This is a genomic window from Pseudomonas sp. FFPRI_1 (genome assembly GCF_055384485.1).
Window position 1 is genome coordinate 1,351,506 of the sequence record NZ_AP029168.1, and the last position, 54,418, is coordinate 1,405,923.

General features: G+C 63.7%; 57 protein-coding genes and 1 pseudogene (2 of these 58 only partly in view). 33 read left to right on the plus strand and 25 right to left on the minus strand.

The window, feature by feature from the left end:
- From cysD to cysN, 3 genes are all read left to right on the plus strand, one after another.
- Positions 1–282 carry the 3' end of a sulfate adenylyltransferase subunit CysD gene (cysD, locus tag ACZ5BO_RS06040; protein WP_025131973.1) on the plus strand. 636 nt of this gene lie to the left of the window's left edge, so 282 of the gene's 918 nt are visible here — the last part of the coding sequence; its start codon lies off the left edge, out of view; it ends in the stop codon at positions 280–282.
- 103 nt (positions 283–385) lie between these two features.
- Positions 386–727, plus strand: coding sequence for a four helix bundle protein (locus ACZ5BO_RS06045; protein WP_464698727.1), 342 nt, complete (start codon positions 386–388; stop codon positions 725–727).
- A gap of 53 nt (positions 728–780) precedes the next feature.
- Positions 781–2,679, plus strand: coding sequence for a sulfate adenylyltransferase subunit CysN (gene cysN / locus ACZ5BO_RS06050; protein ID WP_025131971.1), 1,899 nt, complete (start codon positions 781–783; stop codon positions 2,677–2,679).
- Between the two features lie 159 nt (positions 2,680–2,838).
- On the opposite strand, the gene ACZ5BO_RS06055 is transcribed toward cysN, so the two are convergent.
- From ACZ5BO_RS06055 to ACZ5BO_RS06065, 3 genes are read right to left on the minus strand one after another with little or no spacing between them, the layout of a single operon-like run.
- Entirely contained in the window at positions 2,839–3,744 is a 906-nt protein-coding gene (locus tag ACZ5BO_RS06055; RefSeq protein ID WP_025131970.1) for an acyltransferase, read from the minus strand.
- Positions 3,745–5,844 (minus strand): phosphate acetyltransferase, encoded by a 2,100-nt coding sequence (pta, locus tag ACZ5BO_RS06060; RefSeq protein ID WP_025131969.1) that lies wholly within the window; start codon positions 5,842–5,844, stop codon positions 3,745–3,747.
- 58 nt (positions 5,845–5,902) lie between these two features.
- Complete coding sequence (locus ACZ5BO_RS06065; protein WP_081818740.1) at positions 5,903–6,241, minus strand: DUF3565 domain-containing protein; 339 nt, start codon at positions 6,239–6,241, stop codon at positions 5,903–5,905.
- Here ACZ5BO_RS06065 and ACZ5BO_RS06070 point away from each other — a divergent pair.
- From ACZ5BO_RS06070 to ACZ5BO_RS06080, 3 genes are all read left to right on the plus strand, one after another.
- Positions 6,210–6,695 carry an FKBP-type peptidyl-prolyl cis-trans isomerase gene (locus tag ACZ5BO_RS06070; protein ID WP_025131968.1) on the plus strand — a complete coding sequence of 162 codons (486 nt, stop codon included), beginning with the start codon at positions 6,210–6,212 and terminating at the stop codon, positions 6,693–6,695. The genes ACZ5BO_RS06065 and ACZ5BO_RS06070 overlap by 32 nt on opposite strands.
- 120 nt (positions 6,696–6,815) lie before the next feature.
- Positions 6,816–7,298, plus strand: coding sequence for a glutathione peroxidase (locus tag ACZ5BO_RS06075; RefSeq protein WP_025131967.1), 483 nt, complete (start codon positions 6,816–6,818; stop codon positions 7,296–7,298).
- A gap of 213 nt (positions 7,299–7,511) precedes the next feature.
- Entirely contained in the window at positions 7,512–8,615 is a 1,104-nt protein-coding gene (locus tag ACZ5BO_RS06080) for an NADH:flavin oxidoreductase (protein WP_464698731.1), read from the plus strand.
- On the opposite strand, the gene ACZ5BO_RS06085 is transcribed toward ACZ5BO_RS06080, so the two are convergent.
- Both ACZ5BO_RS06085 and cysZ read right to left on the minus strand, forming a co-directional pair.
- Positions 8,612–9,868: a glycosyltransferase family 4 protein gene (locus ACZ5BO_RS06085; RefSeq protein WP_025131965.1), complete on the minus strand. Its 1,257-nt coding sequence runs from the start codon at positions 9,866–9,868 to the stop codon at positions 8,612–8,614. The two genes, ACZ5BO_RS06080 and ACZ5BO_RS06085, sit on opposite strands and share 4 nt — an antisense overlap.
- A gap of 132 nt (positions 9,869–10,000) precedes the next feature.
- Positions 10,001–10,756: a sulfate transporter CysZ gene (gene cysZ / locus ACZ5BO_RS06090; RefSeq protein WP_025131964.1), complete on the minus strand. Its 756-nt coding sequence runs from the start codon at positions 10,754–10,756 to the stop codon at positions 10,001–10,003.
- A gap of 310 nt (positions 10,757–11,066) precedes the next feature.
- Here cysZ and trxB point away from each other — a divergent pair, with 310 nt between their 5' ends.
- A complete protein-coding gene (gene trxB / locus ACZ5BO_RS06095; RefSeq protein WP_464698733.1) occupies positions 11,067–12,029 on the plus strand; it encodes a thioredoxin-disulfide reductase in 963 nt (320 codons plus the stop codon).
- Positions 12,030–12,175: 146 nt separating this feature from the next.
- Here the strand turns inward: trxB and ACZ5BO_RS06100 are convergent, their stop codons facing one another.
- From ACZ5BO_RS06100 to ACZ5BO_RS06125, 6 genes are all read right to left on the minus strand, one after another.
- Entirely contained in the window at positions 12,176–12,514 is a 339-nt protein-coding gene (locus tag ACZ5BO_RS06100; RefSeq protein WP_464698735.1) for a HopJ type III effector protein, read from the minus strand.
- Positions 12,507–12,803, minus strand: a complete 297-nt coding sequence (locus ACZ5BO_RS06105; RefSeq protein WP_025131961.1) for a DUF1244 domain-containing protein — start codon at positions 12,801–12,803, stop codon at positions 12,507–12,509. Before ACZ5BO_RS06105 ends, ACZ5BO_RS06100 begins: the two co-directional genes overlap by 8 nt.
- A gap of 74 nt (positions 12,804–12,877) precedes the next feature.
- Positions 12,878–13,249 (minus strand): dihydroneopterin triphosphate 2'-epimerase, encoded by a 372-nt coding sequence (gene folX, locus ACZ5BO_RS06110; RefSeq protein WP_025131960.1) that lies wholly within the window; start codon positions 13,247–13,249, stop codon positions 12,878–12,880.
- A 2-nt stretch (positions 13,250–13,251) separates the two neighbouring features.
- A complete protein-coding gene (gene folE, locus ACZ5BO_RS06115; RefSeq protein WP_025131959.1) occupies positions 13,252–13,812 on the minus strand; it encodes a GTP cyclohydrolase I FolE in 561 nt (186 codons plus the stop codon).
- Between the two features lie 23 nt (positions 13,813–13,835).
- Complete coding sequence (folM, locus tag ACZ5BO_RS06120; protein ID WP_025131958.1) at positions 13,836–14,546, minus strand: dihydromonapterin reductase; 711 nt, start codon at positions 14,544–14,546, stop codon at positions 13,836–13,838.
- Between the two features lie 127 nt (positions 14,547–14,673).
- Positions 14,674–15,243 carry an antibiotic biosynthesis monooxygenase gene (locus ACZ5BO_RS06125; RefSeq protein ID WP_464698738.1) on the minus strand — a complete coding sequence of 190 codons (570 nt, stop codon included), beginning with the start codon at positions 15,241–15,243 and terminating at the stop codon, positions 14,674–14,676.
- 211 nt (positions 15,244–15,454) lie between these two features.
- Here ACZ5BO_RS06125 and ACZ5BO_RS06130 point away from each other — a divergent pair, with 211 nt between their 5' ends.
- Positions 15,455–16,396 carry a MerR family transcriptional regulator gene (locus ACZ5BO_RS06130; protein WP_025131956.1) on the plus strand — a complete coding sequence of 314 codons (942 nt, stop codon included), beginning with the start codon at positions 15,455–15,457 and terminating at the stop codon, positions 16,394–16,396.
- A gap of 63 nt (positions 16,397–16,459) precedes the next feature.
- Here the strand turns inward: ACZ5BO_RS06130 and ACZ5BO_RS06135 are convergent, their stop codons facing one another.
- Entirely contained in the window at positions 16,460–17,065 is a 606-nt protein-coding gene (locus ACZ5BO_RS06135; protein ID WP_464698740.1) for a hypothetical protein, read from the minus strand.
- Between the two features lie 60 nt (positions 17,066–17,125).
- Entirely contained in the window at positions 17,126–17,593 is a 468-nt protein-coding gene (locus ACZ5BO_RS06140; RefSeq protein ID WP_025131954.1) for a PAS domain-containing protein, read from the minus strand.
- A 154-nt stretch (positions 17,594–17,747) separates the two neighbouring features.
- Here ACZ5BO_RS06140 and ACZ5BO_RS06145 point away from each other — a divergent pair, with 154 nt between their 5' ends.
- The gene (locus tag ACZ5BO_RS06145; protein ID WP_025131953.1) at positions 17,748–18,203 is read left to right on the plus strand and encodes a flavodoxin; all 456 of its coding nucleotides are present in this window, start codon (positions 17,748–17,750) and stop codon (positions 18,201–18,203) included.
- On the opposite strand, the gene ACZ5BO_RS06150 is transcribed toward ACZ5BO_RS06145, so the two are convergent.
- On the minus strand, positions 18,184–19,080 hold the full coding sequence (locus ACZ5BO_RS06150; protein ID WP_025131952.1) for a LysR family transcriptional regulator: 897 nt from the start codon (positions 19,078–19,080) through the stop codon (positions 18,184–18,186). The genes ACZ5BO_RS06145 and ACZ5BO_RS06150 overlap by 20 nt on opposite strands.
- A 97-nt stretch (positions 19,081–19,177) precedes the next feature.
- Between ACZ5BO_RS06150 and ACZ5BO_RS06155 the strand changes: the two genes are divergently transcribed.
- The 9 genes from ACZ5BO_RS06155 (at position 19,178) to ACZ5BO_RS06195 (ending at position 30,317) form a co-directional block, all read left to right on the plus strand.
- Positions 19,178–19,564: a CidA/LrgA family protein gene (locus ACZ5BO_RS06155; RefSeq protein ID WP_464698743.1), complete on the plus strand. Its 387-nt coding sequence runs from the start codon at positions 19,178–19,180 to the stop codon at positions 19,562–19,564.
- Positions 19,554–20,240, plus strand: coding sequence for an LrgB family protein (locus ACZ5BO_RS06160; protein ID WP_464698745.1), 687 nt, complete (start codon positions 19,554–19,556; stop codon positions 20,238–20,240). Before ACZ5BO_RS06155 ends, ACZ5BO_RS06160 begins: the two co-directional genes overlap by 11 nt.
- A 145-nt stretch (positions 20,241–20,385) precedes the next feature.
- A complete protein-coding gene (locus ACZ5BO_RS06165; protein WP_025131949.1) occupies positions 20,386–21,168 on the plus strand; it encodes a class II aldolase/adducin family protein in 783 nt (260 codons plus the stop codon).
- Positions 21,168–22,070 carry an alpha/beta fold hydrolase gene (locus tag ACZ5BO_RS06170; protein ID WP_025131948.1) on the plus strand — a complete coding sequence of 301 codons (903 nt, stop codon included), beginning with the start codon at positions 21,168–21,170 and terminating at the stop codon, positions 22,068–22,070. Before ACZ5BO_RS06165 ends, ACZ5BO_RS06170 begins: the two co-directional genes overlap by 1 nt.
- Before the next feature lie 203 nt (positions 22,071–22,273).
- Positions 22,274–23,185: an SDR family oxidoreductase gene (locus tag ACZ5BO_RS06175; RefSeq protein WP_464698747.1), complete on the plus strand. Its 912-nt coding sequence runs from the start codon at positions 22,274–22,276 to the stop codon at positions 23,183–23,185.
- Between the two features lie 184 nt (positions 23,186–23,369).
- A complete protein-coding gene (locus ACZ5BO_RS06180) occupies positions 23,370–23,729 on the plus strand; it encodes a hypothetical protein (RefSeq protein WP_025131946.1) in 360 nt (119 codons plus the stop codon).
- Positions 23,730–24,213: 484 nt separating this feature from the next.
- A complete protein-coding gene (locus tag ACZ5BO_RS06185) occupies positions 24,214–26,004 on the plus strand; it encodes a DUF1302 domain-containing protein (RefSeq protein WP_464698749.1) in 1,791 nt (596 codons plus the stop codon).
- A gap of 24 nt (positions 26,005–26,028) precedes the next feature.
- Positions 26,029–27,396: a DUF1329 domain-containing protein gene (locus tag ACZ5BO_RS06190; protein ID WP_464698751.1), complete on the plus strand. Its 1,368-nt coding sequence runs from the start codon at positions 26,029–26,031 to the stop codon at positions 27,394–27,396.
- Between the two features lie 368 nt (positions 27,397–27,764).
- Positions 27,765–30,317, plus strand: coding sequence for a LuxR C-terminal-related transcriptional regulator (locus tag ACZ5BO_RS06195; RefSeq protein ID WP_464698753.1), 2,553 nt, complete (start codon positions 27,765–27,767; stop codon positions 30,315–30,317).
- A gap of 10 nt (positions 30,318–30,327) precedes the next feature.
- Here the strand turns inward: ACZ5BO_RS06195 and ACZ5BO_RS06200 are convergent, their stop codons facing one another.
- Complete coding sequence (locus ACZ5BO_RS06200; RefSeq protein WP_464698755.1) at positions 30,328–31,128, minus strand: IclR family transcriptional regulator; 801 nt, start codon at positions 31,126–31,128, stop codon at positions 30,328–30,330.
- A 167-nt stretch (positions 31,129–31,295) separates the two neighbouring features.
- Between ACZ5BO_RS06200 and hmgA the strand changes: the two genes are divergently transcribed.
- From hmgA to ACZ5BO_RS06220, 4 genes are all read left to right on the plus strand, one after another.
- Complete coding sequence (gene hmgA, locus ACZ5BO_RS06205; RefSeq protein ID WP_025131684.1) at positions 31,296–32,600, plus strand: homogentisate 1,2-dioxygenase; 1,305 nt, start codon at positions 31,296–31,298, stop codon at positions 32,598–32,600.
- A 3-nt stretch (positions 32,601–32,603) separates the two neighbouring features.
- Positions 32,604–33,908 carry a fumarylacetoacetase gene (gene fahA / locus ACZ5BO_RS06210; protein WP_464698757.1) on the plus strand — a complete coding sequence of 435 codons (1,305 nt, stop codon included), beginning with the start codon at positions 32,604–32,606 and terminating at the stop codon, positions 33,906–33,908.
- A gap of 12 nt (positions 33,909–33,920) precedes the next feature.
- Positions 33,921–34,559, plus strand: a complete 639-nt coding sequence (gene maiA / locus ACZ5BO_RS06215) for a maleylacetoacetate isomerase (RefSeq protein ID WP_025131682.1) — start codon at positions 33,921–33,923, stop codon at positions 34,557–34,559.
- Between the two features lie 187 nt (positions 34,560–34,746).
- Positions 34,747–36,117, plus strand: a complete 1,371-nt coding sequence (locus tag ACZ5BO_RS06220; protein ID WP_025131681.1) for an MFS transporter — start codon at positions 34,747–34,749, stop codon at positions 36,115–36,117.
- 13 nt (positions 36,118–36,130) lie between these two features.
- Here ACZ5BO_RS06220 and ACZ5BO_RS06225 read toward each other — a convergent pair whose 3' ends face one another.
- From ACZ5BO_RS06225 to ACZ5BO_RS06235, 3 genes are read right to left on the minus strand one after another with little or no spacing between them, the layout of a single operon-like run.
- Positions 36,131–36,598 (minus strand): GNAT family N-acetyltransferase, encoded by a 468-nt coding sequence (locus ACZ5BO_RS06225; protein ID WP_464698760.1) that lies wholly within the window; start codon positions 36,596–36,598, stop codon positions 36,131–36,133.
- A 56-nt stretch (positions 36,599–36,654) separates the two neighbouring features.
- Entirely contained in the window at positions 36,655–37,467 is an 813-nt protein-coding gene (locus ACZ5BO_RS06230) for a class I SAM-dependent methyltransferase (protein WP_464698762.1), read from the minus strand.
- 58 nt (positions 37,468–37,525) lie between these two features.
- Complete coding sequence (locus ACZ5BO_RS06235) at positions 37,526–38,329, minus strand: SirB1 family protein (RefSeq protein ID WP_025131678.1); 804 nt, start codon at positions 38,327–38,329, stop codon at positions 37,526–37,528.
- A gap of 184 nt (positions 38,330–38,513) precedes the next feature.
- On the opposite strand from ACZ5BO_RS06235, the gene ACZ5BO_RS06240 reads away from it, so the two are divergent.
- The 3 genes from ACZ5BO_RS06240 (at position 38,514) to ACZ5BO_RS06250 (ending at position 40,321) form a co-directional block, all read left to right on the plus strand.
- Positions 38,514–39,533: a Leu/Phe/Val dehydrogenase gene (locus ACZ5BO_RS06240; RefSeq protein WP_025131677.1), complete on the plus strand. Its 1,020-nt coding sequence runs from the start codon at positions 38,514–38,516 to the stop codon at positions 39,531–39,533.
- A gap of 111 nt (positions 39,534–39,644) precedes the next feature.
- Positions 39,645–39,899 carry a hypothetical protein gene (locus ACZ5BO_RS06245; protein ID WP_464698764.1) on the plus strand — a complete coding sequence of 85 codons (255 nt, stop codon included), beginning with the start codon at positions 39,645–39,647 and terminating at the stop codon, positions 39,897–39,899.
- Positions 39,896–40,321 (plus strand): hypothetical protein, encoded by a 426-nt coding sequence (locus tag ACZ5BO_RS06250; RefSeq protein ID WP_464698766.1) that lies wholly within the window; start codon positions 39,896–39,898, stop codon positions 40,319–40,321. Before ACZ5BO_RS06245 ends, ACZ5BO_RS06250 begins: the two co-directional genes overlap by 4 nt.
- Positions 40,322–40,498: 177 nt before the next feature.
- Here the strand turns inward: ACZ5BO_RS06250 and ACZ5BO_RS06255 are convergent.
- A pseudogene (locus tag ACZ5BO_RS06255) lies at positions 40,499–40,753 on the minus strand (YebG family protein); the annotation flags it as partial.
- Positions 40,754–41,019: 266 nt separating this feature from the next.
- On the opposite strand from ACZ5BO_RS06255, the gene ACZ5BO_RS06260 reads away from it, so the two are divergent.
- Positions 41,020–41,520: a phosphate-starvation-inducible protein PsiE gene (locus tag ACZ5BO_RS06260; protein ID WP_011059330.1), complete on the plus strand. Its 501-nt coding sequence runs from the start codon at positions 41,020–41,022 to the stop codon at positions 41,518–41,520.
- On the opposite strand, the gene ACZ5BO_RS06265 is transcribed toward ACZ5BO_RS06260, so the two are convergent.
- The 3 genes from ACZ5BO_RS06265 to ACZ5BO_RS06275 all read right to left on the minus strand — a co-directional run bounded on the left by ACZ5BO_RS06265 (position 41,517) and on the right by ACZ5BO_RS06275 (position 44,789).
- On the minus strand, positions 41,517–41,834 hold the full coding sequence (locus ACZ5BO_RS06265) for a DUF3509 domain-containing protein (protein WP_025131673.1): 318 nt from the start codon (positions 41,832–41,834) through the stop codon (positions 41,517–41,519). The two genes, ACZ5BO_RS06260 and ACZ5BO_RS06265, sit on opposite strands and share 4 nt — an antisense overlap.
- 219 nt (positions 41,835–42,053) lie before the next feature.
- On the minus strand, positions 42,054–43,349 hold the full coding sequence (locus ACZ5BO_RS06270) for a serine/threonine transporter (RefSeq protein ID WP_464698769.1): 1,296 nt from the start codon (positions 43,347–43,349) through the stop codon (positions 42,054–42,056).
- A gap of 63 nt (positions 43,350–43,412) precedes the next feature.
- Complete coding sequence (locus ACZ5BO_RS06275) at positions 43,413–44,789, minus strand: L-serine ammonia-lyase (RefSeq protein WP_464698771.1); 1,377 nt, start codon at positions 44,787–44,789, stop codon at positions 43,413–43,415.
- A gap of 135 nt (positions 44,790–44,924) precedes the next feature.
- Between ACZ5BO_RS06275 and ACZ5BO_RS06280 the strand changes: the two genes are divergently transcribed.
- The gene (locus ACZ5BO_RS06280) at positions 44,925–45,872 is read left to right on the plus strand and encodes a LysR substrate-binding domain-containing protein (protein ID WP_025131670.1); all 948 of its coding nucleotides are present in this window, start codon (positions 44,925–44,927) and stop codon (positions 45,870–45,872) included.
- A gap of 213 nt (positions 45,873–46,085) precedes the next feature.
- Complete coding sequence (locus tag ACZ5BO_RS06285) at positions 46,086–46,493, plus strand: HPF/RaiA family ribosome-associated protein (RefSeq protein WP_025131669.1); 408 nt, start codon at positions 46,086–46,088, stop codon at positions 46,491–46,493.
- A gap of 59 nt (positions 46,494–46,552) precedes the next feature.
- Here the strand turns inward: ACZ5BO_RS06285 and fecA are convergent, their stop codons facing one another.
- From fecA to ACZ5BO_RS06300, 3 genes are all read right to left on the minus strand, one after another.
- Entirely contained in the window at positions 46,553–48,913 is a 2,361-nt protein-coding gene (gene fecA, locus ACZ5BO_RS06290; RefSeq protein WP_464698773.1) for a TonB-dependent Fe(3+) dicitrate receptor FecA, read from the minus strand.
- A 255-nt stretch (positions 48,914–49,168) separates the two neighbouring features.
- A complete protein-coding gene (locus tag ACZ5BO_RS06295) occupies positions 49,169–50,134 on the minus strand; it encodes a FecR domain-containing protein (protein ID WP_025131667.1) in 966 nt (321 codons plus the stop codon).
- An 8-nt stretch (positions 50,135–50,142) separates the two neighbouring features.
- Entirely contained in the window at positions 50,143–50,631 is a 489-nt protein-coding gene (locus tag ACZ5BO_RS06300; RefSeq protein WP_025131666.1) for a sigma-70 family RNA polymerase sigma factor, read from the minus strand.
- A gap of 218 nt (positions 50,632–50,849) precedes the next feature.
- Between ACZ5BO_RS06300 and ACZ5BO_RS06305 the strand changes: the two genes are divergently transcribed.
- The 5 genes in view from ACZ5BO_RS06305 to ACZ5BO_RS06325 are tightly spaced (at most 10 nt apart) and all read left to right on the plus strand, a layout consistent with a single transcriptional unit that may run on beyond the window.
- Complete coding sequence (locus ACZ5BO_RS06305; RefSeq protein WP_025131665.1) at positions 50,850–51,155, plus strand: DUF3649 domain-containing protein; 306 nt, start codon at positions 50,850–50,852, stop codon at positions 51,153–51,155.
- Complete coding sequence (locus ACZ5BO_RS06310; RefSeq protein ID WP_464698776.1) at positions 51,152–52,738, plus strand: PepSY-associated TM helix domain-containing protein; 1,587 nt, start codon at positions 51,152–51,154, stop codon at positions 52,736–52,738. Before ACZ5BO_RS06305 ends, ACZ5BO_RS06310 begins: the two co-directional genes overlap by 4 nt.
- Positions 52,739–53,065 (plus strand): DUF3325 domain-containing protein, encoded by a 327-nt coding sequence (locus tag ACZ5BO_RS06315; RefSeq protein ID WP_025131663.1) that lies wholly within the window; start codon positions 52,739–52,741, stop codon positions 53,063–53,065. It abuts the gene before it with no gap.
- Between the two features lie 10 nt (positions 53,066–53,075).
- On the plus strand, positions 53,076–53,654 hold the full coding sequence (locus tag ACZ5BO_RS06320) for an RNA polymerase sigma factor (RefSeq protein ID WP_025131662.1): 579 nt from the start codon (positions 53,076–53,078) through the stop codon (positions 53,652–53,654).
- Positions 53,651–54,418 carry the 5' portion of a FecR family protein gene (locus ACZ5BO_RS06325; protein WP_025131661.1) on the plus strand. Its footprint extends 222 nt past the window's final position, so the window shows 768 of its 990 coding nt (coding positions 1–768); it begins with the start codon at positions 53,651–53,653; its stop codon lies off the right edge, out of view. Before ACZ5BO_RS06320 ends, ACZ5BO_RS06325 begins: the two co-directional genes overlap by 4 nt.

Genomic DNA, 54,418 nt, shown 5'->3' on the forward strand with positions numbered 1-54,418 from the left:
CGGGAAGTGATCGAGAAGAACGGCACCCTGATCATGATCGATGACCAGCGCATCCTCGAGCATCTGTCCGATGAAGAGAAAGCCCGCATCGTCAAGAAGAAAGTGCGTTTCCGTACCCTTGGCTGCTACCCGTTGACGGGCGCGGTGGAGTCCGAGGCCGAGAGCCTGACGGACATCATCCAGGAAATGCTCCTGACGCGAACTTCCGAGCGCCAGGGCCGGGTCATCGACCACGATGGCGCAGGCTCGATGGAAGACAAAAAACGTCAAGGGTACTTTTAAGCTTCAAGTTACAAGCGGCAAGCTGCAAGTTAGAAGCGTGATGCGTAGCTTGCAGCTTGATGCTTACAGCGGGTTGCTGTGAGCCAGCATCGAGTGACTCGTCATGGACTTCGAGAAACTGGTTGTTTGGCAGAGAAGCAAGGCTCTGGCGGTAGATATCTATAGAGAGATGGCACGATGCGAGGACTTTGGTTTCAAGAATCAAATCACTCGCTCGGCACTCTCGGTGCCCTCCAATATCGCTGAAGGTATGGAGCGACATAGTGCCAGGGAGAAATGCTGGTTTCTCTGGATTGCAAAAGCTTCCAACGGGGAGTTGCGCACGCAGATCATCGTCGGCAGTGAGATTGCCTACATAGCAAAGCCGCTGGCTGAAAATTGGATTAAAGAAACTCGCGAGCTTTCCAAAATGCTCTGCGGCTTGATCAAAAAAATTTCTGACTAGCTGTACGCCGACAAGCTTGCCGCTTGAAGCTTACAGCTTGGAGCTTGAACGCTATGAGCCATCAATCTGATTTGATCAGCGAGGACATCCTCGCTTACCTGGGCCAGCACGAACGTAAAGAGCTGCTGCGCTTTTTGACCTGCGGCAACGTCGACGACGGCAAGAGCACCCTGATCGGGCGCCTGCTGCACGACTCGAAGATGATCTACGAAGACCATCTGGAAGCCATTACCCGGGACTCGAAGAAGGTCGGCACCACCGGTGACGACATCGACCTGGCGTTGCTGGTGGATGGCCTGCAGGCCGAGCGCGAGCAGGGCATCACCATCGATGTCGCCTACCGCTACTTCTCCACCGCCAAGCGCAAGTTCATCATCGCCGACACTCCCGGCCATGAGCAGTACACCCGCAACATGGCCACCGGTGCTTCCACCTGCGACCTGGCGATCATCCTGGTGGACGCCCGCTACGGCGTGCAGACCCAGACCCGCCGCCACAGCTTCATCGCCTCTTTGCTGGGCATCAAGCACATCGTCGTGGCCATCAACAAGATGGACCTCAAGGACTTCGATGAAGGCGTGTTCGAGTCGATCAAGGCCGACTACCTGAAGTTTGCCGAAGGCTTGAAGATGCAGCCTACCAGCCTGCATTTCGTCCCCATGTCGGCGCTCAAGGGCGACAACGTGGTGAACAAGAGCGAGCGTTCGCCGTGGTACCGCGGGCAGTCGCTGATGGAGATCCTCGAGACCGTGGAAGTGGCCGGTGACCGCAACTTCACCGACCTGCGTTTCCCGGTGCAGTACGTCAACCGTCCGAACCTGAACTTCCGTGGCTTTGCCGGCACCTTGGCCAGCGGCGTCGTGCACAAGGGCGACGAAGTCGTGGTGTTGCCGTCGGGCAAGAGCAGCCGGGTGAAATCCATCGTCACCTTCGAAGGCGAGCTGGAGCAGGCCGGTCCCGGCCAGGCCGTGACCCTGACCATGGAAGACGAGATCGATATCTCCCGTGGCGACCTGCTGGTGCACGCTGATAATGTGCCGCCCGTGACCGACAGCTTCGAAGCCATGCTGGTATGGATGGCCGAAGAGCCGATGCTGCCGGGCAAGAAATACGACATCAAGCGCGCCACCAGCTATGTGCCGGGCTCGATTGCCAGCATTGTCCACAAGGTCGATGTGAACACCCTGGAAGAGGGCGCGGCCAGCGCGCTGCAGTTGAACGAGATCGGCAAGGTCAAGATCAGCCTCGATGCGCCGATCGCCCTGGACGGCTATGAAAGCAACCGCACCACTGGCGCTTTCATCGTCATCGATCGCTTGACCAACGGCACCGTCGGCGCGGGCATGATCATCGCCCAGCCAGTGGCCCATGGCAGCGCCACCCATCATGGTCGGCAGGCCCATGTAGCCACTGAGGAGCGCGCCCAGCGCTTCGGCCAGCAGCCGGCCACGGTATTGTTCAGCGGCCTGTCCGGCGCGGGCAAGAGCACCCTGGCCTATGCCGTGGAGCGCAAGCTGTTCGACATGGGGCGTGCGGTGTTCGTCCTCGATGGCCAGAACCTGCGCCATGACCTGAACAAGGGCCTGCCCCAGGACCGTGCCGGGCGTACCGAGAACTGGCGGCGTGCGGCTCAGGTGGCCCGTCAGTTCAACGAAGCCGGCCTGTTGACCCTGGCGGCCTTCGTGGCGCCGAGCGCCGAAGGCCGCGAACAGGCCAAGGACCTGATCGGCAAGGAGCGTCTGCTGACGGTCTACGTCCAGGCATCGCCTGCGGTGTGCGCCGAGCGTGATCCACAGGGCCTGTATGCGGCCGGCGGGGACAACATCCCGGGCGAGTCCTTCCCTTATGACGTGCCGCTGAATGCCGACCTGGTGGTCGACACCCAGTCGCTGTCCCTGGAAGAGAGCGTCAAGCAGGTGCTGGATCTGCTGCGTACTCGCGGCGCGATCTAAGCCACGCAAGCAGCGCCAGGCTCAAGCTGGAAGCTGCAAGAAAAAGCCCGCAGTCGAGTGATCGGCTGCGGGCTTTTTTGTGCGCTTCAGATAGCGTTCGCCGGCCAGCCGGCTCCTACGGACCTCTGTGCAGGAGCTGGCTTGCCAGCGAAGAGGCCCTCAGGGTTTGGCCGGATACTCCCGATGCAGCACTTCCAGCAGCGCATCCTTGGCCAACCACTGCTGGTTGATCCAGGCCTGAAATTCCTGACGATAGGCGGTGTCCTGCTCGTAGTTCTTGCCAATGAACTGCGCTGGAATCCGCACTTCCTCAAAACGCACCACCACCTCCTTGACCTGGCCGCACAGCAGGTCCCAGAAACCGGGGCGGCCGGCTGGGTAGTGGATGGTCACGTCGATGATCGATTGCAACTGCTCGCCCATGGCATCCAGGACAAAGGCGATGCCACCGGCCTTGGGCTTGAGCAGGTAACGGAATGGCGACTGCTGCTGGGCGTGCTTGGCTTCGGTGAAGCGTGTGCCTTCGACGAAGTTGAAGATGCCCACCGGGTTGTTGCGAAACTTCGCGCAGGTATTGCGGGTGGTTTCCAGGTCCTTGCCCTTTTTCTCCGGGTGTTTTTCCAGGTAGGCCTTGGAGTAGCGCTTCATGAAGGGAAAGCCCAGGGCCCACCAGGCCAGGCCAATCACCGGCACCCAGATCAGTTCCTGCTTGAGGAAGAACTTCAGTGGGCGGATGCGCCGGTTGAGCACGTACTGCAGGACCATGATGTCGACCCAGCTCTGGTGGTTGCTGGTGACCAGGTAGGAGTGCTGGTAGTCCAGGCCCTCCAGGCCGCTGAGGTGCCAGCGGGTGCGGCACACCAGCTTCATCCAGGCCTTGTTGTTGCTGATCCAGGCTTCGTGGGTGTGGTTCATCAGCCAGTGGGTAAAGCGCTGGGTGAGGGCGAAGGGCAGGGCCTTGAAGATCGCCACGCAGAACAGGAACGAGCACAGCAGGATGGTGTTCAGCGCCAGGAGCAGCGAGGCGATGATCCCGCGTACGGCAGCAGGTAGAAATTCCAGCATTTAGACATCCATAGGTCGGTTGGCGGCTTGAATCGCAGTCAGGGCGATGGTGTAGACGATGTCGTCCACCTGGGCGCCGCGGGGCAGGTCGTTCACGGGTTTGCGCAGGCCTTGCAGCATCGGCCCCAGGCTCACGCAGTCGGCGCTGCGCTGTACCGCCTTGTGAGTAGTGTTGCCGGTGTTCAGGTCGGGGAACACGAACACCGTGGCCTTGCCCGCCACCTGGCTGTTGGGGGCCAGTTGCCGGGCAACGTTCTCGTTGGCTGCGGCGTCGTACTGCAACGGCCCATCGATCAACAGCGAACGCTGGGATTCGTGGGCCAGCAGGGTCGCTTCGCGGACCTTTTCCACTTCTTCGCCGCTGGCCGAATCACCGCTGGAGTAGCTGATCATTGCCACTCGCGGGGTGATGCCGAAGGCCGCCGCCGAGTCGGCGCTCTGCAGGGCGATCTCCGCCAGTTCGCTGGCGCTGGGGTGCGGGTTCATCACGCAGTCGCCGTAGACCAGCACCTGCTCGGGGAACAGCATGAAGAACACCGAGGACACCAGGGTGCAGCCCGGGGCGGTCTTGATCAGTTGCAGGGCCGGGCGGATGGTGTTGGCGGTGGAATGGATGACCCCGGATACCAGGCCGTCTACTTCATCCAGGGCCAGCATCACCGTGCCGATCACCACCGGGTCTTCCAGTTGCTGCTCGGCCATGGGCGCGTTGAGGCTCTTGCTCTTGCGCAGGGCCACCATGGGTTCGACGTAGCGTTCGCGGATCAGGTCCGGATCGAGGATCTCCAGGCCTTCCGGCAGTTCGATACCCTGGGCCCGGGCCACAGCGTGCACGTCTTCCGGCTTGGCCAACAGCACGCAGCGGGCAATGCCTCGGGCCTGGCAGATGGCAGCGGCCTGCACGGTCAGGGGTTCGCTGCCCTCGGGCAGGACGATGCGCTTGTTGGCTTCCTGGGCCCGCTGGATCAACTGATAGCGGAACACCGCCGGCGACAGGCGCATTTCCCGCGGGGTGCCGCAGCGCTGGTGCAGCCAGTTGGCGTCCAGGTGGCTGGCGACGAAGTCGGTGATGATTTCCGCACGCTCGCGGTCATCAATGGGGATTTCCTTGTTCAGGCCGTTGAGCTGGTTGGCGGTGTCGTAGGAGCCAGTGCTCACCGACAGCACCGGCAGGCCGGCGTTGAAGGCGCCACGGCACAGCTCCATGATCCGTGGGTCGGGCAGGGTGTCGCTGGTCAGCAGCAGGCCGGCCAGGGGCACGCCGTTGATGGCCGCCAGGCTCACCGCAAGGATGATGTCGTCGCGGTCGCCCGGGGTCACCACCAGTACTCCGGGCTTGAGCAGCTCCACGGTGTTGCGCATGGTGCGGGCGCAAATGATGATCTTGGTCATGCGCCGGCTTTCGTAGTCGCCGGCGTTGAGCACCTGGGCGCCCATCAGGTCGGCCACATCGCGGGTGCGCGGGGCGTTCAGTTCCGGCTGGAAGGGAATGCAGCCCAGCAGGCGGAAGTCGCCGCTGCGCAGCAGCGGCGAGTGTTCCTTGAGGCGGGCGGAAAACGCCTCCATGCTTTCGTCGGTGCGCACCTTGTTGAGGATCACCCCCAGCACTTTCGGGTCCCGGGGGCCGCCGAACAACTGGGCCTGCAACTCGACTCGCCCGGACAGTTCGGTGAGCACTTCGTTTTCCGGCGCGGACACCAGGATCACCTCGGCATCCAGGCTTTTCGCCAGATGCAGGTTGACCCGGGCGGCATAGCTGGCGCTGCGGGTCGGCACCATGCCTTCGACGATCAGCACGTCCTTGCCGATAGCCGCCTGCTGGTACAAGGCGATGATTTCTTCCAGCAACTCGTCCAGCTGGCCGTCGCCGAGCATCCGCTCCACCTGGGCCAGGCCCAGGGGTTGCGGTGGTTTCAGGCCGTGGGTGCGGGCCACCAGCTCGGTGGAGCGCTCGGGGCCGGTGTCGCCCGGGTGAGGCTGGGCAATGGGCTTGAAGAAGCCGACCTTGAGGCCGGCCCGTTCCAGGGTACGCACCAGCCCGAGGCTGATGGAGGTCAGACCCACACCAAAATCGGTGGGCGCGATAAAAAAAGTTTGCATGCGAATTCTCAAGAAGGTGCATGGCAAGGGCGACGGTCTTTGGCCGTCTGCCTGCTAGTCAGACGCTTAGGTTATCGTTTCCCGCGTCTTGAGCACACCAGCCGCAAGCAAAGGGCTGGCCTATTTTTTCTGCCCGCCGCTGTGGGTCCAGGACCCAGGCACGGGATTGCCAGGGCGGCTGGTGACGCAGGTGCTGGGTGTGCCCGCAGGACAGTTCAGCCACCCAGTGGCCGTGCTCATCCTGATGAAAACCGCAGATTGTCGAGTGTTTTTTCGCTTTCCGTTTGTCCGGGTTCCGTTCGCTTTCGAGCGATTGCTTCGCTAAACTTGGACGTTCTTCATTCTTATGCAAAAGGTCCCGCCCCATGCTGATCGCCGCCAATAAGGCTGTCTCCATCGACTATACCCTCACCAACGACGCTGGTGAGGTCATCGACAGCTCTGCCGGCGGCGCCCCGCTGGTTTACCTGCAAGGTGCAGGTAACATCATTCCTGGCCTGGAAAAGGCTCTGGAAGGCAAGCAGGTCGGTGACGAACTGAAGGTTTCCGTTGAACCTGAAGATGCCTACGGCGAATACGCTGCCGAACTGGTCAGCACCCTGAGCCGCAGCATGTTCGAAGGCGTTGACGAGCTGGAAGTGGGCATGCAGTTCCACGCTTCTGCTCCGGACGGCCAGATGCAGATCGTGACCATCCGCGACCTGGACGGCGACGACGTCACCGTCGACGGTAACCACCCATTGGCCGGCCAGCGCTTGAACTTCCAGGTCAAGATCGTTGCCATCCGTGACGCCAGCCAGGAAGAAGTCGCTCATGGCCACGTCCATGGCGAAGGTGGCCATCAGCACTGATTTCTGCGCTAAGCTCAAGTTTGCTGGAAAGGCGCCCGAGGGCGCCTTTTTAGTCCGTGGCTTTTGGCTGTACTGTCGAGAGGCTGTTTTCTGTAAGAACACAGGAATTTGGAGTTCGTCATGAGTGCTTTTCACGACCTTAAATTGAAAGCCCTGGATGGTCAGGAGCTGCCGCTCGCGCCCTTCAAGGGGCATGTCGTGCTGGTGGTCAACGTCGCCTCCAAATGTGGTCTGACACCACAATATGCGGCGTTGGAGAATCTCTATCAGCAATACAAGGGCCAGGGATTCAGCGTGCTGGGCCTGCCTTGCAATCAGTTCGCGGGACAGGAGCCGGGCACCGAGCAGGACATCCAGGAGTTCTGCAGCCTCAACTACGGGGTGAGTTTTCCCTTGAGCAGCAAGCTTGAGGTCAACGGTCCCGAGCGTCATCAGTTGTACCGTCTGCTGGCGGGCGAGGGGGCCGAATTTCCGGGGGACATCACCTGGAACTTCGAAAAATTCCTGGTGGGCAAGGACGGCCGGGTCTTGGCGCGTTTCTCGCCACGCACTGCGCCGGATGATCCCACTGTGGTCCAGGCGATCGAGAAAGCGCTGAGTTGAAGCCATCGCCGGGCGCATTCGCCCGGCCCGTTTCTACCGCCTGTCCAGCGCCGCTTCCATGCGGCGTTTTTGCATCTAAATCACTCAGATCAATAATGCTGTGCAGTGCGTTGGCGGATGAATATTATCCTCATCATAAGTGCGCCGGGACCTGCTTCCGGCGTGGCCCTGTGCGTCGTTCATCGACCCCAGCCTTTTTTGCCGGAGTGCTGCATGCCTGTTCAAGCCCTGTTCAAACCCTTTCAACTTGGCGCGCTGGAACTGCCGAGCCGCGTGGTCATGGCGCCGATGACCCGTTCCTTCTCTCCGGGCGGAGTACCCAATTCCAAGGTCATCGAATACTACCGGCGCCGTGCGGCGGCGGGTGTCGGCCTGATCATCACCGAAGGCACCACCGTTGGGCACAAGGCTGCCAACGGCTACCCCAATGTGCCGCAGTTCTACGGTGAGGCGGCACTGGCCGGCTGGAAGAAAGTGGTGGACGCGGTCCATGCCGAAGGCGGCAAGATCGTTCCGCAGCTGTGGCACGTCGGCAACGTTCGACGCCTGGGCACTGAGCCGGATGCCAGCGTGCCGGGTTATGGCCCGATGGAGAAACTCAAAGATGGCCAGGTGCTGGTGCATGGCATGAGTCACCAGGATATCCAGGACGTGATCGGCGCGTTCGCCCAGGCGGCCAAGGATGCCCAGAGCATTGGCATGGACGGTGTGGAAATCCATGGCGCCCACGGTTACCTGGTGGACCAGTTCTTCTGGGAAGGCACCAACCAGCGCACCGATGAATACGGCGGCGACCTGACCCAGCGTTCGCGCTTCGCCATCGAGCTGATCCAGGCCGTGCGGGCCGCTGTCGGCCCGGATTTCCCAATCATCCTGCGTTTCTCCCAGTGGAAGCAGCAGGACTATAGCGCGCGCCTGGTGCAGACCCCGGAAGCCTTGGCTGCCTTTCTCAAGCCCCTGGCGGATGCCGGTGTGGATATCTTCCACTGCTCGACCCGGCGCTTCTGGGAGCCGGAATTCGAAGGCTCCGAGCTGAACCTGGCAGGCTGGGCCCGCAAGCTCACCGGCAAGCCCACCATCACCGTGGGCAGCGTCGGCCTGGACGGCGAGTTCCTGCAGTTCATGGTCAACACCGACAAGGTGGCGCAACCGGCCAGCCTGGAAAACCTGCTGCAGCGCCTGAACAATGACGAGTTCGACCTGGTGGCCGTGGGCCGTGCACTGCTGGTGGATCCGGACTGGGCGCAGAAAGTCCGTGACGGGCGTGAACAGGACATCCTGCCGTTCAGCCGTGAAGCGCTGACGACCCTGGTTTAACTCCCGGCTCCGGGCGGCGAGGGGGGCAGCCCCCTTGCCGTGCCGAGTGTCTCTGCCGTGGCTCGGGGTGGGCTACCGGCTTCTATGACCCCTTCGTAATCCGCAGTTGGCGAGTGCTGGCAGGTACGGCGCAACTGATCTTCGAATTGCTCGATCACCGCAGCCCAGCCCTGGCGGCTGGCGTGCTGGCGGGCATTGAGGCGCACCCGGCGCAGGGTTTCCGCTTCTTCCAGCAGCCAACTGGCGGCGTCACAGAAGGCGCTTTCATCCCCGGGCATGGCCAGCACACCGTTATAGCCGTGGCGCATATGCTGGGCTGCTGCGGCCTGGTCGTAGGCCACTACCGCCAGCCCGGACGCCAGGGCTTCCAGCACCACGTTGCCGAAGGTTTCGGTCAGGCTGGGAAACAGGAACAGATCCCCACAGGCGTAATGGGCTGCCAGGGCTTCGCCACGCTGGCTGCCGCAGAACAAGGCGTCGGGCAGGCTTTTTTCCAGAGTGGCGCGCTGTGGCCCGTCGCCCACGACGATCAGTTTCATCCTGCGTTGTGGATAAGTCGCCTTGAGCTGCTCGAAACAGCGCTTGAGCAGGCCGAGGTTTTTCTCCGGGGCCAGGCGTCCAACATGAATCACCGCCAGATCGTCGTTGCCCAGGCCCCATGCGGCCCGCAGCTCATTGAGGCGTTTGGCCGGGTGGAACAACTGGCTGTCGACCCCCCGGGACAGCAGGGACAGGCGTTCGAAATGCCGGCGCTCCAGTTCCAGGCGCTGGCTGGCGCTGGGTACCAGGGTCAGTTGCGAGCGGTTGTGGAACCAGCGCAGGTAGTGGGTCAGCAAGCGGGTCAGCAATCCCAGGCCGTACTGGCTGGAGTACTGCTGGAAGTTGGTGTGGAAACCACTGACCACGGCGATGCCCAGGCGCTTTGCGGCGCGCAGCGCAGACAGCCCCAGCGGCCCTTCAGTGGCGATGTACAGCACATCCGGGCGTTGGCGCTTCCAGCGGCGCAACAGCTTGTGCATCGAAGACTGGCCCCATTGCAGGCCCGGGTAGCCTGGCAGCGGCCAGCCCCGGCACAGCAGCAGGGCCTCGTCGCTGCTGCGGCTCTGGTCACAGCCCTGGCGCGGACGCACCAGTTCGACCTGATGGCCACGAGCCTTCAGGCCATCGCAGAGGCGGCCGAGGGTATTGGCCACGCCATTGATTTCCGGTGGGAAGGTTTCGGTGATCAGGGTGATGTGCAGAGCTGTCGTCATGGCCTCAGTCTCGGCTGAGGCCGTGTCGTCATTGTGACGTCAGGATGATGGATTTGTGACGGCGCAGGCCTTGGGCCCCGGGCGTTGCGCCGGGGCCCGATGTATTGACGCCTAAGGGCGCCGGAGCGGTGTTCAGTCGCGTTCCAGCGGCAGGTTTTCCGGGCCGCGCTCGCGCACCCAGAACAAGGTCGCGCCGGCCACGGCGGCCGGCATCATCAGGATGTTGATGAAGGGAATCATCAGCGCCAGATAGACGATGCCGCCGAAGCCCAGGCTCTGCCAGCGCTTTTCCCGCAGCCAGGCGAGCATGTCCTGCCAGCTCATCTTGTGGTTGTCCGCCGGGTAGTCGATGTACTGGATGGCCATCATCCAGATGCCGAACAGCAGCCACAGCGGGGCGGCGACCAGATTGACCACCGGAATCAGCGAAAGAATGAACAGGCCGATGGCCCGGGGCAGGAAGTAGCCGAGCTTGCGCAGTTCCCGGGACAGGGTGCGGGGGATCATGGCGATCAGTTCGCCCCAGCTGAATGGCGGGAAGTCGTCGGTGCCGCGGACCACGGTCTCGACCTTTTCCGATAGAAAACCGTTGAACGGTGCGGCAATGATGTTGGCCAGCATGGTGAAGGTGAAAAACACCATCAGCACCAACAACACCACGAACAACGGCCAGAGGATATAGCTGAGAAAACTCAGCCAGTCCGGCAGCGAGGGCATCAGGGCATCGACCCAGAGGCTGAACTGGTGACCGGCGAAATAGATCAATCCGACGAACAGCACCAGGTTGATTACCAGGGGCAGGAGCACGAACAGGCGCAGGCCGGGACTGAGGATCAGCTTCAGGCCTTCACGCAGGTATTGCGGGCCGGACAGGACGGGGGCGGGCATAGAGCGCTCCGAGCAAAAGGAAAACGCGCCGACCTTACCGACTTTGCTCAAGGGACGAAAGTGCGGTGAACAGGTCGACATCAACGGTAACAAAGACCCCTTCAAATAGGCCTTCTGAGGATAGAGACCGCCTATGAGCTGGATTGTTAAACCGTATTTCCTTAATCTTCGCCCCCTCTATACGCTTCACCCATTATTTTTTGGACGGGCGAGTTAAGGCCTTCCCCAAGGTTTCGCCGTCCTTTTTTATTGCAGCCGGCAATCCGGCGTTCCGCGCCAGGTCACCCGGGCCGGTCGAAAGGAGTGAGTCATGTCTGATGTACGTCATTCGCGTGTGATTATTCTCGGTTCCGGCCCTGCCGGTTACAGCGCTGCGGTGTATGCCGCCCGTGCCAACCTGAAGCCGCTGCTGATCACTGGCATGCAGGCCGGTGGCCAGCTGACCACCACCACCGAAGTCGACAACTGGCCCGGCGACGTGCATGGCCTGACCGGCCCGGCGCTGATGGAGCGGATGCGCGAACACGCCGAGCGTTTCGAGACCGAAATCGTCTTCGACCACATCAATGCCGTGGACTTCGCCGCCAAGCCCTACACCCTGACCGGTGACAGCGCGACCTACACCTGCGACGCGCTGATCATCGCCACCGGCGCCAGCGCCCGCTACCTGGGCCTGCCTTCGGAAGAAGCCTTCATGGGCAAGGGTGTTTCCGCCTGCGCGACCTGCGACGGCTTCTTCTATCGCAACAAGCCGGTGGCCGTGGTCGGTGGTGGCAACACCGCTGTCGAAGAAGCCCTGTACCTGGCCAACATTGCCAGCAAGGTCACCCTGATCCACCGTCGCGATACCTTCCGCGCCGAGAAGATCCTGATCGACAAGCTCAATGCCCGGGTTGCCGAAGGCAAGATCGAGCTCAAGCTGAACTCGAACCTGGACGAAGTGCTGGGCGACAACATGGGCGTCACCGGTGCACGCTTGAAGAACAACGACGGCAGCTTCGACGAAATCACGGTCGATGGCGTGTTCATCGCCATTGGCCACACTCCGAACACTTCGCTGTTCGAAGGCCAGTTGCAGCTCAAGGACGGCTACCTGGTGGTGCAGGGCGGCCGTGACGGCAACGCCACCGCCACCAGCGTCGAGGGCATCTTCGCTGCCGGTGACGTGGCCGACCACGTGTATCGCCAGGCCATCACCTCGGCCGGCGCCGGCTGCATGGCAGCACTGGACACCGAGCGTTACCTGGACGGCCTGCAGAACGCTTCGTTCTGATAGGCCCCCCATAAAAAAACCGGCGCAAGCCGGTTTTTTTATGGGTGTTGCACTGTAGGGGCCGGCTTGCCGGCGAAGAGGCCCTCAAGCCTTGCGCCGCCGGTGCTGACGCCTTCGCTGGCAAGCCAGCTGCTACAGGGACCCGCTCAGCGTCGAGTCAGCGGCTGCGCGCTGAACTTCACCCCGGCCAGGCCGTGGGCGATCAGGGCGCGGATGTTGCCGTGGTCAGTGCCTTGCGGGGTCGCCAGCACCGAGCGGTAGTGCTCGCCGAAGGCCAGCAGGGCTTCTTCGTCGCTGAGGCCTTCCAGCAGGGCCAGGCCCAGGGTCTTGCACGAGCCTTCGTTCTGCCCGGCCGCATTTTCCACGCCGCCGTTGTCGAAGGCCTGGGGCTGGTAGTCATAGCCTGCGGCAACAAACGCCAGGGTGTCGGCGAAGGCGTGCTCGCCGCTGTTCAGGCTGGCGCGCAGGGTGTTCAGGTCAGTCATGGGGTTTTCCTTTGGCGAACGCCGCTTGCTGCTCGGCGCTGGCTTCTTTCTGGTAGAGATTTTTCCATTCGGCGTAGGGCATGCCATACACCACTTCACGGGCGTCATCGAGGCTGACCTCGATCTGGCGCTGGTCGGCTTCAGCCTTGTACCACTTGGACAGGCAGTTGCGGCAGAACCCGGCCAGGTTCATCAGGTCGATGTTCTGCACGTCCTTGCGGCTGTCCAGGTGGGCCACCAGGCGGCGAAAAGCCGCGGCTTCCAGCTCCAGGCGTTGTTGTTCGGTCATGGGGTCTCTCCGAGGCAAGTTTCAAGTTTCAAGCGGCAAGTAAAAATCGATCTGCTGTGCCTTGCCGCTTGCCGTTAACGACTTGCCGCTAATGTGATCGATACCGATTCGGCGAAGCGCAGGGCATGGGGCTTGTCGACTTCGACTTCGGCGTACTGCACCGAGGCATTGCTCATCACCAGGTCCAGCAGCTCCTGGGTCAGGCGCTCCAGCAGGGCGAAGCGGTTGCCTTCGACGTGAGCGATGATTGCCTTGGTGATGGTGCGGTAGTTCAGCGCGTGATCGATGTCGTTGTCGCGCACCGCATCCTGGGCGGCATACAGGATGGTCAGGTTGATCAGCACATCCTGCTTGTTGAGGATCTCTTCCTCGTTGATTCCGATAAAGGTCCGCAGGAGCAGGTCCTTGACTCGGATACGAGCCATTCCTGGCTGAAGTTGTGGCATTGCTACTTGCTCCGTCCAATCAATTGCAGGAATTCCTGGCGAGTGGTGCTCGAATCGCGGAAGGCGCCGAGCATCACCGAGGTGTGCATGGTGGAATTCTGTTTCTCGACGCCGCGCATCATCATGCACATGTGCTTGGCCTCGATCACCACCGCGACGCCGGCGGCCTGGGTCACGCCCTGGACTGCGTCGGCGATTTCCCGGGTGAGATTTTCCTGGATCTGCAGGCGCCGGGCGAACATGTCGACGATCCGCGCGATCTTCGACAGCCCCAGCACCTTGCCGGTAGGAATATAAGCCACATGGGCCTTGCCGATGAAGGGCAGCAGGTGATGTTCGCACAGTGAGTACAACTCGATGTCGGCGACTATCACCATTTCATCGCTGTCGGAGGCGAACAATGCGCCGTTGACGATCTCATCCAGCGACTGGCTGTAGCCATGACACAGGTACTGCATGGCCTTGGCCGCACGCTTGGGCGTGTCGAGCAGGCCTTCGCGCTCGGGGTCTTCACCGAGGCCCTTGAGGATCTCGCGGTAGTGCTGGGGCAGGGAAAGGCTCATGCAGCGTCCTCGCGGGGGGCGGTCTACTTGACGTGCCGCCCGCCGTTAACGGTCAGGGTGGTGCCGGTGACATAGGGGTTGTCCAGCAGATAGCGCAGGCTCTGGTAGATCACTTCGCTGCCGGGCTCGATGCCCAGCGCGGACTTGGCCAGGGTCTTGGCGCGGTACGCCGCGTCGTCGTCGGGGTTGAACAATAGCAGGGCCGGGGCGATGCCGTTGACCTTGATGGCCGGGGCGTATTTCGCCGCGAAGGACAGGGTCAGGCTGTCCAGCCCGGCTTTGCTGGCGCAGTAGGCGATGTGCTTGCTGCTGCCCTTGCGGGTCACGTCGTCGCTGATGTGGATGATGTCTGCCGGGTTCGAGCGCCGCAGCAGGTCGGCACAGTGCAGGTTGATCAGGTAGGGCGCGAGCATGTGCACGCTGAACATCCGGGCGAAGGCGAGGCTTTCCTGGTCCGGGGACTCTTGCAGCCATTCCGAGGCATTGTGGACGATGGCCCGCAGGCAGTCGGTATGAGCTTTAAGCTCGGCGATCAGCGCCAGGATCCCGGCTTCGCTGGAGAGATCGGCGAACAGCAGGGTCGCGCCTTTGTCGCGCAGGGTTTCAAGACCGGGGCGCTGGCTGCGGTAGGTGACGATCACCGGCTGCCCGTCTTCCAGCAGGCGCAGGGCGCAATGCAGGCCGACACGCTGGCTGGCGCCGGTGATCAGGATCGGGGCAGGAGAGGTGTTCATGCAGGGCTCGTGTCGCGGGTAGAGCAAAACTATACCAGCGCGCGGCGGGCTGTGCCTGTTGTGCGCAGGCGGGCGCTTGGGGCCAGCCGCTGGCTGCTTGAGGGCAGCGGCCGGCTGGCCGGCGAGGTCAGGGGTTCTGGGTCGAGGGCGCGGCCGGCAGGGCCCGCACCGGGGTGCTGTTGAGCCAGTTGGCCAGCAGCCGGGTGGACAACGGGATAAAGAAGTAGACCATCAGCGGGGTCAGCGCCAGGGTGCTGACGAACACCCGGGGCAGCAGGCTCAGGTCGTTGAGCAAGGGGCCGAGGACGAAGTTGAACAGCAGCGACACCGGGAAGAATGCCAGCCAGATAGCCACGGCCTGTTTCCAGCGTGGTGGTCGCTGTCCCGCGGCACCGAACCAGCCATCGATGCCGCTGACCCGGTGTTCCGAAGGGTGGGCGAACAGGTCGCTGCCCCGGGCCAGCCAGGCGGTGCGCGAGGCGGAGTGCTCCCAGGTGTGCAGGGTGTGTTCGTCGGCGAAGCGGAAGATGATCTGGAATTCGTCATCGTCGGGCGGTGGCGCGAGGACGCCGGAGCCCAGGTAGCCGGGAAAGTCGGTGGCCAGTTGCTCGCCTTCGCGCAGCCAGGCGATCAGGTCCTGGTAACGGCCGTCGGCAACGCGCCGGGCAACCATCAGGGTGACGGGTGAGGTAGACATTATGTATCTCCGTAAAACCAATGCGCTGCCTGGGTAAGGCAGGCGCTTGACGAGGCACCGGGGTGTTGGGCCGCATCTGAACCAAGCAAGGATTATTCCTGATTGGCGCGTTCGTACCAATGACAGCGGTCGGTTTTCTCGCGCTTGAAGCATCGGCACCTGGGGGGAGTAGAATGACCGCCACTTTGTTTACCGGTGTTTTCTCCTCCAGATGCCCGTCATGACTGAACTTGCCCCTGCCACTCACGCCCCAGCCCCGGTCCCTGAGGACGAGCTGTTTCCGATCCGTGAAGTGGCGCGCCTGACCGGTATCAACCCGGTGACCCTGCGGGCATGGGAGCGACGCTACGGTCTGATTCAGCCGACACGCACCGAAAGTGGGCATCGCTTGTATTCCATGCACGATGTTGAGGCGGTGCGCGAGATCCTGGGCTGGATCGAGCGCGGCGTGGCCGTCAGCAAGGTGGGCAAGATCCTCGCCAAGAGCCGGGCCGCCCAAGCGCAGGCCAAGCTCCCGGCGGAGGATGGCCAGCAGGCTGAATACGCCCAGTGGCGTGATCAGTTGCAGCGGGTGGTGGCGGCCTTCGATGAGGACCAGTTGGAGCGCCTCTATGGCCAGATATTTTCCAGCTACGCCCTGCCGGTGGTATTTCAGGGCATCTTCCTGCCGTTGTGGAAGCAGTTGCTGCAGGATCGGGAAGCTTTCGGCCAGACCAGCGAATGGGTGTTCCTCGATGGTTTTCTTCGGGCGCGGATCACTCAGCGGCTGCTGTTGCAGCGGGCCACCCAGCATCGGCAGCTCTTGCTGGTGGCGCTCAACGACCAGTGCCGTGAACTGGAGTTGCAGGTCGCGGCACTGATGCTCGGGCATGACCAGGTCGGCGTGCGCTTGCTGGGCCCGGGTGTGCCGCTGGATGAGTTGACCCTGGTCTGTGAAAAGCTCAAGCCGATGGCCCTGGTGGTGTTCTCCAACCATGCGCCGAATGCGGAGTTGCCCAAGCGTCTCAAGCGCCTGGCGCTGACCCTGGATTGCCCGCTGATGCTGGCCGGAGATGCATCGGAACTGGCCCAGGACAGTCTGGCCGACTCACCGGTGGCGTGCCTGGGCAGTAGCGGGCGTCTGATGTTGCAGCGTTTGCGCGGCGCTCTTTGAGACGACCGGCGGTATGACGCTCATCGGCTGAGGTGCAGGCCGGGCAACTGAAGGTGTGGCGCGTCAGGCATGCAGGGCCGGATGGCTGTGACGGTGCTCCTGCAGGATGAACTGGCGCAGACGCTCGGTTTCTTCCAGGTCGCGCTGATCCAGCCGATAGGCATAGAAGCCGGCCTCGGTCTGGCGTTCGAAGCGCCCATGCAAGGCAATCCGCTCATAGCCCGAAGGGCTGAACCAGAGGGCGAACTGCTTCGGTGGCCGGGTCCGGTTGCGGATCTCCAGCAGCACTCCCTTGAACGACACTTCACGCACCCACAGGCGTCCTGGCTGGCCCTTGATGTTCTCCAGGGCCACCGGCGTGCCCAGCGCCAGGCGCCAGGGCCGGATCATCGGCCCGTCCTCGAAGATGCTCGGCACCCCCAGGCGCAGGTGCAGGGCGTGGAATTCGTCCTCCTCCAGGTACAGGGGGAAGGTCATCTGCTGATTGTCGAACTGGGCCTGAAGGGTGACCTTCTCGTTGGCCGCCAGCCGGGTCAGCAGATCACGGATCTGCGCGCCGCCATTGACCAGCAGGCTCGATGTCGCATCCCGCACATTGAGTTGCGGGTTGTGCTGCATGGTCTGGATGAAGTCCAGCTCATCCTGAGTGAGGAGGGCGTCACGCTGCATGATGGGGCTCGAAGGGTGGAAAGACAGATCGGCGGGGGATATCCCTACAGACCGCGAGTTTCATGGTTTATTAGCGCCGTTGGTCGCCTTGAGGACAGCCAGTTCGGCTCGGGTTTCAGCCAACTGCTGCTCCAGCTGGACCAGGCGCTGTTGCGCCTTGATCTGCACGCTGACGTCTTTTTGCACGCCGATGAAGTAGGTCAGTTGGTCGCTGTCGTTGAACACCGGGGTGATCGACAGCTCGTTCCAGAAGTGGCTGCCGTCCTTGCGGTAGTTACGCAACACTTCGCGACACGGCCGGCCCTGGCGCAGGGCCTGGCGAATCACCTCCAGCCCCGGCTGGTCGCGGTCCCCGGACTGCAGGAAGCGACAGTCCTGGTACAGCACCTCGTCGGCGCTGTAGCCGGTCAGCCGCTCGAAGGCCGGGTTCACGTAGATCACGATGTTGTCCTCGCCTTCCTGTTCGGCGACCACAATCCCGTCGTTGGAGGCGTTGATCATGCGTTGCAGCAGATGCGCGTTGATCATCCAAAAATTCCGCTATCGATCAGCAAAGGCTGGATTCTAAGGCTGGCTGGCCAGTTATCCACAGGGTCTTTTCAGAGCCCTGGCCGGCAGAAAAGGGATTTTACTCCGTAGCTGTTAATATCCCAGTCTTTTAGTCAGCTTCAGGAACAGATTGATGAAAGTCGCCATCCTTTCCGGCTCGGTGTACGGCACGGCTGAAGAAGTCGCCCGGCATGCCGCCAAGATCCTCAACGCCGCAGGTTTCGAGGCCTGGCACAACCCGCGTGCGACCCTGGCCGAGGTCCAGGCTTTCGCCCCGCAGGCGCTGCTGGCCGTGACCTCGACCACCGGCATGGGCGAGCTGCCGGACAACCTGCAACCGCTGTATTCGAGCATTCGCGATCAGTTGCCGGCTGCCTGGCGCGGGTTGCCGGGGGCGGTGATCGGCCTCGGGGATGCCAGCTACGGCGATACCTTCTGCGGCGGTGGCGAACTGATGCGCGAGCTGTTTGCCGAACTGGGGGTTCAGGAAGTCCTGCCGATGTTGCGCCTGGACGCCAGCGAAAGCGTGACCCCGGAAGCCGATGCCGAGCCCTGGCTGGCCGAGCTGGTCAGTGCACTGCGGGGCTGACCGGCTGCTCCCGTAGCAGCGCCAGCCAGGCTTGCGCTGCCTTGGACAGGTAGGCGCCCTGACGCCAGATGAAGGCAATGTCCCAGCGCAGGTAGGGCGGGGCCTTGAGCGTCAGGCGCACGACTCCGGGCCGCACCAGGCTGCGGGCCACCACACTGGGCAGCAGCACCACGCCCTGGCCGGCCGCCACCAGTGCCGCAAGAAAGTCCGCCTGGCCGCTGCGCCCGCCTTCCCTGGGGGTGAAACCCACCTGCTGGCAGGCCTGGAGCAGGCGGTCGTTGAGTACAAAGCTGCGCTGGTACAGGAGGAAGGGCGTGTCTGCCAATTCCTCCAGGCGTACCTGGGCGTTCATGGCCAGTGGATGGTCGGCGGGCAGCAAGGCATCCAGCGGCTCATCGCAAAAGGGCTGATAGGCGAACGCCGGGTCTTTGGGGGTCAGGCTGCCGCCCAGTTCCAGCTCACCGTTGCGCACCGCCTGCTCGACATTCAGGCTGCCACCTTCGAGCAATTGCACCTGGATGTTCGGATAGCGCCGCCGGTATTCGGCGAAGCGGCTGGCAAACAGTGCGTCGCCGCCCATCAGCGGCAGGCCCAGGCGCAACTCGCCGCGGGTCAGCTGGCTCAAGTCATCCAGTTCACTGAGCAATTCATTGCGCAAGTGCAGCATCCCTTCGGCCCGCTGCAGCACCACGCTGCCTGCGGCCGTGAGGTGAATGTGCGAGCCCTGGCGCTCCAGCAGGGGCGTGCCGAGGCTCTGTTCCAGTTGCGCGACCTGCTTGCTGACCGCCGACTGGCTGATGTGCAGGGTTTTGGCCGCCTGGGTGAAACCGCCCTGGCGGATCACTTCGGCGAAGCTGCGAAGCTGTTTGAAATCCATGGTGGTAATTCCAGATTGGAATGGTTTCCAGTCTAACAATTCGCTTCGGTGATGGTGGGGCTTTACCTAAAATAAGCCCCTGAGAGGAACCGATCCGATGAATATTTCCACCTGCAAACGCCTGGCCCGCCTGATCTGTGAACTGGCGGTGCTGCTGGGTATCTATTTTCTCGGTTGTCAGTTGGCCGCCTGGCTGCCCTGGCCGATTCCCGGCGGGGTGGTGGGGCTGGCCCTGTTGCTGCTGGCCTTTGCCCTGGGCTGGGTCCGGCCGGCGGCCCTGCAATCGGGCGCGGGGCTGTTGATGGCGGAGATGCTGCTGTTCTTCATCCCGGCATTGATGAGCTTGCTCGATTACGGCGGCCTGCTGCGTGAGGAGGGCTGGCGGATCCTGCTGGTGATCGGTGTCAGCACCCTGCTGGTGATGCTGGTGACCGCACTGACGGTGGAACTGGTCTGTCGCTGGAGGATGCGCCATGAAGCTTGAGCTGATGCCGATGTTCTGGCTGGCCCTGACCCTGGTGGCCTACCTGTTCAGCCGCTGGATCTACCGGCGCACCGGGCGCTACCTGCTGTCGCCACTGATCCTGGTGCCGGCGCTGTTGCTGGCGATTGCCGTGCCGCTGCACACCGCCTACGCCGAATACGCCGCCAACACCCACTGGCTGATGCTGGTGTTGGGGCCGGTGACTGTGGCCTTTGCCATTCCCATCTGGCAGCAGCGGCAGTTGCTGGCGCGCCACTGGTTCGCCTTGTTGCTGGGCATGCTGGCGGGCAGCGTGGCGTCCATCGGCAGCTCCTTCTGGCTGGCCAAGGCCCTGGCCCTGGACAGTTCGGTGACCCTGTCCCTGGTGCCACGTTCCATCACCACGCCTTTCGCCATGCCCCTGGCCCATGACCTGGGAGGCGTGCCCGAGCTGACCGCGGTGTTCGTGATGTTCACCGGGGTGCTGGGCGCCATGCTCGGTGGCGTGCTGCTGCGTTGGCTGCCCCTGCGCAGTGCCCTGGCCCGAGGCGCGCTGTTTGGCGTCGGGGCCCATGGTGCCGGGGTCAGCCGGGCTCATGAAGTGGGGGGCGAGGAGGGCTCGGTGGCGGGGTTGGTAATGGTCCTGACCGGGCTGCTCAACCTGTTCGCAGCACCTTTACTGGCGTCGATGCTTTGACGTGAAACCCGCGTTCCAGAGCCTGACACCGGGCTGACCCGCAAGGTCATCAAGCTGGCTGCCAATGCAACTCCGTGCCGGGCTCAGGCTGACTAGACTCTCAAGGTCCTCTCATCCAATAAGAACCATCACCGAGGTCCTTGCCGTGAGCCCAGCCCCCGTTCAATCGACACCGAGTGTACAAAACCAGGTCAGCGCCATCGAATGGCAAACCCGTGTGGACCTGGCAGCCTGCTACCGCCTGGTGGCGATGCACGGCTGGGACGACCTGATCTTCACCCACATTTCCGCCAAGGTGCCGGGCACCGACGACTTCCTGATCAACCCGTTCGGCATGATGTTCCACGAGATCACCGCCTCCAGCCTGGTGAAGGTCGATCAGGATGGCCGCAAGCTGATGGACAGCCCCTACGAGATCAACCCGGCGGGCTACACCATCCACAGTGCGATCCATGCGGTGCGTCACGACGTGCTGTGCGTCCTGCACACCCACACTGCGGCCGGGGTCGCGGTGTCTGCGCAGAAGCAGGGCGTGTTGCCCATCAGCCAGCAGTCGCTGCTGGTGCTCGCGAGCCTGGGCTATCACCCCTATGAGGGCGTGGCGCTGAACCCCGAGGAGAAGGTCCGGCTGCAGGCGGACCTGGGCGACAACGGTTTCCTGATGCTGCACAACCATGGCCTGCTGACCTGCGGTGCGAGCATCTCCGATACCTTCCTGATGATGTTCATCTTCCAGCGGGCCTGCGAGATCCAGGTGCTAGCGCAGAACGGCGGCGCCGAGCTGATCGCCATTCCTGCGCCGATCCTGGCCGGGGCCAAGGCGATGATCGCCGGGGTCACCCGCAGTGCCCAGGGCGTGGGCGGCGTGCTGGCCTGGCCGGCGCTGCTGCGCAAACTCGATCAACTCGACCCGGGTTATAAACGCTGATGCCTATTGCCGAGATCCCCCTGAGTGTCTGGCGCAAGAGCGGGCAGGACTTCGTGTTTGCCGGTCAGACTCTTCGTTACTGGGTGGCGGGCCAGGGTGAGCCGCTGCTGTTGATCCACGGATTTCCCACGGCCAGCTGGGACTGGCATTACCTGTGGCGCCCCCTGGCCCGGCGCTATCAGGTGATCGCCTGCGACATGCTCGGCTTCGGCGATTCGGCCAAGCCCCTGGACCATGACTACAGCCTGCTGGAGCAGGCGGACCTGCAGCAGGCGCTGCTGGCCCACCTGGGTGTCGAGGAACCGGTGCACCTTCTGGCCCATGACTATGGCGACAGCGTCGCCCAGGAACTGCTCGCCCGGCACTATGAGCAACGGATCGAGATCGCCAGCTGTGTGTTTCTCAATGGTGGTCTGTTTCCGGAAACCCACCGCCCGGTGCTGACCCAGAAGCTGTTGCTCAGCCCCCTGGGCTGGATGCTCGGGCGCGCCTTCAGCCGGCAGGGCCTGGCGAACAGCTTCCGGCAGATATTCGGCCCCCAGACCCGCCCCAGCGAGACGGTCCTGGATGACTTCTGGAGCCTGGTGGAGCGCAATAACGGGCCACGGATCCTGCACAAGCTGATCGGTTATATCCCCGAGCGTCGAGTCCAGCGCGAGCGCTGGGTCAGTGCCATGCAGCGCGGCGGGGTGCCGCTGCGGGTGATCGATGGGGCCCAGGATCCGATCTCCGGGGCGCACATGGTGGAGCGCTACCGACAATTGATCGCCGAGCCGGACACGGTGCTGTTGCCGGGCATCGGCCATTACCCGCAAATCGAGGCGCCCTTGCTGGTGCTCAAGCATTACCTGGGGTTTCGCGACAACCTCATGGCGCCCGCGTGCCAGGCGGTGGGCACCTGACAGTGCACGAAGGCCAGCGGACGGCCTCCTGGACCTAAGACCGCAGGATTTGCCTGCCCCGGGCAGACGGCGGTCTTGAGCGGTCGCCAGCGATTATCCCGCTGTCTTATCGCGCACCATTCAGGCCCGGACGTTTTTATTGTGACCGGCGAACGGCTGCCTGACACTCGACTGAATGTCCCTTGGCCCTGCTGGAGTTTGCTATGAGTGAGTCTGTGCGCTTGGAAGATAAAGTGGTGATCATCACCGGAGCCGGCGGTGGCCTGGGCCGGGCCCATGCGTTGCTGTTCGCCCGGCATGGCGCCAAGGTACTGGTCAATGACCTGGGAGGCTCGGCCCAGGGCGAAGGCGCCAGCGCTTCGGCGGCGGATCGGGTGGTGGCAGAGATCCGCGAGGCCGGTGGCATTGCCGAGGCCAACCATGATTCGGTCACCGACGGCGCGCGGATCGTCGAGAATGCCCTCGACGTGTTCGGTCGGGTCGATGTGCTGGTCAACAACGCCGGCATCCTGCGGGACAAGACCTTCCACAAGATGGACGATGCCGACTGGGACCTGGTGTACCGGGTGCATGTCGAGGGTGCCTACAAAGTCACCCGCGCGGCCTGGCCGCACCTGCGTGACCAGGCCTACGGGCGAGTGATCTTCACGGCCTCCACCTCGGGCATCTACGGCAATTTCGGCCAGTCCAACTACGGCATGGCCAAGCTGGGCCTGTACGGCCTGACCCGGACCCTGGCGCTCGAAGGGCGCAAGAACAATATCCTGGTCAACGCCATCGCCCCCACGGGTGGTACGCGGATGACCGAAGGGCTGATCCCGCCGCAGGTGTTCGAGCAGCTCAAGCCGGAACTGGTGAGCCCGTTGGTGGTGTACCTGGGCAGTGAGCAGTGCCAGGAAACCTCCGGGCTGTTCGAAGTGGGCGGTGGCTGGATCGGCAAGGTGCGCTGGGAGCGCAGCCTGGGAGCCGGTTTCGACCCGCGCCAGGGGTTTTCACCGGAGGACGTGGCCGCCCATTGGCAGCAGATCTGTGACTTCGAGGGCGCGTCCCATCCCAAGGACAATATCGAGGCCTTGAAGGAGATGATGCAGAATCTGCAAAAGTACGCCCTCTGAGGCGGGCGTCATCCCTGCTCCAGATCCTGTCCATGGTCTTGACGGACAGCACTTGCAGCGGCCTTTGCAACGGGTTTTCCAGTACTGGAAAACCTGCCCGCCGGACCTTCAGGGCCGGCGGTTTTACTCCTGCGGCGTTCGTCTCTATGCTCGACGGTCATCGAATGAAAAGGGAGTATTTCAAATGTACGAATCCAAGGACCAACCCATATTGTCGCGGCTGCTTTTTTTCCGCCGCATGTGCATGCATGGCCTGGTGGTCCTGGCACTGATCGGTTTCTCGATTCTGCTGGGGATCAGCGGCCTGCTGTACTTCGAACAGGATGTATCCCTTCACGACGCGGTCTTCGACGCCGCCATGATCCTCGGTGGGATCAGCCCCATCAACATGCCGGAAACCCCCGGCGGCAAGCTGTTCTTCGCCAGCTACGGGCTCTATACCAACCTGGTTTTCGCCGCCACCCTGGGGTTGATCCTGTCGCCGGTCGCCCATCGCCTGCTGCATAAGTTTCATTACGACGAGGCGGATGACGAAACCCCCTAGATGAAACTCCCCCGACTCTTTTCCAGGCATAAAAAAGGCCGCTGCAAGAGCAGCGGCCGAAGTAAGACGTTAGATCAAGGAGCTACAAAACCAACGTCGGTGAACCTGGGGTAGCGGCTTGAATCTGAAGCATTTCAAGCCTGCTGGAACAGTGTGCGGAAACTATCGTGGCCGATACTTTCTCTGGTCATGGCGCCTGGCTGTTTGCCGTGACTGCGAGGCAAGAATAAGCCCGGGACGGCCAGGGAAAAATAGCGAATCAGGACAAGGACTGTTACAACTTGAGCAACAGTCGCCCCAGCTCCCTCCCTGTATCTATGGGTTTGATGAATCTGTATCCAGCCGCTGGATACTCCCTGAGCGGCCCCGATGGCAAGGGCACTCATCCTTTTGAGCGACAGCTCGAATACCTCCTTGGTGCGCTTATCGACCGTGGTACCCCGGCAGTAGGGTGAGGCTTCCTGTCACTCACCGGGGAAGACGCATGACAAGAATAACAATGCGCGCCATCTTCACACCGCAGGCGCTGGCTGTTGCGGTGGCGCTAGGCTGCAGCACCCAGGCTCAGGCGGTTTCGTTCACCATCGGGGAAATCGAAGGGCAGTTCGACTCGTCACTGTCCGTGGGCGCCAGCTGGGGCATGCGCAACGCCGACCGGGATTTCGTCGGCACGGTCAATGGCGGCACGGCGCAGTCGTCCACGGGGGACGATGGGCGGTTGAACTTCAAGAAGGGCGAGACCTTCTCCAAGATCTTCAAGGGCCTGCACGACCTGGAGCTCAAGTACGGTGATACCGGAGTCTTCGTACGCGGCAAGTACTGGTACGACTTCGAGCTCAAGGATGAAGACCGCGAGTTCAAGCCCATCAGCGACCACAACCGCAAGGAAGGAGCCAAATCCTCCGGTGCGCAGATCCTCGACGCCTTCGTCTACCACAACTACTCCATCGCCGATTTGCCGGGCACAGTGCGCGCCGGCAAACAGGTGGTCAGCTGGGGCGAGAGCACCTTCATCGGCAACTCCATCAACAGCATCAACCCGGTGGACGTGTCGGCCTTTCGCCGCCCCGGCGCGGAAATCAAGGAAGGCCTGGTGCCGGTGAACATGCTGTTCGCGTCCCAGGGCCTGAGCAACCAGCTGACGGTAGAGGGCTTCTACCAACTGGAGTGGGACCAGACCGTGGTGGACAACTGCGGCACCTTCTTCGGCAACGACGTGGTAGCCGATGGCTGCACCACCGGCTACACCGTCGGCAGCCCGGCAGTCGCTCCCCTGCAACCGGTGGCCGCCGCCTTTGGCCAGGGGTTCCAGGTGACCCGCGAAGGGGTGATCCTGCCCCGTGGCGGCGACCGCGATGCCCGTGACTCCGGGCAATGGGGCGCAGCCCTGCGCTGGCTCGGCGATGACACCGAGTACGGGCTGTACTTCATGAACTACCACGCTCGCAGCCCGGTGGTCAGCACCACCACGGCCAACGTCAGCCTGGCAACCCTGGGCGCCATTGCCGGCGCTGCCAACGGTATCGCCCCGGGCTCCGGCAGTGGCCTGGTGCAAAGCGTGATGCTCGGCCGCGGCCAGTACTACCTCGAGTACCCGGAAGACATCCGCCTGTATGGCGCCAGCTTCTCCACCACCCTGCCCACCGGCACCGCCTGGACCGGCGAGATCAGCTACCGGCCCAATGCGCCGGTGCAGGTCAACACCAACGACCTGACCCTGGCCCTGCTCAACCCCATTGCCGGAGGAGCGGCCTCGCCGATCAAGACCGCCATGGGGGCCGACAACACCGGCTACCGGCGCAAGGAGATCACCCAGATCCAGAGCTCCATGACCCAGTTCTTCGATCAGGTGCTGGGGGCCGAACGCCTGACCCTGGTGGGCGAGGCCGCGGTTGTCCGGGTCGGTGGCCTGGAGGACAAAAGCAAGCTGCGCTACGGCCGTGACTCGGTGTATGGCCAATACGGCTATGGCGGTGACACCGGCGGTTTCGTCACCGCCACTTCCTGGGGCTATCGCGCCCGGGCCATCCTCGACTACAGCAACGTGATCGCCGGGATCAACTTCAAGCCCAACCTGTCCTGGTCCCACGACGTCAACGGCTATGGCCCCAACGGCTTGTTCAACCAGGGAGCCAAGGCCCTCAGCGTCGGCGTCGATGCCGACTACCGCAACACCTACACCGCCAGCCTCAGTTACACCGACTTCTTTGGCGGGCGCTACAACACCCTCACGGACCGGGATTTCCTCGCGTTGAGCTTCGGCGTGAATTTCTGAATCGGCATAAGAAGGATGACTTGAATGCGCAAGATGATTCTGCAATGCAGCGCCCTGGCGCTGGGGCTGTGGGCGGTCAACCTGATGGCGGCGGTAAGCCCGGAGGAAGCGGCCAAGCTGGGTACCAGCCTGACGCCGCTGGGGGCAGAGAAGGCCGGCAACGCCAATGGCTCGATCCCGCCCTGGACCGGCGGCATCGCGAAGAACGCCGGTGCGGTGGACAGCAAGGGTTTCCTGGCGGATCCGTTCGCCAATGAAAAGCCGCTGTTCATCATCACCGCGGCCACGGTGGAGCAGTACAAGGACAAGCTCTCGGCCGGCCAGGTGGCGATGTTCAAGCGCTACCCGGACAGTTATCGGATCCCGGTCTACCCGACCCATCGCAGTGTCGGCCTGCCTCCGGAGATCTACGAATCGGCCAAGCGCAGCGCAGTGAATGTCACCACCACCAATGATGGCAACGGCCTGGCCAACTTCACCGGCAACCGCTACTACGCCTTTCCGATTCCCAAGAATGGCATCGAGGTGCTGTGGAACCACCTGACCCGCTATCACGGCGGCAACCAGAAACGCATCATCACCCAGGCCACCCCCCAGACCAACGGCAGCTTCACCTCGATCCGCTTCGAGGAAGAGATTGCAGCGCCGCAGTTGATTCCCGACCTGGACCCGGCCAAGGGCGCCAACGTGCAGAACTTCTTCAAGCAGTCGGTGACCGCCCCGGCGCGCCTGGCGGGGAACGTGCTGCTGGTCCACGAGACCCTGGACCAGGTCAAGGAACCGCGTTCGGCGTGGATCTACAACGCCGGGCAGCGCCGGGTGCGCCGGGCTCCGCAGGTGGCCTATGACGGTCCGGGCACCGCTGCCGACGGTCTGCGGACCTCGGACAACTTCGACATGTTCTCCGGTGCTCCGGATCGCTATGACTGGAAGCTGGTGGGCAAGAAGGAGATGTACATTCCCTACAACAGCTACAAGCTCGATTCACCGAGCCTCAAGTACAACGACGTGATCAAGGCCGGGCACATCAACCAGGACCTGACCCGCTACGAGCTGCATCGGGTCTGGGAAGTGGTGGGCACGGTCAAGCCGAACCAGCGGCACATCTACGCCACCCGGCACATGTACATCGACGAGGACAGCTGGCAGGTGGCCCTGGTGGACCACTATGACGGCCGTGGCCAACTGTGGCGCGTGGCCGAAGGCCATGCGCAGTTCTACTACGACCATCAGGTGCCCGCCTACACCCTGGAAGCCCTGTATGACCTGAACGCCGGGCGCTACCTGGCCCTGGGCATGAAGAACGAGGAGAAGCACAGCCTGGAGTTCGGGTTTGCCGCCAAGGCCGCCGACTACACCCCGGCCGCCTTGCGCGCCAGCGGGGTGCGCTAGGCGAGCCGCGGGTTGCTGCGAAGCAGAGGCGATGCCGCATGCTCTTGAAGGGCGTGCGGCTTTTTATCGGCGCCAGGTGGGGCGAGGGAGCTTGCAGCCGTTCGGCTCCGCAGTCGCCGCAAAACCTCGCGACCCAGTCTTTGCGCTACGCCCCAGACTCCTGGCCAGGGACGGCGGCGCCCAGTGGAAGGCGACCCCCTCGGCACATCGGCAGCAATACCGCACCCCTCCAGGCTGGCGGTTATTCGACTGATGGGTCGCCTTTTTTATGGCCGGCGATCAGCCTGCTGAATACTTCTTCAATTGGCCGGGAGGTCAGGGCTAGGGTGGGGTCACGCAGGCTAAACCAATAAGAAAGGCAGGCTGCAATGACCGCCATGACTCGTTGCCCAGAGCGTCCCGGGTGCAGGCCCCGTTTATCCACCCACCACTTTCCACGCGCGCGCCTGAGCGCGCCGCTGCTGGCTTCCAGTGCCCGGGTCAAACTGCTGTGCGCGCCGGCCGGCAGTGGCAAGACCGCGTTGCTCGCCGAATGCCTGCAACAGGCGCCGGACAGTTGCCGGGTCAGTTGGCTGCCTCTGTCCGGCGTCCGCCTGAGTCCCGAGGGCTTCTGCCATGCGCTGGCGACCACGCTGGGGCTGCCGAACGGCGATATGGCGGCGCTGGTAGAGCACCTGGCCCATCTGCAAACCCCGGCCTGGATCTTCATCGATGACTATTGCCGGGCCATGGCGCCGGACCAGGACCTGCTGCTCGATCGGCTGCTGAGCATCGACAACCCGCAACTGAGCTGGTGGCTGAGCAGCCGCCGCAGGCCTTCATGCAATTGGCCACGGCTGCTGCTCGATGATCAGCTGTATACGCTCGACGGCCCGGCGCTGGCGTTCAGCCAGAGTGAAATCGAACAACTGCTGCAGCGGTTGCCGCAGCCTTTGTGCGCCCAGGCTGCCGATGGAATCCTGCAGCGCAGTGGCGGCTGGTGCGCCGGGGTGCGCATCGCCCTGCTCGACGGCAGTGAACTGACCACCCAGCCCTGCCAGCCAGGGCGCCCCAACACTTTGCTGGAATACCTGGAGCACGAGCTGTTCAGCGTATTGCCGATCGAGCTGGCGGAGGTCTGGCAGGTGCTGGCGCACATGCCACGGTTCAACGCCGGTTTGTGCGAACACCTGTTCGGCGCCGGGGAGGGTGCCCAGTACCTGCGCACCCTGCAGGACATGGCCTGTTTCATCGAGCCCTGGGAAGGCGGCGCCGACTGGTTGCAGGTATTCCCGCCCCTGGCTCGGCTGATGCGGGATGAGGCCTGGCCCAGCGGGCGCTCCTGGCACCGGCGGGCGTGCCAGTGGTTTACCGCTCAGGAGGATTGGCAGTCGGCTTTTGAGCAGGCGCTGCTGGCCGAGGAATACGAAGTCGCGGTCAGCCTGCTGGAGCATTTCAGCTTCGAGAGCCTGTTCCAGCAGCACAACGCGCTGTTGCTGCTGCAACTGCATGAGCGCCAGGGTGGCGAGTTGCTGCTGGGCAGCCCGCAGTTGATCGGCCTGTTGGTGGCGGCGCTATTGTTTGCCGGACGCTTCGAACAGGCAGAACAGTGCATGGCGCAGATGGCGCGCTTTGCGCCGCAGCCCTCGGCCTGCCGGCAGCGCCGGCTGCTGGCCCGCTGGCAGGCGCAGCGGGGCTGGCTGCTGCATTTGAGCGGGCGGATGGAGGCGGCACGGCAGCACTTTCTCGAGGCCTTGGGCGAACTGGAAGACAGTGCCTGGAGCATTCGCCTGCTGTGCTTGTCCGGTTTGACCCAGCAGGCGCTGCTGTGCGGTGAGCTGGAGGTGGCCCAGGCCCTCAATCGCGAGGCCCTGTGCCTGGCCCGGGCTCAGGATGCGCCGTTGTTCGAAGGCTTGCTCGAGCTCGACCATGCCCAGTTGCTGGAGCAGCGGGGCGCGCCCCATCGAGCCCAGAGCTTGCTGGAGCAGGTGGTCGGGCGCGTGTCCCGGCAGGCGTTGCGGGCTCCACCCTTGCTGGGCCGCATTGCCTTGCGCCTGGGGCGCCTGGCCCTGCGCCAGGGACACGAGGAGGAGGCCGCCGGCTACTTGCGCAGTGGTCTGGAAGACTGCCTGCTCAGCCATGACAAGCGCGCCTTGTATGGCTTTCTCGGTCAGGCCCAGCTGGCGGCCAACCGCGGGGATTACGCCCAGGCCTTCGTGCGTCTGCGTGACGCGGAGCGGTTGATGCAGCAGCGGCAGATTCCCGACACCGTTTACCGTGGAGTGCTGTTGCAGGTCAGCAGCCAACTCTGGTTGCAGCAGGGGCGCCCGGAGCTGGCCCATGAAGCCTTGAGCCGCTTGCTCCGGCATTTCCGCGGGCCCCAGGCGCTGCAGGCGCCACCGGCCAGCCTGGAGTTGATTCCGGGCATCGAATACCTGCTGGTACTGGCCGAGGTTCACCTGGGTCGGGCGCAGGCGCCGGTTGCAGCTTTGCAGGGGGTGCTGGCGAGGGCTCAACGCCATGGCATGCTCGGCCTGGAGGCGGAAGTGCAGTTGGCCCTGGCCGAGGTGGCTCATGTGCAAGGTGATCCGGCGCTTTTGGCCGAGGCATTGCAGGCCGGGCAGGCCTTGGTGGCGCGCTGCAACCTGCCCCAGGCGCTGCACGAACTGCGTCTGCGTCAACCGTCGCTGCAGGGGCTGGGCAGGCCTGAAGCTGCGCCGTCAGTGGAGCCTGAGGAGGGACGCGAGAGCCTGCTCAGCCAGCGGGAGTTGCAGGTGTTGCAACTGATCGCCCAGGGCTGGTCGAACCAGCAGATCGCCGAGCAGCTGTTCATCTCCCTGCATACGGTGAAGACCCACGGCCGCCGGATCCACAGCAAGCTGGGAGTGGAGCGCAGGACCCAGGCAGTGGCCAAGGCCCAGGCCCTGGGGTTGATGAGCTGATCGGTGGTGACTATTCAGGCCGCGGCTGATAACCCATGCGCCAGCTCACGGTGCTGCAGGCGCTGAGCAGGCGCCGCGCCGCCGGGCCATGTTCATCGGCCTGGAACAGCGACGTCGGCCCGACCACCGTCAGCACTGCGGCGATCTTGCCCGTGGCATCGAACACCGGGGCCGACAGTGCATCGACCCCCGGCATCAGCAAACCGTGGACATGGTGCAGGCCGTGCTGGCGAATCTGCTCGGCCAGGGCGTCGTGGACCTGCGAATCGGCCAGCGCATGGGGGGCGCCCAGGGATAATTCCTGCTGGCGCAGGTCAAGGGTTTCACGCGGCGGCAGGTAAGCGTTGAACACCAGCCCGGTGGACGAACTGAGCAACGGCAGCACCGAGCCCAACTGGGTGACCACGGTCACCGCGCGGACCGCCGGTTCGATGTGCACCACCGTGGCGCCCTGGTTGCCCCACACCGCGAGGAAGCAGGTCTCGTTCAACTCGTCACGCAGTTCAGCCAGGGGCAGGGCCGCGACCTTCAGTACATCCATGCTGTTCAGGGCCGCCAGGCCCACGCGCAGGGCTTCACGGCCCAGGCCGTAGTGATTGGTGGCGCTGTTCTGTTCGGCAAAACCGCTGGCAATCAGGGCTTGCAGGTAGCGGTGGACCTTGCTGGCGGGCATCTGCACGTGTTCGGCCAGGCGCGACAGGGAGGTGGCTGGCGACAGTTCGGCCAGGGCCTTGAGGATATCGGTGCCGACCTCGGCCGAGCGGACTTTCTGCTTGCTGTTGCTGTCGCTGGTGCTGCGCGGCTTTTCCATGGAGGTGTCGGGGTCCCGTAACAAGTGGCGGTCTTTATAGCTTGACGCTCCTAGGCAATCAAATTACGTTATGCGTAATTGGATTACGATAAAAATAACCCAGGCGTGCCGATAACTCTTGTGAAGGAGTGGTGGGCCCCTGCCTATTCCAACTTCCAGGAGGCTCCATGAACCTCGAATCTTCGGCGTCGGCCCTCAGCTACCAATCCGGTTTCGGCAATGAATTTGCCAGCGAAGCCCTGCCGGGCGCCTTGCCCGTCGGCCAGAACTCCCCGCAGAAAGCCCCTTATGGCCTGTACGCCGAACTGTTCTCCGGCACCGCCTTCACCATGACCCGCAGCGAAGCCCGGCGCACCTGGATGTACCGCATCCAGCCCTCGGCCAAGCACCCGGCCTTTGCCAAGCTGGAACGCCAGCTGGCAGGCGGCCCCTTGGGTGAGGTCACCCCCAACCGCCTGCGCTGGAGTCCTTTGCAGATTCCAGGCGAAGCCACTGATTTCATCGACGGCCTGGTGGCCATGGTGGCCAACTCGGCGGCGCAGAAGCCGGCGGGTATCAGCGTCTATCACTACCGTGCCAACCGCTCGATGGAGCGGGTGTTCTTCAACGCCGATGGCGAGCTGTTGCTGGTGCCGGAACTGGGCCGCCTGCGCCTCGTCACTGAGCTGGGCATGCTGGACCTGGAGCCATTGGAAATCGCCGTGCTGCCTCGCGGCCTGAAGTTCCGCGTCGAACTGCTCGACCCGCAAGCCCGGGGTTACGTTGCCGAGAACCACGGTGCGCCGCTGCGCCTGCCAGACCTCGGGCCGATCGGCAGCAACGGCCTGGCCAACCCTCGGGATTTCCTCGCCCCGGTGGCCCATTACGAAGACCTGCGCCAGCCCACCCCCCTGGTGCAGAAGTACCTCGGCGAGCTCTGGGGCTGCGAACTCGACCATTCGCCACTGAACGTGGTGGCCTGGCACGGCAACAACGTGCCGTACAAATATGACCTGCGCCGTTTCAATACCATCGGCACCGTCAGCTTTGACCACCCGGACCCGTCGATCTTCACCGTACTGACCTCGCCCACCAGCGTTCCGGGCCTGGCCAACCTCGATTTCGTGATCTTCCCGCCACGCTGGATGGTGGCCGAGAACACCTTCCGTCCACCGTGGTTCCACCGCAACCTGATGAACGAGTTCATGGGCCTGATCCAGGGCGCCTACGATGCCAAGGCCGAAGGCTTCCTGCCCGGCGGTGCGTCCCTGCACAGTTGCATGAGCGCCCACGGTCCGGATGGCGAGACCTGCACCAAGGCGATTAACGCGCCGTTGCAGCCGGCCAAGATCGACAACACCATGGCCTTCATGTTCGAGACCAGCCAGGTGCTGCGCCCGAGCCAGTTCGCCCTGGAGTGCCCGGAGCTGCAGAACGACTACGATGCTTGCTGGGCTTCGCTGCCCGTCACCTTCAACCCGAATCGGAGATAACCCATGACCTTGCCCACCATCACCCTTAGCTGGGTCGAGTCCGCCAACGGTCACCCCGACTTCCCGTTGCAGAACCTGCCCCTGGGCGTCTTCAGCACCCAGGGTTCGGCGCCCCGCAGCGGGGTCGCCATCGGCGAACAGATTTTCGACCTGGAAGCGGCGCTGGACGCCGGCCTGTTCGATGGCCCGGCCAAGGCTGCGGTGGAGGCTGCCCGCGGTGGGCAGTTGAACGGCTTCTTCCAACTCGGCCGCCCGGCCCGGGTTGCTCTGCGCGAGCGCCTGCTGGAGCTGCTGGGCGAAGGCAGCAGCCTGCGGGGCAAGATCGAGGCCCAGGCGGCAAAACTGCTGCATGCGGCAGCCGACTGCCAGATGCACCTGCCGGCGAAAATCAGCGACTACACCGACTTCTATGTCGGCATCGAGCACGCGCAGAACGTCGGCAAACTGTTCCGCCCCGACAACCCCCTGCTGCCCAACTACAAGTACGTGCCGATCGGCTACCACGGTCGCGCCTCGACCATCCGTCCTTCCGGCACCGAGGTGCGCCGGCCCAAGGGCCAGACCCTGCCGGCCGGGCAGAGCGTGCCGACCTTCGGCCCCTGCGCGCGCCTGGACTATGAGCTGGAACTGGGCATCTGGATCGGCCAAGGCAACGAGATGGGCGAAGCGATCGCCATTGGCGACGCTGCCGAGCACATTGCCGGTTTCTGCCTGCTCAACGACTGGTCGGCACGGGACATCCAGGCCTGGGAATACCAGCCGCTGGGGCCGTTCCTGTCAAAAAGCTTCATCACCAGCATTTCGCCCTGGGTGGTGACCGCCGAAGCCCTGGAGCCGTTCCGCCAGGCCCAGGCGCAGCGCCCCGAAGGTGACCCGCAACCGCTGCCGTACCTGCTGGACAAGCGCGACCAGGCCGCCGGTGGCTTCGACATCGAACTGGAAGTGCTGCTGACCACCCAGGCCATGCGCGAGCAGGGCCTGCCGGCGCACCGCCTGACCCTGAGCAACACCCAGCACATGTACTGGACCGTGGCGCAAATGGTGGCTCACCACAGCGTCAACGGCTGCCAGTTGCAAGCCGGCGACCTGTTCGGCTCGGGGACGTTGTCCGGTCCTGAAAACGGCCAGTTCGGCAGCCTGCTGGAGATCACCGAAGGCGGCAAGAAACCTATCGAGCTGGCCTCCGGAGAGGTGCGCAAGTTCCTTGAAGACGGCGATGAAATCATCCTGCGCGGGCGTTGCCGCCGTGAAGGTTTCGCCTCCATCGGCTTCGGCGAATGCCGCGGCACCGTTCAGCCGGCACGTTAAAGGGAGCGGCTCATGGAGCTCTATACCTACTACCGTTCCACCGCGTCCTATCGGGTGCGCATCGCCCTGGCCCTCAAGGGCCTGGAATTCCAGGCCATCCCGGTCAACCTGCTGGTGCCCAAGGGCGGCGCCAACCGCCAGCCGGAGTACCTGGACATCAACCCCCAGGGCCGAGTGCCGGCCCTGCGCACCGACGACGGCGACCTGCTGATCCAGTCCCTGGCGATCATCGAATACCTGGAAGAGCGTTATCCACAGGTGCCGCTGCTGTCCAGGGATCTGGTCAGCCGTGCCCATGAGCGGGCGGTGGCGGCGATCATCGGCTGCGACATCCACCCGCTGCACAACTCCAGCACCCAGAACCTGCTGCGCGAGTGGGGGCATGAGGAAGCGCAGTTGCTGGTGTGGATCGACCATTGGATCAGCCAGGGCCTGGCGGCCCTGGAGCAGTTGATCGGTGACCAGGGCTTCTGCTTCGGCGAGCAGCCGGGCTTGGCCGACGTGTTCTTGATTCCCCAGCTGTACGCCGCGGAACGCTTCAAGGTGTCCCTGGAGGACTACCCGCGGATTCTCCGGGTCGCGGCGCTGGCGGCTGAGCATCCGGCATTCCAGGCTGCCCATCCGGCCAATCAGCCCGACACCCCGGCCTGACCCGAACCGCGCGCCCCCGTCTCCCGGGGGCGCGCCTTTTGGCCGCCGCAGGCAGATGCCGCGAGCGGGCCAGCGTCCCCCAGGACGGAGGGACCTCCAGGCCCCGCACAGGTGCCTGACATTTTTGCTTGCGCGGCAACCGCACCACCGCTGCACATAACCATAAAAACCGAACAGGTACCTTGCGATGCAAAATCAGATTGCCAGCTTTCGCGCTGCGCTCGACGCCCGCCCTGTGTCCCGCTATCAGTGGTTGCTCCTGTTGCTCCTTGCCTTGCTGCTGGTCACCGACGGCTACGATGCCCAGGTCCTGGGTTATGTGGTGCCGGCCCTGGCCCAGGACTGGGGGCTGGAAAAGGCGGCGTTCGGCCCGGTGTTCAGCGCCAACTTGCTGGGCCTGACCCTGGGCTCCCTGGCGGTAACGCCGTTGGCCGACCGTTTCGGTGTGCGCCGGATCCTGCTCTGTTGCGTGCTGATCTACGCCAGCCTGACGGTGCTGATGGTGTTCGCCAATTCTCTCGACAGCCTGATGGCCGCACGCTTCATCTGTGGCATCGGCATGGGCGGGGCGATGCCCAGCGCCATGGCCCTGATGTCCGAATACTCGCCGCCGCGCCTGCGCACCCTGATGGTGACCCTGGCCGCCTGCGGTTTTTCCTTCGGTGGCGCCGCCGGTGGTTTTGTCGCGGCCGGCTTCATCGATCGCTTTGGGTGGGAGGCGGTATTCCTGGCCGGCGGGGTGACGCCCTTGCTGCTGTTTCCGTTCCTGGCCTGGTGGCTGCCCGAATCCTTGCCACGCCTGCTGCGTGATGCGCCGCCATACACGCGTCTGCGCAAGGTCAGTGCGCAGATGCTGCCGGACTGGCAGCCTCCGCCGGTTTCGAACTTGGCCGAGGAGACGGCGCAAGGTAGCAAGTTGACGGTGGTGGAGTTGTTTCGCCATGGCTATGGGCGGCCGACCCTGCTGATCTGGTCGACCTTTTTCGTCAGCCTGATCCTGCTGTATTTCATGATCAGCTGGCTGCCGACGCTGTTGCTGGAAAGTGGCCTGGCCTTGCAGCAGGCCAACCTGGTGACTTCGATGTTCCTCTTCGCCGGTACCCTCGGGGCGATCTGCATGGCCTGGTTCGCCGACCGCCTGAAACGCAAGGTGCGCCTGCTGGCCGGAGTGCTTGCCGCGGCTGCGTTATGCACCGTGCTGCTGGGCCTGAACCACGACAACCCGCGGTACCTGGTGCTGTTCGTGTTTGCCGCGGGCTTTTGCATCATCGGTGGGCAATTGACCCTGAATGCCTTCGCCAGCAACTTCTATCCGGCTCAGGTGCGCGCCACCGGCACCGGTTGGGCGCTGGGGGTGGGGCGTTTTGGTTCGATCCTCGGGCCGCTGTTCGGCAGCATGCTGCTGGCGATGCACATTCCGGTGCAGCAGATTTTCTTCTTCTGTGCGATTCCCGCAGTGCTCGCCGCCTTGCTGATCATTCAGGTGCGCTCACCAGCCGAGGCAGGACCCGGTGGCGCGGGTTCGACCGCGCCGTTGCAAGACCCGCAGCAGCCCTGAAGGCGTTGCCGGCTCAGCGTGCCAGGTGCTTGATCATCGGCACGCAGGCCAGGGTCAGGCCCCGGGGCGACTGGTACTGGGCGACCCGCTCGCCAACAAAGCCGCAGCGCCGATAGAAGTCCGCCGCGTTCAGGGTCGAGTCGAGGATCAGGTGCGTCAACCCTGCCTGCAGGGCCAGCGCTTCGAGGTAGTTCATCATCTGCTGGCCGATGCCTTGGCCCATGTACGCCGGGTCGACGAACACCGCGTCGACCTGGCCGGTCTCCAGGTCGAGCATGCCGCTGGCGGTGACCTGGTCATCGATGACTGCGACATGCCCGGTTTTTTCCAGCACCTCGACGAAATACTCGCCCAGGCTGCCGGCGGTCCAGACCTGCAGGTCGGCGGCGGGGTAATGGCCGCAGCACTGGTGGTTGATGGCTTGGTTACGAATGTCGAAGACCCGTTGCGCGTCGTCGCCATGAGCTTTTCTGATCAGCATGCTGTACCCGTTCCATGGAGTGAGCCGAGCATCCTGCCAGAGCCCGGCAGGGGCTGTCATGCGGCGTTGGCCTGGATCAGCAGCAGACCCCAGCCGGTCAGCAGCGTGCCGTCCGTCCGCAGCAGGGGCTGTATGGCCCGGTGCAGTTCGTCCTTCATCAAGCTGCACGTGGCGGGCTTCAGGCGGTCCAGGTCGTAGGTTTGCCCCAGGGCGTCCCAGAACTCCTCGAAGCTGGGGCGCCATTCAAGGTCCAGTTCTTCGAACTGCACGTCACGGTAGTGGCGCGCCAACAGCTGGCGCCAGCCATCCTGGGACTGGGCCCGAGGGTCCACCAGGGGCAGGGGCGCCAGGCGGTCACGCTGGGCGGCGGCGCGAAACACCTGCAGGTAGCGCTGGCCCGGTTCGCCCAGGAGAAAGCTGCGGCCGACGATGGCCGAGAGCTGGCCGCCCCGGGCCAGGACCCGATGCACCTCGGCCAGCACCTGTTCGATATCGCTCATGAGCATCAATGCCAGGTGCGAGACCACGGCGTCGACGCTGCCACTGGCCAGGGACAGGGATTGGGCCCGCTCATTGAGCAACACGCAGCGCTCGGTGAGGCGCAAGCGTGCCGCCTGCAGTTCGGTGGTGCTCATGTCCACGCCGATCAATCGCGCCTCGGGGTACTGTCTGGCGAGCAGATCCAGCAGGAAACCGTCGCCGCAGCCCAGGTCCAGTAGCTGTGCGCCAGGTTGGGCGGCGGCGAGTGTGGCGGCCAGCATGTCGTAGGACGAGCCGCGTCCCGGCAGGCCCAACCCGGAAAAGGCCGGCGGCGTGGTGCCGGGGCGGCGCTGGTGAAAGTCCTGAAGGAAGCGTTCGGCGCGGTTCATGCGGTTCATCCTTGATGCAAATGGGCGGGTAGTGTGCCACGCAGGCAGGGCCCGACTCTCAATGGACGATACTGTTGGGCGGCAGATGCCCCAGGCGCTCGGTCAGGCGCAGGCGCTGGATCGGGTCATCGCTGAGCAGCAAGGCGTGCTCCAGGTCGAAACGCTCGGCATTCGGGCACTCCAGGCGCTGGTAGAGGCTGGCCCGGGCCAGGTAGTCGGCGGCGCTGCCGTTGCCCAGTTCCAGCACCCGCTCGGCATTGATCAGTGCGCCCAGGTTGTCGTCATAGGACAGGTGCAGCTGGCGCAGGTTGCGCGACAGGCGCTGGAACATCTGCAGCGGCTCGGCACTGGCCAGGTGCTCGGCCTTGAGCTTGATGTGGGCGCCGTATTGGCGCTGCAGCAGTTCCCGGCAGTCGGCGGGGTACAACCGGCGTCCGCCGCAAGGGTCCAGCAGGTGGTCGGCACCGGGCACCCGCAGCAGGAAGTGGCCGGGGAAGTTCACCCCCTCCAGGGGGATCTGCAGGCGTTGCGCCAGCTCCAGGGCAATCAGTGCCAGGGCCAGGGGTTGCCCTCGGCGCAGCTCCAGGACCTTGTCCATCAAGGCCGCCTGGGGGCGCAGGGGCAGGTGTTCATCCTGCTGGAAGCCCAGATCGTTCATCCGCCGCAACAGTGGCTGGCCCAACTCGTTCGCCGGCAGTTGGGGCAGGCGGTTGCCGATCTGCTGCTGAATATCCTTGAAGGCTTCCAGTGAGTGCTCGGGCACCAGCCGCGGCTCATGCTCGGCGGCAATCCAGAGCGCGGCTTCCAGCAGAGCAGGCGGCGAGCGATGCAGGCAGGTGAAGAAAGCTTGGCGCGGGTTCATCTCGATCTCCGACGGATGCCTCGTTTTAGCCTCGTCGCGAACGTTCGTCCAGTGCTGACACAGGTAGTAGCAGGTTATTTCCCAATGCCTGCAATCACCCTCCGGCTTATTCCTGCGCGGCGCAGCAATTTCCAGGCGCAAGCCTATACTGGCGACTACCAAGAAGTGATTCGGGAGCCCGTCGATGTTCGCTCTCATGCACCACACCCGCCTTGAATCGCTGCACCTGAGCGTCGACCCCAGCACCGGGTTGAAGGCAGTGATCGCCATCCACAACAACCGCCTGGGGCCTGCCCTGGGCGGCTGTCGTTACCTGGCCTATCCCGATGACACCAGTGCCGTGGAGGATGCGGCGCGCCTGGCCCAGGGCATGAGCTACAAGGCCGCGCTGGCCGGCCTGCCCCAGGGCGGTGGCACCGCAGTGATCATTCGCCCCGCCCATGTGGAAAGCCGCGCCGCGCTGTTCGAGGCCTTTGGCCGTTGCATCGAGCAACTGGACGGGCGCTACATCACCGCCATCGACAGCGGCACCTCGGTGGCCGACATGGACTGCATCGCTCAGCAGACCCGCTATGTCACCAGCACCAGTGCCGCCGGCGACCCCTCGCCGCACACCGCCATGGGGGTCTTCGCCGGTATCCGCAGCACCGCCATGGCGCGCCTGGGCAGTGACAACCTGGAGGGCCTGCGGGTGGCGGTGCAGGGCCTGGGCAACGTCGGGTATGCCCTGGCCGAGCAACTGCACGCCGCCGGGGCCGAGTTGCTGGTCAGCGACATCGATTCGGGCAAGGTGCAACTGGCCATGGAGCAACTGGGCGCGCACCCGGTCGCCAATGACTCGCTGCTCAGCACCCCCTGCGACATTCTGGCGCCCTGTGGTTTGGGGGCCGTGCTCAACAGCCTCAGCGTGGCGCAACTGCGCTGCTCGGCGGTGGCCGGTTCGGCGAACAATCAACTGACCAACCTGCAAGTGGCCGACCAACTGGAGCGCCGCGGAATACTCTACGCACCGGACTACGTGATCAATTCGGGCGGCCTGATCTACGTGTCCCTCAAGCACCGCAACGAAGAACTCCCGGTCATCACCGCCCACCTGTCGAAGATCAGCCTGCGCCTGACCGAGATCTTCGCCCACGCCCAGGCGGAAAAACGCTCGCCGGCGCGGGTCGCGGACGAACTGGCGGAGCGGGTGCTGTACCACTAGGCATCCGAGTCTTAACCGGTGGCCCTGCGCTCTGTAGTATCAGGGCCCGGGAAAGGTTGCAGTGCCGAGCCCAATCCCTTACGGCCCAACTGACACGGAGTGTATTTGACGATGCCGCAAGTGCTGGATAGTGGGCTGGATAAGCAATTGTCTTCGCTGTTGCACTCGGGTGCGGATGTTCAATCGATACGCCATATTCTTCTGCAGTACCGGGATCGAGGCTTTGCCGCGCAGGCTGTGTACAACTATCTGGCGTCGTTCAGGCCTGATGCGTCCGATGAACTCGAAGACAGAGTCCTGGAAGCCATGGATATGGCAGCCGGATATTGCTCGCCAGGCTGCAGAGTGTGGGAGGTCGCGCCATGACCGTGGCGTATACGGACAATCAAGTGATTGGGGGTTCAGTAAGGGATCTGCAGCTGTACGCGGCGGCGTGCCTGGAGGCTTACTGCCTGAGCAAAGGTATTGCTCACCCTGCTGTAGATGACTTGGTAAAGCACCTTGAGGGCTACCCGGAAAAAGATCAGTTACTGGCCTGGGAGAGGGCCGGAGCGCAGTTGGCATTGAATGGTCGAGGGGATGCTTTGCCACAGAGCCTTGTTGCTTTGCTGGCGCCTGAGGATTGCGAAGGGTTCTCCAGCCTCGTCGACAGCGCGGTTGAGGTGGGAATGGTCGACCTGTATGGCGGCGCGACCGATTTGCCCGTGATGTTCCTGCACAAGATCACTGCCCTGTTGCGTCGCAACCTTATCGAGCTGCCTGCGCCGAAAGGTGCGGCAGTGGTTTAACCGGCGGCTGCATAACGGGCAGTTTTTGCTCGGCAAACATGAAAAAAGCCCTGTGCCATGGACACAGGGCTTATTCAATTCGAGTGATGCCTATTTAGCAGCCTTGGCTGCTTTCGCCGGCTTGGTCGGCGCCTCGACTTCAGCAGGTGGCTGCGCTTGAACCTCCTCCACCGCGGGAGCGGGGTCGCTGAGCAACTCGGACAATGCATCCGGCTGGCTCTTGAAGGCCCTGGCGAATACATCGCGGTTCTTCGCCATGTAGATCCCGGCTTCTTCCACCTGTTGTTCGCTCAGCGACGGCACTGCTTTTTGCAACACTTGCGCCAGCACTTCAGCCAGTTCGAGCATTTTGTCATGACGGTCAGCTTCGGCTTTATCCATGAACAAGCGCTCCAGATCTCGGCTGCTGCGGTATACCACTTCGACGGCCATTCACCACCTCACATGCCTTCACGATAATGGGTCTGTATAAACACTGTATCTATATACAGGTCGAGAGAATAGGCGAAACCTTTTCTCTTGGATAGTGGCTTTTTAATGTAGACGGATTTTTTTTCCCGGGCCGATTGTTACGCGGCCGTGCCTCGCTGGCAGCGGCCATCATCTTATTGATGGCTCCTGGCCTTTTTTCTGCATGCAGAACAACCGTCACGTCCAATCCGCATCATCCGGTCGAACCGACCTAAGGAAGAACCATCGTGAAAATCAATTGGGCCGAGAACCTGCGGCAGAACGTCCATCAACTGGCCGAGTCCCTGGGCAACCTGTTCGTCGAGTCCTTCCACTACCTGGCGCTGTTCGCCATCGGAGCCGTGACCGCCTGGGCGGCGGTGATGGAATTCCTGCAGATGATCGAGGTGGGGCACATCAAGATCGATGACATCCTGCTGCTGTTCATCTACCTGGAATTGGGGGCGATGGTCGGCATTTACTTCAAGACCAACCACATGCCGGTGCGCTTCCTGATCTACGTGGCGATCACCGCGCTGACCCGGCTGCTGATTTCCAACGTTTCCCACCACAACCCGCCGGACCTGGGGATCATCTACCTGTGTGGCGGGATTCTGCTGCTGGCGTTTGCCATCCTGGTGGTGCGCTACGCCTCGTCGCAGTTTCCTTCGGTGAAGATCGAGCACCCGCAGCGCAAGATCGGCGCCGGCTCCGGCGAACACCCGGAAGTGGAGAAGGGCGAGCTTTAAAACCTCAGGGCCGGGGGCACGGGCTTGTGGCCCTCGGGCGGTGGCAGCGCCAGGCTGTCGCCGTTGGTCATGGCTTCGAGGATGGCCATGGCGCTGTGCCCCTGTTCGATGGCGATGCCGAACTGAATGCTCTGCACCAGGCGCCTGATGCGTTGCGGGTCATTGCGCTGGGCGGCGCTGATCATGCGCTTGGCCACCACCCGGCCGGTTTGCGACAGGGTCAGCATGATGCTGCCGTCCAGGCCCTGGATGCTCAGGTTGACCTGGTACTGCGGGGTGAAAGTGTCGGTAATCAGTTGAAAAGGGTTGTCCATAATGCGTCACCGCCTGATGGGATCGTGCAGTCATTGACTGGCCGCAGATGGAATTAGTTCGCGATTCCAGACCACTGGCCAGTCGTTCGCCGAGGGTGGCCAACGTCCGTATTGCTCAAGGGCGATAAAGCAAGGGACATGCCGGGAAACACGCCGGGCAATGATTGCGGGGACAAAAAAAGCGGACCATCAGGTCCGCTTTTTCATTGCCGGTCCGTTTTAGGGCACGACCGAGTAAATGATCGCAGACAGTGCGATCAGGCCGATCAGCACCACGAACAGGTTCGACAGTTGGCCCGAATACTGGCGCAGTGAAGGCACGCGCCGGATTGCATACATCGGCATCAGGAACAGCAGGCAGGCGATCACCGGTCCGCCCATGGTCTCGATAATGCGCAGGATGCTCGGGTTGAAGGTGGCCACGGCCCAGCAACTGAGGATCATGAACACTGCGGTGATCCTTTCCAGGCTGGTGGACGACAGCGAGCGCCCCCGCAGGTTCTTCACGATCAATCCCTGGAAGCCCTCGCTGGCGCCGATGTAGTGGCCCAGGAACGACTTGGTAATGGCCACCAGGGCGATCAGCGGTGCCGCGTAGGCAATCACCGGGGTCTGGAAGTGGTTGGCCAGGTACGACAGGATCGAGATGTTCTGATCCTTGGCCGCCACCAGGTCCGCCGGCGACAGGGCCAGCACGCAGCTGAAGCAGAAGAACATCACCGTCAGCACCATCATGGCGTGGGACATGGCCAGGATCCCGCTGCTCTTGCGCTCGGCCTGGGCGCCGTAGTGGCGCTTCTGATCCAGGGCGAAGGCCGAGATGATCGGTGAGTGGTTGAAGGAAAACACCATCACCGGAATCGCCAGCCACAGGGTCTTGAAGAACAACCCCAGGGGCATGCCTTCGCTGGCGGAGGCGAAGAATGCACCGTTCCAGTTGGGAATCAGGCTCAGGGCCAGGAGCAGCAGCGCGGCGACAAAGGGGTACACCAGCAGACTCATGGCCCGCACTATCACACCCTGGCCACAGCGCACGATGGCCATCAGGCCGAGGATCAGTAGCAGCGACAGCAGCGCCCGTGGCGGTGGAGTCATGTGCAACTGGTGCTCCATGAAGTTGCTCAGGGTGTTGGTCAGGGCCACGCTGTACACCAGCAGGATCGGGAAGATCGCAAAGAAATAGAGCAGGGTGATCAGCTTGCCGGCGCCGACCCCGAAGTGTTCTTCCACCACCTCGGTGATGTCGCCGGAGCGCCCGGACAGTACAAAGCGGGTCAGCCCGCGGTGGGCGAAGAAGGTCATCGGGAAGGCCAGCAACGCCAGCACGATCAATGGCCAGAAACCACCAACGCCGGCATTGAACGGCAGGAACAGGGTGCCGGCACCGATGGCGGTGCCATACAGGCCGAGCATCCAGGTGGTGTCGCGCTGGCTCCAGCCAGTGTCGCGGGTTGCGGTGTCGCGGTGTGTCGCTACAGCAGGGTTTTCGGCAGCAGGTGCAGGTACATCGGTCATCGGTATCGCCTCGTTATTATTCTTGCTCGGGCTCACGTGGTACGGACGGTCAGGGAAGGCTCCTCAGCATTCCACCCAGCTCACCGCCAGGCCGCCCCGTGAAGTCTCTTTGTATTTGTCGTGCATGTCGGCGCCGGTATCGCGCATGGTGCGGATCACCCGGTCCAGGGAAATGAAGTGCTGGCCGTTGCCACGCAGGGCCATCTGGGTCGCGTTGATGGCCTTGACCGCAGCAATCGCGTTGCGCTCGATGCACGGCACCTGCACCAGCCCGCCGACGGGGTCGCAGGTCAGGCCGAGGTTGTGCTCCAGGCCGATTTCAGCGGCGTTTTCCAGCTGTTCGGGGGTGGCCCCGAGCACCTCCGCAAGACCGGCCGCGGCCATGGCGCAGGCCGAGCCCACTTCGCCCTGGCAGCCGACTTCGGCGCCGGAAATCGAGGCGTTCTTCTTGCACAGGATGCCCACCGCCGCGGCGCCGAGAAAGAACGCCACGACATCGTCATCAGAGGCCTGGGGGTTGAATTTCATGTAGTAGTGCAGCACCGCCGGAATGATCCCCGCCGCGCCATTGGTCGGGGCGGTGACCATGCGCCCGCCCGCGGCGTTTTCCTCGTTCACCGCCAGGGCGAACAGGTTGACCCATTCCATGGCCGAGAGGGTCGAGGTGATGACGTTGGGCTTGCCGATCTCCAGCAGGCTGCGGTGCAGCTTGGCGGCGCGCCGGGGCACGCCGAGGCCGCCGGGCAGGGTGCCTTCGTGGCTCAGGCCCTGTTCCACGCATTCGCGCATCACCGACCAGATGTGCAGCAAGCCGCTGCGGATTTCTGTTTCGCTGCGCCAGGCCCGTTCGTTGGCCATCATCAGCTCACCGACCCGCAGCTTGTGCTGCTTGCACAGGGTCAGCAACTGCGCGGCGCTGTTGAAGTCATAGGGCAACTCGACACTGGCGCCGGCTTCGGCCCCGGCGGCAACCTGGGCCGCCTCGACAATAAAGCCGCCACCCACCGAGTAGTAGGTCTGTTCCAGTAGCGTGGAGCTGTCCCCGAAGGCAGTCAGGGACATGGCATTGGGGTGATAGGGCAGGCTTTCGTCCAGCAGCAGCAAGTCCTGGTACCAGTCGAAGGCAATGGCCGTCCGGCCGCCCAGGAGCAATTGGCCGCTGTCGCGCAACTGCTGGATCCGTGGATCGATGCTGGTGGGGTCGATGCTGTCCGGCCATTCGCCCATCAGGCCCATGACGCTGGCGCGGTCGGTGGCGTGGCCGATGCCGGTGGCGGACAGCGAACCGTAGAGTCGGATCTCTACTCGCCGCACCCGGTCCTGCAGACCCTGTTCGAACAGGGCTTGGGCGAAGGTCGCGGCCGCACGCATCGGGCCTACGGTGTGGGAGCTGGAGGGACCGATACCGACTTTGAAAAGATCGAAAACACTGATAGCCATACTAAAGCCTTACAAGCAATGGAGGAGAGATCGCTGCCATTTTTTGTAGGACGAGCGCAATGTCGGCGATACTGCCCGCCTCGGTCGACACTGACCAACGAAACTTCCTAAGAGATCATTTAGCAGGACTAAACGATGAGCCGTCAGCTTCATGCCCAAACCTATGTCTGGCTGCATGTGTTTTCCTGTGCCGCGCGGCACCTGTCCTTTACCCGCTGCGCCGAAGAACTGCACATCACCCCCGGGGCCGTCAGCCAGCAGATCCGCCAGCTTGAAGAACGCCTGGGCTTGCGGCTGTTCCACCGACGGGCGCGGGGCGTCGAGCTGAGTGCCGAGGGCCAGCGCCTGGCCCTGACGGTGAGCGAGGCCTATGGCAGCATCGATGCCGAGTTGCGCCGCCTGGACGCGGGCATGATCGGCGGCACCTTGCGCCTGCGTTCGATCCCGTCGTTTCTCGGCAAGTGGCTGACTCCGCGCCTGCCGCGGCTGCAACAGCGTTATCCGGAAATCCAGCTGCGCCTGGTGGCGGAGGACAGCAGCGTGGCCCTGCACGAGGGTGACTTCGACCTGGCCATCGACTTGAATGACGGCAGTTATCCCGGTTTGCAGTCCACGGCGCTGCTGGACGAGCAGATCTTCCCGGTCTGTGCGCCGAGCCTGTTGCGGGGACGGCCACCGCTGCACGGGCCGGCGGACCTGGCGCATTTTCCGTTGCTGCACGACATCACCGCCTGGCGCGGCAGCTATGAATACGCGGAATGGGAGTTCTACCTGAACGCCATTGGCTTTGACGGCGCAGATGTGCGGCGTGGCCATACGTTCAACCGCAACCACCTGACCATCGAGGCGGCGATTGCCGGCATGGGCGTGGCGATTGCCCGGCGCACCCTGCTCAACGATGAGCTGGAGCGCGGCGCCCTGATCGTGCCTTTCGGCCTCGCCGTGCCCAATCACAAGCGTTATGTACTGCTCTATGCGCCGGGCGCCCTGAGCCATCCGGGGGTGCGTGCGGTGCATGACTGGCTGGTGGAGGAGGCAGAGATATTTCGCGGCTTGCACCCCCTGGGCGAGGGGCAATTGTGAGGTGTTGTTACAGGAGAGTGAATCGACCTAACTCCCGACATTAACAGCGCTTTTACAGTTTGTCCGGCTTTATTTGCGTATGAATATTTATCTTTTTTTAGGGGTTGAAATGTTCGTCGCCGTGCCTAATTGTGTAATCAAGAGGTCACGACATGCAGCGATCAGCGCATTGCCTTGACTCTCTTGCGAGCTAGCTGAAATAAGGGAAGAACTATGCAAATCCAAGTCCATAGCGATAACCATATTCAAAGCAGCATTCGGTTGGAGGAGTGGGTACGCAGCACCGTTGAAAGCACGCTGGAACGTTACGAAGAAGACCTGACCCGGGTGGTGGTCCACCTGCGTGACGAGAACGGCGGCAAGTCAGGCCCGGATGACATGCGTTGCCAGCTCGAGGCCCGGCCAAAAGGCCACCAGCCGATTTCCGTGACCCATAAGGCCGATACCCTGGAGCAGGCGATCGACGGCGCCACCATCAAGCTGGAAAGCGCCCTGGGACACATGTTTGGCAAGCTGCGCGACAAACGTGCGGCAGTCGCCCCCAGCACCGATGGCACCGAGGCGGATGCCTTGCTGGAAGAAGAATTCCTGGAGAACCAGCAGGCGGCCCTCAACAGCTGACGCCTGAGTTTCTCCCTCAACAAGAAGGGCCTGCAATGCAGGCCCTTTTTTGTGCTCGATCAGAAAGCCACTGAGGTCTGCACGTAGAGGGTTCGTGGTTCGCCCACGTACTTGCCTTTGTTGTTGTCGTCGAAGGAGCGGGTGAAGTACTGGTGGTTGAGAAGGTTTTTCACCCCCACTGCGACATTCAGGTCCGACAGCTGCGGGCCGAAGTCGTAGCCGGCGCGGGTGCTGAACAGCATGTAGCCGGGAATGCGTCCGGCACTGCCGTCGGCACTTTCGGCGGCGGTGTTGGCGTTGTCGGCAAACTGGCTGCTCTGGTAGCTGCTGTCGAGATTGAGCTTCCATGGACCTTCGGTGTAGCTCACCCCCAGGGTGCCCTTGTGCTTGGAGGAGAACGGCACGCGGTTGCCCTTGTTCGGGCCGTCTTCACGGATGGTGGCGTCGACGTAGGCGTAGGTGGCGTAGACATCGAAGCCCGCCAGCGCCGGGTTCAAGCCGTCGAGGGCGTAGTTGATGCTGCTTTCGATGCCCTGGTGCCGGGTTTCACCCCGGGCGATCACCGTGTCGTTGGTCTGGTTGCTGTCGTACTGGTTGTCGAAGTTGATCAGGAAGGCGCCGATCTCCGCTCGCAGGGTGCCGTCGTCATAGCGGGTGCCCAGTTCCCAGGTGCGGGCCTTTTCCGGTTTCACTTCGCCGCTGGCCACGCGGTTGGGCATCTGGCTGTACTGCACGCTGCCGAAGGAGCCTTCGGTGTTGGCGTAGAGGTTCCAGCTTTCGTTGAGGTGGTACATCACATTCAGCGCCGGCAGCGCAGTGTTGTAGTCGCCCTTGTATTTGACGTGGGTCAGGTTGTTGCTCTGCTGGGACTCGATCATCTCGTAGCGGATGCCCGGGGTCAGGGTCCACTTGCCGATGTCGATGCGGTCGTCGACGAAGAACGCATGGGCCTCGGTGCCGCCGCGAGTGTCGCGATCATTGCGGCTGCTGGTGGTGGGCAGTTGCTGGTTGGCGGTCAGCGGCGTGCGATAGCGCAGCTCATGACCGGCTTCGTTGATGTAGCGATAGCCGACGCCGACTTCGTGGCTGCTGTCACCCAGGTCGAAACCCTGGGCGAAGCGGGTTTCCAGGCCACGCACCCAGTACTCGCGGGGTGACAGGGAAAGGAAACTGCCCTGGTCCAGGTAGCCGCTGCGCAGGGTCTTGGTGAAGAAGCTGTTGACCGTGAATTCGCGGCGATCCTCCTGGTAGCGATAGCCGACATTGAACATGGTGCGGCGCCCCCAGAACTTGTCGTAGGGCCGGGTCGACTGATACGGGTCGGCTTTGTAGTCCGCCACGTTCAGACCGCCGGGCATGTCGGCCTCGCCCTCGTAGTACTGGGCCATGGCGTTGAAACTGTTGGCCTCGTCCAACTGGTACTTGCCCTTGAGGATCAGGTCGTCGATCTGCGTGTCGCTGTGTTCGCGCCAGTCGCCGCCACGGGTGCCGGAATACAGCAGGGCGCCGCCCAGGCCGTTGGCGTTGGTGCCGCCGACCAGCAGGTTGCCGGTGGTCTTGAAGCCGTCATGGCTGGAGGAGGGGCTGGTTTCGGTCTGCACGCCGCCCTTGAGTGTCGGCGCATCGGGGATTGCCCGGGTCACGAAGTTGACGATCCCGCCGACGTTCTGCGGGCCATAGCGCACCGCGCCACCGCCGCGCACCACGTCCACCGCGTCCATGTTGCCCATGCTGATGGGAGCGAACGACAGTTGTGGCTGGCCGTAGGGCGCAAACGGCACCGGGATGCCGTCCATCAGCACTGTAGAGCGTGACGCCAGGCGCGGGTTGAGGCCGCGTATGCCGAAGTTCAGCGCCATGTCGTGGCTGCCGGTGCCGTTGTTGTCTGGCGCGTTGACCCCGGGAATGCGGTTGAGCACATCCCGCGCCTGGGTCGCGCCCTGGCGTTCGAACTCCTCGCGACGGATCACGTCCCGGGCCCCTGGGTGTTCGAACACATCGCTTTGCTGGGCATCACCGAGCCAGTCGCCGACCACGCTGGAGGCTCCCAGGTGCAGGGACGCGGGGGCCGCGTCGGCACTCGCCGGTTGCAGGCTGAAGGCATTGTTGCCCTCGGCCCGGGCTTGCAGGCCGGTGCCTTGCAACAGCGCGTTGAGGCCTTCCTGCGGACGGTACTGGCCTTCCAGGCCACGGCTTGCCACGCCGCTGGTGACCTGTGAGCCGAAGGAGATCAGCACCCCGGCTTGCCGGCCGAACTGGTTCAGCGCGTCTTCCAGCGAGGTCGGGGCGATGTGGTACGGCTTGGCCTCGGCTTCGGCAGCATGCACCAGGGGCAGGCTGGCAAGGCTCAGGCTGGCGCCCAGCAACAAGTGGCGCAGGCTGCGGGCCAGGGGCGAGAGGCGGTTGGGTTGCTCGGTCATGAACGGCGATCCTGAGAAGGGGGAATCGAGGTGGCTTTCCCTCTCTGTCACCCGAGCCTGGCAAAACGGCTCATCTGCATTGAAATTATTTTTCCACACCCGGCAACTCCCCTGGAGCGCGAGGGCAGGCTGCAGTGGTTGGCGAAGCGGATGTGCTGCTGCGAGAGCCGAAAGCCCCGGCAGGCCGAGTGCAATCGGCCGGTGTACCCCTGGGGTCTCGGCGACAAGAGCAACCCACAGCGGGTCGACCGCTCATCACGCCCGTGCCTGGACCGTGACCCAATACCGGGTGAAGCGCCGTACCCGGACCGGCAGGCTGATTTCCAGCAGGTCGAGGATCCGCTCGCTGTCCTCCAGGGGATAGCTGCCGGAAATCAGCAGGTCCGCCACCTGGGCATCGCAATTGAGCTGGCCACGGCGGTAGCGCCCCAGTTCGTCGAGGAAATCCGCCAGGCGCATGTGCGCGGCCACCAGCATGCCCTCGCTCCAGGCACCGCTGCCGGCGTCCAGGGCCCGCGGGGCCTGCCAGCTATTGCTGCTGAAATTCAACTGCTGCCCGGCCACGACCCGTGGTGGCGCGGTCGAATAGCTGGCGGGAAGTACTTCGACCGCGCCGGAGAACACCGCCAGCTGGGTATGCTCCTTGAACTGCCGCAGGTTCAACCGCGCCGCGTCGGGGCGCACCATCCCCTGGGCACTCTGCACTCGCAAGGGCCGGGGATCCTTGGCGGCACTGAGCATGATCTCGCCTTCCAGCAGGTGGATCAGCCGCTGCTGGCCGTCGAAGCGCACGTCCACCGCGCTGCGGGTGTTGAGCTGCAACTGGCTGCCGTCACTGAGTTGCAACTTGCGCCGCTGACCCAGGGGGCTGCGGTAGTCGGCCAGCAGCGGCGGCAGCGGGTTGTGCTCGCGCAGGCCCCAGGCGGCGGCCGAGCCGGCGCCGAGAATCAGCAGCAGCTTCAGCGCCTGGCGCCGGCTGCTGGACTGCGGTGCATTCAGGGCCGCATGGGCCAGGGGCGAGGACAAACCGCGCAAGCGCTGGTTGACCCGTTGGATATGGGCCCAGGCCCGCTGGTGCTCGCTGTGGGCATCGTGCCATTGCTGCCAGGCCTGCTGCTGGCGCGGATTCAAGGGCCCGTCCTGCATTTCGATCAGCCAGTGCACGGCCTGTTCGGCCACCTGGTTGCTGAAGTCGGGCTGGCCATTGAGCTGGGGATTCATCGAGGCGCTCACAGGGCGAAATAGCAGCGCATGGCTGCCTTGTTCAGGTGGCGTTTGACCGTGGCAATGGAGATACCCAGCTCCCGGGCGATTTCGCCGTAGGTCAGGCCGTCCAGCTGGCACAGCAGGAAGGCTCGCTTGACCGGGCGCGGCAGGCCGTCGAGCAACTGGTCCAGCTCCATCAGGGTTTGCAGGATGATGGCCCGCTCTTCCTCAGAAGGTGCGACGAGTTCGGGCATCTGCGCCAGGGTTTCCTGGTAGGCCCGCTCCAGGTCCTGACGCCGGTAGTGGTTGCACAGCACCCGCTTGGCGATGGTGGTAAGAAACGCCCGAGGCTCGATCAGGGATGGCATTTCCCGGGCGCTGAGCACCCGGATAAAGGTGTCCTGGGCCAGGTCGGCCGCGCTGTGGGGGCAACCGAGCCTGCGCCGCAACCATGTGTTCAACCAGCTGTGGTGGGCATGGTAGAGGACTTCGACGGTAGAGGAGTGGGACAAGCCGGACGCTCCCGCAGCAAGACGATGCTTAAGAGAATAGGAATTGTTCGCATTGTAGTGGCGCGACATAGCGTTGTGCAATCAAGGCGGACCGACGGATCGTTCACAAGTCCGTAGCTGCTTTTTGCGTATGAGAATATTTATCATTAGTATTGGCCGCCTATTTCATCCGGGCGCTTTTCAGTGCCGCGGATTTTTCCTGGCTTCAAGGTCGAAACATGAAAAGCAAGGTCGGCGGGGTTCCCGCTTCCTACCGTCTGGCTGTTGCCTCGCGGGTTTGTGCCGCGGTCCTGGGCGGCTACCTGCTGGCGGCGCTGTCGAGCGTCTGCCTGACGTTGCTGCTGCCCCTGCCACGGGCGGATGCGGTGATCAGCGGGATGATGACCTCCTTCCTGTTCTACCTGGTGGCGGTGCTCTGGTGCTTCGCTTGCCGCAGTGCCTGGCAAGCCTGGCTCGGCCTGCTGCTGCCGGGCCTGCTGCTCGCGGCCGTGGCCGCTGGCGCCTATTGGATGGCGCAGCCATGAAAGAGGGATTTCGCCAGTCGATGGCCTGGCTGCACACCTGGAGCGGGTTGCTGTTCGGCTGGCTGCTGTTCGCGATTTTCTTCACCGGGACCCTGTCCTACTTCAAGGAGGAAATCACTCACTGGATGCAGCCGGAGGCGCCAGTCCGGAGCCTGAACGCCGAGGCCAGCCTGGGGCTGGCCCAGCGTTACCTGGAGCAGCATGCCCAGGGTGCCTCGCGCTGGTTCATCGCCCTGCCCGATGCCCGCCAGCCGGCGTTGTCGGTGAGCTGGCAGGCGCCGGCAGAAACCGGCCAGCGTGGTCAATTCACCGAGAAGCTGCTGGACCCTGCCACCGGCAGCGAACTGCACCTGCGCGAGACCCGGGGCGGCGAGTTCTTCTACCGCTTTCACTTCCAATTGCAGATGCCCTATCCCTGGGGCCGCTGGCTGTCGACCCTGGCGGCCATGGTGATGTTCGTGGCCCTGGTCAGCGGCATCATCATCCACAAGAAAATCTTCAAGGACTTCTTCACCTTCCGTCCGCGCAAGGGCCAGCGCACCTGGCTCGACGGGCACAACGCGCTGGGGGTGCTGGTGCTGCCGTTCCACCTGATGATCACCTACAGCAGCCTGGTGATCTTCATGTACATGGTGATGCCGGCGAGCATCCTGGTGGCCTACCAGGGTGACAGCGACGCCTTCTTCAAGGACCTGCGCCCCGCCAGCAACAGCACGCCGGCGGCCGGCCAGGCGGCGCCGCTGGTGGCCCTCGAACCTTTGCTCAAGCAAGCCCAGGCCCATTGGCCCGGCGGTCGCGTGCAGCGGGTGACGGTCAATCATCCAGGAGACCTGAACGCCTCGGTGCAGGTATTCCGCCATGGCGCCGACCGGGTGGCCCGTGATTTCAGCAGTTCGGTCGCGTTCAACGGGGTCACCGGCCAACCGTTGCAGGCCAGCTCCGAGGCATCGCTGCCGCGGATGATTGGCGGCAGCTTCTATGGCCTGCACATGGGCCTGTTCGCCGGGCCGGTGATGCGCTGGCTGTACTTTATCTGCGGCCTGGCGAGCACCGCGATGATCGGCACCGGGCTGGTGATCTGGCTCGGCAAGCGCCAGTTGAAACATGCCAAGACTGGGGTGATGCCCGTTGAACTGCGTCTGGTGGAGGTGTTGAACATCACCAGCATGTCCGGGCTGGTGCTGGCGGTGGCGGGTTTTTTCTGGGCCAATCGGCTGCTGCCGGCAGGCTTCGCCGAGCGTGCCGACTGGGAGGTCAACAGCTTCTTCATTCTCTGGGGCCTGAGCCTGCTGCACGCGAGCCTTCGTCCGGGACGTCGTGCCTGGGTAGAACAGCTCGGCCTGGCCGCGTTGCTGTTCACCGCCGTGCCCCTGCTGGACGCCTTGACCCACCCGAACCTGACGGACGGTTTTCTGGTCGGTGGCGACTGGATGCTGGCCGGCTTCGACCTGGCGTGCCTGGGCAGCGGCCTGTTCCTGGCCTGGGCGGCGCGCAAGATGCACCGGGCCCCCCATGCTGGCGCTGGCGGTAAACCCCGCAGCGCCCGGCAACCCGCGCAGGCGGTTGAGACCGAGGTGAACTGAATGCTCCTGACGCTGCTGCTCTGTTACGCCGGATTCACCGGCCTGTGCCTGTCCCTGGAGCGCCATCATGGTGAACTGCTCGGGCACAAGCCCAGCGCCCGGCGGCGTCATGGCTTGCGCCTGGGCGGCTGGCTGCTGCTGGGCCTGTCGCTGGTGGCGGCGGTTGTCGACACCGGTTGGGGCCTGGGCCTGGTGCAGTGGTGTGGGCTGCTGATGTGCAGTGCTCTGGCGCTGGTGCTGCTGTTGCCGTATCGCCCGCGTCTGGCACTGTCGATGGCGGGGGCCAGCTTGCTGGCCAGCCCGCTCGCCGCCTTCGCCCACTTCTGAGCCGCTGCCGATGATGAGCACCCTGCCTCCCGAACCTTCTGATCTGGACCCTCCAGAGCTGCGGGGCAGTCGTGCGCATTTTCTCCAGGTGTTCCTCTCCCAGCGTTCGCAGATGGAGGCTCTGGTCAGCCGCCGGGTGGGTTGTCGGGCCACCGCCGCCGACCTGGTGCAGGACCTGTTCCTGCGCTTCTGGCGCCGGCCCCTGGTGCAGGTCGAGGAACTGAGCACCTACCTGCTGCGCTGTGCCGGCAACATCGCCATCGACCACCTGCGCAGCGAAGGCGCGCGGGTCCGGGTCAGCGAAGGCTGGCTGCCGGAGCAGCAGGACAACCAGAGCATCGAGCCCCAGGCCGCCCTGGAAGCCGGCAACGATTTGCGGCACGTGGAGGCCGCCTTGCGCAGCCTGCCGGAGCGCACCCGGCAGATCTTCCTGCTCAACCGCATCCACGGGCGCAAGTACGCGGAGATCGCCAAGGTCATGGGGCTGTCCCAAAGCGCCGTGGAAAAACATATGATGCGCGCCCTTGAAGCCTGCAAGGCCAGCTTGCGGGAACCCCCGATGACGCGCACGCCAAGGAATGCACCGTGAATCACAGCGCTTGCGTCATCCCGACGCCCGCCCAGGAACAGGCCGCTCTGGCCTGGCTCAGCCTGCTCCACGACCAGCCCAGCAGCGGTGACCAGGCTACCTTCAGCCAATGGCTGCAGGCCGATCCGGCCCATGTCGAGGCCTACGCCCAGGCCCAGGTGCTGTGGGAATTGAGCGAAGCCCCGGCGCGTACCCTGGCCGATGAAGACGCCCTGGCCATGCAGCGGCTGCTGCGGGCCATGGACGGGGCCAAGGGCCGGCATCGGCGACGCTGGTCGGTCGGGCTGGCCATGGCCGCCAGCGTGCTGCTGGCGGTGGCCCTGGGCGCCGGCTGGCAGCCGGGGCGCTGGGTCGATGACCTGGGGGCCGATTACGTTTCCGCGCCGGGTCAGGTGCGCACCGTGGTCCTGGCCGACCAGAGCGAGGTGACCCTGGACGCCGACAGCGCCATTGCCGTGGATTTCAGCCACGGTGAACGCCATGTGCAACTGCGTCGTGGTGCCGGTTTTTTCAGCGTGACCCATACCGGGCAACCCTTTGTGGTCGAGGCCGAGCAGGGCCAGGCGCGGGTCCTGGGCACCCAGTTCGAAGTGCGCCTGCAACCGGGGGGCGCCCAGGTCACTGTGCTTTCCGGGCGCGTGGCGGTCACCGCGGCGCAGGGCGCTGCACAACAGGTCCTCGGTGCCGGCCAGCAAGTGGCTTATGACCACGGCCAGGCGCAGCCGCTGCATCCTGTCGACAGCGAGGCGCAACTGGCCTGGCGC

Bases quoted from the DNA above. Each gene is read 5' to 3' on its own strand.
- ACZ5BO_RS06045 (WP_464698727.1), top strand. From the start codon at position 386: ATGGACTTCGAGAAACTGGTTGTTTGGCAGAGAAGCAAGGCTCTGGCG.
- cysN (WP_025131971.1), top strand. From the start codon at position 781: ATGAGCCATCAATCTGATTTGATCAGCGAGGACATCCTCGCTTACCTG.
- ACZ5BO_RS06055 (WP_025131970.1), bottom strand. From the start codon at position 3,744: ATGCTGGAATTTCTACCTGCTGCCGTACGCGGGATCATCGCCTCGCTG.
- pta (WP_025131969.1), bottom strand. From the start codon at position 5,844: ATGCAAACTTTTTTTATCGCGCCCACCGATTTTGGTGTGGGTCTGACC.
- ACZ5BO_RS06070 (WP_025131968.1), top strand. From the start codon at position 6,210: ATGCTGATCGCCGCCAATAAGGCTGTCTCCATCGACTATACCCTCACC.
- ACZ5BO_RS06065 (WP_081818740.1), bottom strand. From the start codon at position 6,241: ATGGAGACAGCCTTATTGGCGGCGATCAGCATGGGGCGGGACCTTTTG.
- ACZ5BO_RS06075 (WP_025131967.1), top strand. From the start codon at position 6,816: ATGAGTGCTTTTCACGACCTTAAATTGAAAGCCCTGGATGGTCAGGAG.
- ACZ5BO_RS06080 (WP_464698731.1), top strand. From the start codon at position 7,512: ATGCCTGTTCAAGCCCTGTTCAAACCCTTTCAACTTGGCGCGCTGGAA.
- ACZ5BO_RS06085 (WP_025131965.1), bottom strand. From the start codon at position 9,868: ATGACGACAGCTCTGCACATCACCCTGATCACCGAAACCTTCCCACCG.
- cysZ (WP_025131964.1), bottom strand. From the start codon at position 10,756: ATGCCCGCCCCCGTCCTGTCCGGCCCGCAATACCTGCGTGAAGGCCTG.
- trxB (WP_464698733.1), top strand. From the start codon at position 11,067: ATGTCTGATGTACGTCATTCGCGTGTGATTATTCTCGGTTCCGGCCCT.
- ACZ5BO_RS06100 (WP_464698735.1), bottom strand. From the start codon at position 12,514: ATGACTGACCTGAACACCCTGCGCGCCAGCCTGAACAGCGGCGAGCAC.
- ACZ5BO_RS06105 (WP_025131961.1), bottom strand. From the start codon at position 12,803: ATGACCGAACAACAACGCCTGGAGCTGGAAGCCGCGGCTTTTCGCCGC.
- folX (WP_025131960.1), bottom strand. From the start codon at position 13,249: ATGCCACAACTTCAGCCAGGAATGGCTCGTATCCGAGTCAAGGACCTG.
- folE (WP_025131959.1), bottom strand. From the start codon at position 13,812: ATGAGCCTTTCCCTGCCCCAGCACTACCGCGAGATCCTCAAGGGCCTC.
- folM (WP_025131958.1), bottom strand. From the start codon at position 14,546: ATGAACACCTCTCCTGCCCCGATCCTGATCACCGGCGCCAGCCAGCGT.
- ACZ5BO_RS06125 (WP_464698738.1), bottom strand. From the start codon at position 15,243: ATGTCTACCTCACCCGTCACCCTGATGGTTGCCCGGCGCGTTGCCGAC.
- ACZ5BO_RS06130 (WP_025131956.1), top strand. From the start codon at position 15,455: ATGCCCGTCATGACTGAACTTGCCCCTGCCACTCACGCCCCAGCCCCG.
- ACZ5BO_RS06135 (WP_464698740.1), bottom strand. From the start codon at position 17,065: ATGCAGCGTGACGCCCTCCTCACTCAGGATGAGCTGGACTTCATCCAG.
- ACZ5BO_RS06140 (WP_025131954.1), bottom strand. From the start codon at position 17,593: ATGATCAACGCGCATCTGCTGCAACGCATGATCAACGCCTCCAACGAC.
- ACZ5BO_RS06145 (WP_025131953.1), top strand. From the start codon at position 17,748: ATGAAAGTCGCCATCCTTTCCGGCTCGGTGTACGGCACGGCTGAAGAA.
- ACZ5BO_RS06150 (WP_025131952.1), bottom strand. From the start codon at position 19,080: ATGGATTTCAAACAGCTTCGCAGCTTCGCCGAAGTGATCCGCCAGGGC.
- ACZ5BO_RS06155 (WP_464698743.1), top strand. From the start codon at position 19,178: ATGAATATTTCCACCTGCAAACGCCTGGCCCGCCTGATCTGTGAACTG.
- ACZ5BO_RS06160 (WP_464698745.1), top strand. From the start codon at position 19,554: ATGAAGCTTGAGCTGATGCCGATGTTCTGGCTGGCCCTGACCCTGGTG.
- ACZ5BO_RS06170 (WP_025131948.1), top strand. From the start codon at position 21,168: ATGCCTATTGCCGAGATCCCCCTGAGTGTCTGGCGCAAGAGCGGGCAG.
- ACZ5BO_RS06175 (WP_464698747.1), top strand. From the start codon at position 22,274: ATGAGTGAGTCTGTGCGCTTGGAAGATAAAGTGGTGATCATCACCGGA.
- ACZ5BO_RS06180 (WP_025131946.1), top strand. From the start codon at position 23,370: ATGTACGAATCCAAGGACCAACCCATATTGTCGCGGCTGCTTTTTTTC.
- ACZ5BO_RS06185 (WP_464698749.1), top strand. From the start codon at position 24,214: ATGACAAGAATAACAATGCGCGCCATCTTCACACCGCAGGCGCTGGCT.
- ACZ5BO_RS06190 (WP_464698751.1), top strand. From the start codon at position 26,029: ATGCGCAAGATGATTCTGCAATGCAGCGCCCTGGCGCTGGGGCTGTGG.
- ACZ5BO_RS06195 (WP_464698753.1), top strand. From the start codon at position 27,765: ATGACCGCCATGACTCGTTGCCCAGAGCGTCCCGGGTGCAGGCCCCGT.
- ACZ5BO_RS06200 (WP_464698755.1), bottom strand. From the start codon at position 31,128: ATGGAAAAGCCGCGCAGCACCAGCGACAGCAACAGCAAGCAGAAAGTC.
- hmgA (WP_025131684.1), top strand. From the start codon at position 31,296: ATGAACCTCGAATCTTCGGCGTCGGCCCTCAGCTACCAATCCGGTTTC.
- fahA (WP_464698757.1), top strand. From the start codon at position 32,604: ATGACCTTGCCCACCATCACCCTTAGCTGGGTCGAGTCCGCCAACGGT.
- maiA (WP_025131682.1), top strand. From the start codon at position 33,921: ATGGAGCTCTATACCTACTACCGTTCCACCGCGTCCTATCGGGTGCGC.
- ACZ5BO_RS06220 (WP_025131681.1), top strand. From the start codon at position 34,747: ATGCAAAATCAGATTGCCAGCTTTCGCGCTGCGCTCGACGCCCGCCCT.
- ACZ5BO_RS06225 (WP_464698760.1), bottom strand. From the start codon at position 36,598: ATGCTGATCAGAAAAGCTCATGGCGACGACGCGCAACGGGTCTTCGAC.
- ACZ5BO_RS06230 (WP_464698762.1), bottom strand. From the start codon at position 37,467: ATGAACCGCGCCGAACGCTTCCTTCAGGACTTTCACCAGCGCCGCCCC.
- ACZ5BO_RS06235 (WP_025131678.1), bottom strand. From the start codon at position 38,329: ATGAACCCGCGCCAAGCTTTCTTCACCTGCCTGCATCGCTCGCCGCCT.
- ACZ5BO_RS06240 (WP_025131677.1), top strand. From the start codon at position 38,514: ATGTTCGCTCTCATGCACCACACCCGCCTTGAATCGCTGCACCTGAGC.
- ACZ5BO_RS06245 (WP_464698764.1), top strand. From the start codon at position 39,645: ATGCCGCAAGTGCTGGATAGTGGGCTGGATAAGCAATTGTCTTCGCTG.
- ACZ5BO_RS06250 (WP_464698766.1), top strand. From the start codon at position 39,896: ATGACCGTGGCGTATACGGACAATCAAGTGATTGGGGGTTCAGTAAGG.
- ACZ5BO_RS06265 (WP_025131673.1), bottom strand. From the start codon at position 41,834: ATGGACAACCCTTTTCAACTGATTACCGACACTTTCACCCCGCAGTAC.
- ACZ5BO_RS06270 (WP_464698769.1), bottom strand. From the start codon at position 43,349: ATGACCGATGTACCTGCACCTGCTGCCGAAAACCCTGCTGTAGCGACA.
- ACZ5BO_RS06275 (WP_464698771.1), bottom strand. From the start codon at position 44,789: ATGGCTATCAGTGTTTTCGATCTTTTCAAAGTCGGTATCGGTCCCTCC.
- ACZ5BO_RS06280 (WP_025131670.1), top strand. From the start codon at position 44,925: ATGAGCCGTCAGCTTCATGCCCAAACCTATGTCTGGCTGCATGTGTTT.
- ACZ5BO_RS06285 (WP_025131669.1), top strand. From the start codon at position 46,086: ATGCAAATCCAAGTCCATAGCGATAACCATATTCAAAGCAGCATTCGG.
- fecA (WP_464698773.1), bottom strand. From the start codon at position 48,913: ATGACCGAGCAACCCAACCGCCTCTCGCCCCTGGCCCGCAGCCTGCGC.
- ACZ5BO_RS06295 (WP_025131667.1), bottom strand. From the start codon at position 50,134: ATGAATCCCCAGCTCAATGGCCAGCCCGACTTCAGCAACCAGGTGGCC.
- ACZ5BO_RS06305 (WP_025131665.1), top strand. From the start codon at position 50,850: ATGAAAAGCAAGGTCGGCGGGGTTCCCGCTTCCTACCGTCTGGCTGTT.
- ACZ5BO_RS06310 (WP_464698776.1), top strand. From the start codon at position 51,152: ATGAAAGAGGGATTTCGCCAGTCGATGGCCTGGCTGCACACCTGGAGC.
- ACZ5BO_RS06315 (WP_025131663.1), top strand. From the start codon at position 52,739: ATGCTCCTGACGCTGCTGCTCTGTTACGCCGGATTCACCGGCCTGTGC.
- ACZ5BO_RS06320 (WP_025131662.1), top strand. From the start codon at position 53,076: ATGATGAGCACCCTGCCTCCCGAACCTTCTGATCTGGACCCTCCAGAG.